Annotated in this window: 58 protein-coding genes, 1 pseudogene and 1 riboswitch (2 of these 60 cut by a window edge); of the genes and pseudogenes, 41 read left to right on the forward strand and 18 right to left on the reverse strand. The window is 72.2% G+C overall.

The genetic code is table 11. The features are described from left to right. Positions 1–23: the final stretch of a class I SAM-dependent methyltransferase gene (locus tag ACZ68P_RS02595; RefSeq protein WP_471001439.1), read on the forward strand. It extends 610 nt beyond the left edge of the window; the window shows 23 of its 633 coding nt (coding positions 611–633); the start codon falls outside the window, past its left edge; the stop codon is at positions 21–23. Positions 24–95: 72 nt separating this feature from the next. On the opposite strand, the gene ACZ68P_RS02600 is transcribed toward ACZ68P_RS02595, so the two are convergent. Beyond that, the gene (locus ACZ68P_RS02600; protein ID WP_471001442.1) at positions 96–1,643 is read right to left on the reverse strand and encodes a hypothetical protein; all 1,548 of its coding nucleotides are present in this window, start codon (positions 1,641–1,643) and stop codon (positions 96–98) included. A 653-nt stretch (positions 1,644–2,296) separates the two neighbouring features. On the opposite strand from ACZ68P_RS02600, the gene ACZ68P_RS02605 reads away from it, so the two are divergent. From ACZ68P_RS02605 to ACZ68P_RS02620, 4 genes are all read left to right on the forward strand, one after another. After that, positions 2,297–3,163, forward strand: a complete 867-nt coding sequence (locus ACZ68P_RS02605; RefSeq protein ID WP_471001445.1) for an N-acetylmuramoyl-L-alanine amidase — start codon at positions 2,297–2,299, stop codon at positions 3,161–3,163. A 90-nt stretch (positions 3,164–3,253) separates the two neighbouring features. Continuing rightward, positions 3,254–4,141: a DUF5336 domain-containing protein gene (locus ACZ68P_RS02610; protein WP_471001448.1), complete on the forward strand. Its 888-nt coding sequence runs from the start codon at positions 3,254–3,256 to the stop codon at positions 4,139–4,141. 127 nt (positions 4,142–4,268) lie between these two features. Further along, positions 4,269–5,279, forward strand: coding sequence for an LLM class F420-dependent oxidoreductase (locus tag ACZ68P_RS02615; protein WP_471001451.1), 1,011 nt, complete (start codon positions 4,269–4,271; stop codon positions 5,277–5,279). 101 nt (positions 5,280–5,380) lie between these two features. Then, on the forward strand, positions 5,381–7,477 hold the full coding sequence (locus tag ACZ68P_RS02620) for a pectinesterase family protein (protein WP_471002412.1): 2,097 nt from the start codon (positions 5,381–5,383) through the stop codon (positions 7,475–7,477). Positions 7,478–7,568: 91 nt separating this feature from the next. On the opposite strand, the gene ACZ68P_RS02625 is transcribed toward ACZ68P_RS02620, so the two are convergent. Next, complete coding sequence (locus tag ACZ68P_RS02625) at positions 7,569–8,126, reverse strand: hypothetical protein (protein ID WP_471001453.1); 558 nt, start codon at positions 8,124–8,126, stop codon at positions 7,569–7,571. Between the two features lie 123 nt (positions 8,127–8,249). Here ACZ68P_RS02625 and ACZ68P_RS02630 point away from each other — a divergent pair, with 123 nt between their 5' ends. Beyond that, positions 8,250–8,543 (forward strand): hypothetical protein, encoded by a 294-nt coding sequence (locus tag ACZ68P_RS02630; protein ID WP_471001456.1) that lies wholly within the window; start codon positions 8,250–8,252, stop codon positions 8,541–8,543. A gap of 155 nt (positions 8,544–8,698) precedes the next feature. Here ACZ68P_RS02630 and ACZ68P_RS02635 read toward each other — a convergent pair whose 3' ends face one another. From ACZ68P_RS02635 to ACZ68P_RS02645, 3 genes are all read right to left on the reverse strand, one after another. Beyond that, a complete protein-coding gene (locus ACZ68P_RS02635; protein WP_471001459.1) occupies positions 8,699–9,775 on the reverse strand; it encodes a prenyltransferase/squalene oxidase repeat-containing protein in 1,077 nt (358 codons plus the stop codon). Next, the gene (locus ACZ68P_RS02640) at positions 9,772–10,527 is read right to left on the reverse strand and encodes a class I SAM-dependent methyltransferase (RefSeq protein WP_471001462.1); all 756 of its coding nucleotides are present in this window, start codon (positions 10,525–10,527) and stop codon (positions 9,772–9,774) included. Before ACZ68P_RS02640 ends, ACZ68P_RS02635 begins: the two co-directional genes overlap by 4 nt. A gap of 184 nt (positions 10,528–10,711) precedes the next feature. Further along, entirely contained in the window at positions 10,712–12,040 is a 1,329-nt protein-coding gene (locus ACZ68P_RS02645) for a glycosyltransferase family 4 protein (RefSeq protein WP_471001465.1), read from the reverse strand. 206 nt (positions 12,041–12,246) lie between these two features. Here ACZ68P_RS02645 and ACZ68P_RS02650 point away from each other — a divergent pair, with 206 nt between their 5' ends. Further along, a complete protein-coding gene (locus tag ACZ68P_RS02650; RefSeq protein ID WP_471001468.1) occupies positions 12,247–12,921 on the forward strand; it encodes a TetR family transcriptional regulator in 675 nt (224 codons plus the stop codon). Between the two features lie 46 nt (positions 12,922–12,967). Here the strand turns inward: ACZ68P_RS02650 and ACZ68P_RS02655 are convergent, their stop codons facing one another. Both ACZ68P_RS02655 and ACZ68P_RS02660 read right to left on the reverse strand, forming a co-directional pair. After that, entirely contained in the window at positions 12,968–13,201 is a 234-nt protein-coding gene (locus tag ACZ68P_RS02655; protein ID WP_471001471.1) for a ferredoxin, read from the reverse strand. After that, positions 13,201–14,670 carry an aldehyde dehydrogenase gene (locus tag ACZ68P_RS02660; protein WP_471001474.1) on the reverse strand — a complete coding sequence of 490 codons (1,470 nt, stop codon included), beginning with the start codon at positions 14,668–14,670 and terminating at the stop codon, positions 13,201–13,203. Before ACZ68P_RS02660 ends, ACZ68P_RS02655 begins: the two co-directional genes overlap by 1 nt. Positions 14,671–14,790: 120 nt before the next feature. Between ACZ68P_RS02660 and ACZ68P_RS02665 the strand changes: the two genes are divergently transcribed. From ACZ68P_RS02665 to ACZ68P_RS02695, 7 genes are all read left to right on the forward strand, one after another. Continuing rightward, on the forward strand, positions 14,791–15,828 hold the full coding sequence (locus ACZ68P_RS02665) for an MBL fold metallo-hydrolase (protein ID WP_471001477.1): 1,038 nt from the start codon (positions 14,791–14,793) through the stop codon (positions 15,826–15,828). Positions 15,829–16,142: 314 nt separating this feature from the next. Beyond that, positions 16,143–16,267, forward strand: a riboswitch (cobalamin riboswitch). A gap of 41 nt (positions 16,268–16,308) precedes the next feature. Continuing rightward, entirely contained in the window at positions 16,309–17,577 is a 1,269-nt protein-coding gene (locus ACZ68P_RS02670) for a prenyltransferase/squalene oxidase repeat-containing protein (protein ID WP_471001480.1), read from the forward strand. Beyond that, positions 17,574–18,278, forward strand: coding sequence for an SCO2322 family protein (locus tag ACZ68P_RS02675; protein WP_471001483.1), 705 nt, complete (start codon positions 17,574–17,576; stop codon positions 18,276–18,278). The genes ACZ68P_RS02670 and ACZ68P_RS02675 overlap by 4 nt, the downstream gene beginning before the upstream one ends. Next, positions 18,275–19,453 (forward strand): energy-coupling factor transporter transmembrane component T, encoded by a 1,179-nt coding sequence (locus ACZ68P_RS02680; protein WP_471001486.1) that lies wholly within the window; start codon positions 18,275–18,277, stop codon positions 19,451–19,453. Before ACZ68P_RS02675 ends, ACZ68P_RS02680 begins: the two co-directional genes overlap by 4 nt. Further along, positions 19,450–21,495, forward strand: coding sequence for an ABC transporter ATP-binding protein (locus ACZ68P_RS02685; RefSeq protein ID WP_471001490.1), 2,046 nt, complete (start codon positions 19,450–19,452; stop codon positions 21,493–21,495). Before ACZ68P_RS02680 ends, ACZ68P_RS02685 begins: the two co-directional genes overlap by 4 nt. Then, on the forward strand, positions 21,492–22,370 hold the full coding sequence (locus tag ACZ68P_RS02690; RefSeq protein WP_471001493.1) for an ECF transporter S component: 879 nt from the start codon (positions 21,492–21,494) through the stop codon (positions 22,368–22,370). The genes ACZ68P_RS02685 and ACZ68P_RS02690 overlap by 4 nt, the downstream gene beginning before the upstream one ends. Positions 22,371–22,658: 288 nt before the next feature. Beyond that, the gene (locus ACZ68P_RS02695) at positions 22,659–23,060 is read left to right on the forward strand and encodes an aggregation-promoting factor C-terminal-like domain-containing protein (RefSeq protein WP_471001496.1); all 402 of its coding nucleotides are present in this window, start codon (positions 22,659–22,661) and stop codon (positions 23,058–23,060) included. Between the two features lie 84 nt (positions 23,061–23,144). On the opposite strand, the gene ACZ68P_RS02700 is transcribed toward ACZ68P_RS02695, so the two are convergent. Further along, complete coding sequence (locus tag ACZ68P_RS02700) at positions 23,145–24,314, reverse strand: steroid 3-ketoacyl-CoA thiolase (RefSeq protein ID WP_471001499.1); 1,170 nt, start codon at positions 24,312–24,314, stop codon at positions 23,145–23,147. A gap of 253 nt (positions 24,315–24,567) precedes the next feature. Between ACZ68P_RS02700 and ACZ68P_RS02705 the strand changes: the two genes are divergently transcribed. From ACZ68P_RS02705 to ACZ68P_RS02715, 3 genes are all read left to right on the forward strand, one after another. Next, positions 24,568–25,815: a cytochrome P450 gene (locus ACZ68P_RS02705; RefSeq protein WP_471001502.1), complete on the forward strand. Its 1,248-nt coding sequence runs from the start codon at positions 24,568–24,570 to the stop codon at positions 25,813–25,815. 189 nt (positions 25,816–26,004) lie between these two features. Continuing rightward, a complete protein-coding gene (locus tag ACZ68P_RS02710; RefSeq protein ID WP_471001505.1) occupies positions 26,005–27,063 on the forward strand; it encodes a DUF2330 domain-containing protein in 1,059 nt (352 codons plus the stop codon). Then, on the forward strand, positions 27,060–27,728 hold the full coding sequence (locus tag ACZ68P_RS02715; protein WP_471001508.1) for an O-methyltransferase: 669 nt from the start codon (positions 27,060–27,062) through the stop codon (positions 27,726–27,728). Before ACZ68P_RS02710 ends, ACZ68P_RS02715 begins: the two co-directional genes overlap by 4 nt. 98 nt (positions 27,729–27,826) lie before the next feature. Here the strand turns inward: ACZ68P_RS02715 and ACZ68P_RS02720 are convergent, their stop codons facing one another. Beyond that, positions 27,827–29,002 (reverse strand): serpin family protein, encoded by a 1,176-nt coding sequence (locus tag ACZ68P_RS02720; RefSeq protein ID WP_471001510.1) that lies wholly within the window; start codon positions 29,000–29,002, stop codon positions 27,827–27,829. A gap of 571 nt (positions 29,003–29,573) precedes the next feature. On the opposite strand from ACZ68P_RS02720, the gene ACZ68P_RS02725 reads away from it, so the two are divergent. The 3 genes from ACZ68P_RS02725 to ACZ68P_RS02735 all read left to right on the forward strand — a co-directional run bounded on the left by ACZ68P_RS02725 (position 29,574) and on the right by ACZ68P_RS02735 (position 30,927). Continuing rightward, positions 29,574–29,786: a hypothetical protein gene (locus ACZ68P_RS02725; protein ID WP_384140251.1), complete on the forward strand. Its 213-nt coding sequence runs from the start codon at positions 29,574–29,576 to the stop codon at positions 29,784–29,786. Between the two features lie 186 nt (positions 29,787–29,972). Then, complete coding sequence (locus ACZ68P_RS02730; RefSeq protein WP_471001513.1) at positions 29,973–30,305, forward strand: antibiotic biosynthesis monooxygenase family protein; 333 nt, start codon at positions 29,973–29,975, stop codon at positions 30,303–30,305. Positions 30,306–30,429: 124 nt separating this feature from the next. Beyond that, complete coding sequence (locus ACZ68P_RS02735) at positions 30,430–30,927, forward strand: GNAT family N-acetyltransferase (RefSeq protein ID WP_471001516.1); 498 nt, start codon at positions 30,430–30,432, stop codon at positions 30,925–30,927. Between the two features lie 117 nt (positions 30,928–31,044). Here the strand turns inward: ACZ68P_RS02735 and ACZ68P_RS02740 are convergent, their stop codons facing one another. After that, positions 31,045–33,099, reverse strand: coding sequence for an MDR family MFS transporter (locus ACZ68P_RS02740; RefSeq protein WP_471001519.1), 2,055 nt, complete (start codon positions 33,097–33,099; stop codon positions 31,045–31,047). A gap of 547 nt (positions 33,100–33,646) precedes the next feature. Here ACZ68P_RS02740 and ACZ68P_RS02745 point away from each other — a divergent pair. Both ACZ68P_RS02745 and ACZ68P_RS02750 read left to right on the forward strand, forming a co-directional pair. Beyond that, the gene (locus tag ACZ68P_RS02745; RefSeq protein WP_471001522.1) at positions 33,647–34,420 is read left to right on the forward strand and encodes a peptidoglycan-binding domain-containing protein; all 774 of its coding nucleotides are present in this window, start codon (positions 33,647–33,649) and stop codon (positions 34,418–34,420) included. 135 nt (positions 34,421–34,555) lie between these two features. Further along, complete coding sequence (locus tag ACZ68P_RS02750) at positions 34,556–35,224, forward strand: HAD-IA family hydrolase (RefSeq protein WP_471001525.1); 669 nt, start codon at positions 34,556–34,558, stop codon at positions 35,222–35,224. Positions 35,225–35,432: 208 nt separating this feature from the next. Here ACZ68P_RS02750 and ACZ68P_RS02755 read toward each other — a convergent pair whose 3' ends face one another. After that, the gene (locus ACZ68P_RS02755) at positions 35,433–36,179 is read right to left on the reverse strand and encodes an ABC transporter permease (RefSeq protein ID WP_471001528.1); all 747 of its coding nucleotides are present in this window, start codon (positions 36,177–36,179) and stop codon (positions 35,433–35,435) included. Positions 36,180–36,375: 196 nt separating this feature from the next. Between ACZ68P_RS02755 and ACZ68P_RS02760 the strand changes: the two genes are divergently transcribed. From ACZ68P_RS02760 to ACZ68P_RS02775, 4 genes are all read left to right on the forward strand, one after another. Further along, entirely contained in the window at positions 36,376–37,038 is a 663-nt protein-coding gene (locus ACZ68P_RS02760) for an HNH endonuclease family protein (protein ID WP_471001531.1), read from the forward strand. A 94-nt stretch (positions 37,039–37,132) separates the two neighbouring features. Beyond that, the gene (locus tag ACZ68P_RS02765; protein ID WP_471001535.1) at positions 37,133–38,998 is read left to right on the forward strand and encodes an alkaline phosphatase D family protein; all 1,866 of its coding nucleotides are present in this window, start codon (positions 37,133–37,135) and stop codon (positions 38,996–38,998) included. 102 nt (positions 38,999–39,100) lie between these two features. Next, entirely contained in the window at positions 39,101–39,559 is a 459-nt protein-coding gene (locus ACZ68P_RS02770; RefSeq protein WP_471001538.1) for a DoxX family protein, read from the forward strand. Positions 39,560–39,719: 160 nt separating this feature from the next. Further along, positions 39,720–40,337 carry a DedA family protein gene (locus ACZ68P_RS02775; protein WP_471002415.1) on the forward strand — a complete coding sequence of 206 codons (618 nt, stop codon included), beginning with the start codon at positions 39,720–39,722 and terminating at the stop codon, positions 40,335–40,337. A 187-nt stretch (positions 40,338–40,524) separates the two neighbouring features. Here the strand turns inward: ACZ68P_RS02775 and ACZ68P_RS02780 are convergent. Continuing rightward, positions 40,525–40,740 (reverse strand): annotated as a pseudogene (locus tag ACZ68P_RS02780) (DUF2277 domain-containing protein); the annotation flags it as partial. Positions 40,741–40,859: 119 nt separating this feature from the next. Further along, positions 40,860–41,090 (reverse strand): hypothetical protein, encoded by a 231-nt coding sequence (locus ACZ68P_RS02785; protein WP_365717308.1) that lies wholly within the window; start codon positions 41,088–41,090, stop codon positions 40,860–40,862. A 202-nt stretch (positions 41,091–41,292) separates the two neighbouring features. On the opposite strand from ACZ68P_RS02785, the gene ACZ68P_RS02790 reads away from it, so the two are divergent. Next, positions 41,293–42,051, forward strand: a complete 759-nt coding sequence (locus tag ACZ68P_RS02790) for a GntR family transcriptional regulator (RefSeq protein WP_471001541.1) — start codon at positions 41,293–41,295, stop codon at positions 42,049–42,051. Here ACZ68P_RS02790 and ACZ68P_RS02795 read toward each other — a convergent pair. Beyond that, complete coding sequence (locus ACZ68P_RS02795; protein ID WP_471001544.1) at positions 41,993–42,799, reverse strand: MBL fold metallo-hydrolase; 807 nt, start codon at positions 42,797–42,799, stop codon at positions 41,993–41,995. The two genes, ACZ68P_RS02790 and ACZ68P_RS02795, sit on opposite strands and share 59 nt — an antisense overlap. A 146-nt stretch (positions 42,800–42,945) precedes the next feature. Here ACZ68P_RS02795 and ACZ68P_RS02800 point away from each other — a divergent pair, with 146 nt between their 5' ends. Further along, on the forward strand, positions 42,946–44,052 hold the full coding sequence (locus tag ACZ68P_RS02800; RefSeq protein WP_471001547.1) for a hypothetical protein: 1,107 nt from the start codon (positions 42,946–42,948) through the stop codon (positions 44,050–44,052). 48 nt (positions 44,053–44,100) lie between these two features. Here the strand turns inward: ACZ68P_RS02800 and ACZ68P_RS02805 are convergent, their stop codons facing one another. After that, entirely contained in the window at positions 44,101–44,646 is a 546-nt protein-coding gene (locus ACZ68P_RS02805) for a flavoprotein (RefSeq protein ID WP_471001551.1), read from the reverse strand. Between the two features lie 194 nt (positions 44,647–44,840). Here ACZ68P_RS02805 and ACZ68P_RS02810 point away from each other — a divergent pair, with 194 nt between their 5' ends. The 4 genes from ACZ68P_RS02810 to ACZ68P_RS02825 all read left to right on the forward strand — a co-directional run bounded on the left by ACZ68P_RS02810 (position 44,841) and on the right by ACZ68P_RS02825 (position 48,017). Then, positions 44,841–45,194 (forward strand): hypothetical protein, encoded by a 354-nt coding sequence (locus ACZ68P_RS02810; RefSeq protein ID WP_471001554.1) that lies wholly within the window; start codon positions 44,841–44,843, stop codon positions 45,192–45,194. Between the two features lie 180 nt (positions 45,195–45,374). Beyond that, the gene (locus tag ACZ68P_RS02815; protein ID WP_471001557.1) at positions 45,375–45,659 is read left to right on the forward strand and encodes a hypothetical protein; all 285 of its coding nucleotides are present in this window, start codon (positions 45,375–45,377) and stop codon (positions 45,657–45,659) included. Positions 45,660–45,804: 145 nt separating this feature from the next. After that, on the forward strand, positions 45,805–46,098 hold the full coding sequence (locus ACZ68P_RS02820) for a hypothetical protein (RefSeq protein WP_471001560.1): 294 nt from the start codon (positions 45,805–45,807) through the stop codon (positions 46,096–46,098). A gap of 983 nt (positions 46,099–47,081) precedes the next feature. Further along, a complete protein-coding gene (locus ACZ68P_RS02825) occupies positions 47,082–48,017 on the forward strand; it encodes a hypothetical protein (protein WP_471001563.1) in 936 nt (311 codons plus the stop codon). A 213-nt stretch (positions 48,018–48,230) separates the two neighbouring features. On the opposite strand, the gene ACZ68P_RS02830 is transcribed toward ACZ68P_RS02825, so the two are convergent. From ACZ68P_RS02830 to ACZ68P_RS02840, 3 genes are all read right to left on the reverse strand, one after another. Continuing rightward, on the reverse strand, positions 48,231–48,791 hold the full coding sequence (locus ACZ68P_RS02830) for a hypothetical protein (protein WP_471001566.1): 561 nt from the start codon (positions 48,789–48,791) through the stop codon (positions 48,231–48,233). Positions 48,792–49,352: 561 nt separating this feature from the next. Then, complete coding sequence (locus ACZ68P_RS02835) at positions 49,353–49,559, reverse strand: e9imm peptide (protein ID WP_471001569.1); 207 nt, start codon at positions 49,557–49,559, stop codon at positions 49,353–49,355. 20 nt (positions 49,560–49,579) lie between these two features. Next, complete coding sequence (locus tag ACZ68P_RS02840) at positions 49,580–50,047, reverse strand: NUDIX hydrolase (RefSeq protein ID WP_471001572.1); 468 nt, start codon at positions 50,045–50,047, stop codon at positions 49,580–49,582. A gap of 18 nt (positions 50,048–50,065) precedes the next feature. On the opposite strand from ACZ68P_RS02840, the gene ACZ68P_RS02845 reads away from it, so the two are divergent. The 9 genes from ACZ68P_RS02845 to ACZ68P_RS02885 all read left to right on the forward strand — a co-directional run. Continuing rightward, positions 50,066–50,845, forward strand: a complete 780-nt coding sequence (locus tag ACZ68P_RS02845) for a GntR family transcriptional regulator (protein ID WP_471001575.1) — start codon at positions 50,066–50,068, stop codon at positions 50,843–50,845. Positions 50,846–50,984: 139 nt separating this feature from the next. Then, a complete protein-coding gene (locus ACZ68P_RS02850) occupies positions 50,985–51,329 on the forward strand; it encodes an SCO3933 family regulatory protein (RefSeq protein ID WP_471001578.1) in 345 nt (114 codons plus the stop codon). A 2-nt stretch (positions 51,330–51,331) separates the two neighbouring features. Then, on the forward strand, positions 51,332–52,687 hold the full coding sequence (locus tag ACZ68P_RS02855; protein ID WP_471001581.1) for an FtsK/SpoIIIE domain-containing protein: 1,356 nt from the start codon (positions 51,332–51,334) through the stop codon (positions 52,685–52,687). Positions 52,688–52,770: 83 nt separating this feature from the next. Continuing rightward, positions 52,771–52,947 (forward strand): hypothetical protein, encoded by a 177-nt coding sequence (locus ACZ68P_RS02860; protein ID WP_466921567.1) that lies wholly within the window; start codon positions 52,771–52,773, stop codon positions 52,945–52,947. A gap of 29 nt (positions 52,948–52,976) precedes the next feature. Next, the gene (locus tag ACZ68P_RS02865) at positions 52,977–53,696 is read left to right on the forward strand and encodes a DUF2637 domain-containing protein (RefSeq protein WP_471001584.1); all 720 of its coding nucleotides are present in this window, start codon (positions 52,977–52,979) and stop codon (positions 53,694–53,696) included. Between the two features lie 12 nt (positions 53,697–53,708). Next, a complete protein-coding gene (locus ACZ68P_RS02870; RefSeq protein WP_121828191.1) occupies positions 53,709–53,900 on the forward strand; it encodes a mobile element transfer protein in 192 nt (63 codons plus the stop codon). Positions 53,901–53,919: 19 nt separating this feature from the next. Beyond that, positions 53,920–54,078: a hypothetical protein gene (locus ACZ68P_RS02875; RefSeq protein ID WP_471001588.1), complete on the forward strand. Its 159-nt coding sequence runs from the start codon at positions 53,920–53,922 to the stop codon at positions 54,076–54,078. An 11-nt stretch (positions 54,079–54,089) separates the two neighbouring features. Continuing rightward, complete coding sequence (locus ACZ68P_RS02880; RefSeq protein ID WP_471001591.1) at positions 54,090–54,437, forward strand: SpdD-like protein; 348 nt, start codon at positions 54,090–54,092, stop codon at positions 54,435–54,437. A 91-nt stretch (positions 54,438–54,528) separates the two neighbouring features. Then, positions 54,529–54,590, forward strand: the 5' portion of a protein-coding gene (locus ACZ68P_RS02885) for a hypothetical protein (RefSeq protein WP_471001594.1). It continues 130 nt past the right edge of the window; the window shows 62 of its 192 coding nt (coding positions 1–62); its start codon is at positions 54,529–54,531; the stop codon falls past the right edge of the window.

A 54,590-nucleotide genomic window follows, 5' to 3' on the forward strand; every position in this document is an offset into this window, starting at 1 on the left:
TGCGGGTCCTGCGGCGCCGCTAGCGCGCGTCCGGCCGCCCCCGCCCGGGCCGCGGATGCGGGCCCGCGGCGCGGCTGGCGGGACGTCGAAACGCCCTAGAGGCCGAAGCCCGAAGTGACGTAGAGGCAGTTCGTGTAGCTGTAGCCGGGTTCGATCTTCGCCGTGCTCGACTTGTTCACGGCGGAGGAGGAGCCCGTCCCGTCCCGCTTGTGCAGGAAGTGGTAGTTGCCGGCGGGGAGCGTGATCGTCGTCTTGGGGTACTTCGACGACGGTCCGGAGCACGCCTTGATCTTCGGCGCGTTGCGGGCGAGGCTGCCCGGGTAGGCCTTGCACGTGCCGCACGCCTTGATCGTGACGCGTCCGGTCACCGGCCCTGTGTAGAGGAGTTCGACCTCTCCCGGGCCGTCGTTCGAGACCACCATCACCATGCGCGAGCCGCCCGGCGCCGTGGCCGGGGGAAGTCGCTTCCCCGCCGCCGGCTCCTCCTCGGCGATCTCGGCGGCGATCGCTATGGACCGCGCGTGGGCCAGCTGCGGGCTGTTCGGGTACTGCGTGGCGTACTCCGTCATCGTCCGGATGGCGTCGGTGTACTCCTTGTCCTCGAAGTGCCTGACACCGCAGGCGAAGTCGCCCTTGCGCACCGCGTCGCCGTTCGCCCGCGAGAGGGCGGCGAAGGCGGGCTTGGGCAGCAGGTCGACGGTGGTGCCGACGCGGCGCAGCTCGGTCACCTTGCCGCACGGGTCGGCTCCGGCGCCGGTCAGCGCGGCCTCGCGGCCGCGGATGGTCTCCTCGACCGCGGCCTCGATCTTCTGGGCGTGCGGCGACTGGGGGAACGTCGACAGCAGGGCGTTGAGGTGCTCCCCCGCGGTCGCCTCGGCGCCGGCGACACCGATACGGCTCGTGCCGCACTCGTACCAGGAGTGGGCCAGCGGCTCGTCGGCCTTGCCGGCCAGGTCGCCGAGGAGCGAGCGGTCCACGGTCCCCGGCAGACCGCGCAGATGCTGGAGGCGGGGAACGGCTTCGCAGTAGTTCTTGGCGTCGTAGGGCGCGGAGACGGCCGCGTAGTAGGCGCCGAGGCGGTCGGGGACGAGGCGCCCGGCCCGGGAGCCGGCCCGGCGGGAACCGAGGTCCTGGTAGGTGAGGAGCGCCTCGCGGTAGTCGGCCTCGGCGCTGCTGAAGCTCTGCCCCTCGGCCGACTTCACCAAGGCGTCGGCGGCGGCGAGGCGGTCGAGGAGCGACTGCTCCACGGCCTCGTCGCGGGCCGAGCCGTAGGCGAGCGTGCCGCCCACGGGCACGACCAGCAAGGCCAGGGCGAGTGCCACGGGGAGCGCCGCCGGGAGCGCGAGGGCGCGCCGGGGGGCACGCCATCCGCGCCGGGCACCGTCCGCGGCGGCGGCCAGCAGGAACACGCCGTAGCCGACGAGGAAGCCGGTGGGTACGCCGTCGACGTCGGCCGGGAGGGCGACGAAGAGCAGGGCGGCCGTGGCGCCCCAGCAGACGGCGGCCAGGGCCCACTGCCTGAGCAGGACGTACCCGAGGCCCAGGCAGGAGAGGTTCAGCAGTCCGACCAGCGCGGCCTGCGCCGGGTGTGCCCCGGCGGGCGGCGGGGGAACCTGCGGCGGCCCCACGGGCGGCGGCGGCACCGGCCCCCCGCCCCACGCGCCGTACGCCGGGGTGGGGGCGCTGTACGGCGCCTCGGGGGCGCCGTGCGACGGGGCCGGGCCGGCCGCCGGGCCGAAGGCACCGTCCGCACCGGAGTTCGCGGAAGCACCGGACGCCGCGGAAGCAGCCGGTCCGCCGGAAGCCCCGGGGCCCTCGGGGAACCCACCGGCCTCGGAAGCACCAGGGCCCGCGGAAGCAGGTCCTCCGGCGGCACCCGGCCCCCCGGAACCAGGTCCTCCCGGCGCAGCCGAACCCCCCGGCGGCTTCCCCGGCCCGCCGTACGCCCAGGGCGTCTCGGACACCCGGGGGTCCGCGGGCGGGCCGAAGCCCGGGGGTGATCCGGCGCCCCGGCCCGCCGCCTCCGCGCCCGGACGGCCGTCCGGTCCCGCTGCCCGCGCCCCGCCCCGGGGGTCCGCGTGCGCAGCTCTGTCCCCCGGGTCCTGGGGATCGTCGTGCCCCGCCCGGTCCGACGCGTCGTTCGGTTCCTGCCCCGCCACAGTGCCCCCCCGTGGTCCATGCGCGGTGTCTGGTCACCGACGCACTCTCTCCCTACCCGCCACACTCCCCACACAGACTCCTCGCGTCAACGGACTATTCGACCTGAGTCCGCCCCGCCTCGCACTAGAGTCGCGACGTGCCGTACGACCACCGCAAGATCCTCGCCCCCGCCCTCGCCCTGCTCGGATGCGTCACGCTCGCGGGGTGCGGCGCCACCGCCGGGAGCGCGACGCCGCCGACGCGGCACGGGCAGGCCGCCCCGCCCGGATCGGCGCGGCCGGGCGACGGGGCCGGCGCCACCCCCACCCCGTCGGCCGGCGGCGGGACGCTGCCCCTCTCCGGACGGACCGTGGTCATCGACCCCGGGCACAACCCGGGCAACTTCCGTCACACCCGGGAGATCAACCAGAAGGTCGACATCGGGACGAACCGCAAGGAATGCGACACCACCGGGACGTCCACGGACGCCGGATACACCGAGGCCGCGTTCACCCTCGATGTTTCACACCGTCTCCGCGATCTCCTCGCGGCCCAGGGGGCCCGCGTCGTCCTCACCCACGACGCCGACCGCCCCTTCGGCCCCTGCATCGACGAGCGCGCGAGGACCGGCAACGCCGCCCGCGCAGACGCCGTCGTCTCCGTGCACGCCGACGGCTCTGCGACCGGCAACCGCGGGTTCCACGTGATCCTGCCCGCCCGGGTGAGCTCCGGCGGAGCCGACACCACGAAGATCGTCGGGCCCTCCCGTACCCTCGGCGAGGGCATCGCCCGGCACTTCGCCCGCTCGACCGGGACCGCGCCCGCCAACTACCTCGGCGCGGGCACGGGGTTGGACGTCCGCGACGATCTCGGCGGACTCAATCTCTCAACCGTCCCCAAGGTCTTCGTCGAATGCGGCAATATGCGTGACCCGAAGGACGCCGCACTGCTCACCGATGCGGCATGGCGACAGAAAGCGGCGCGCGGAATCGCGGACGGCATCAGGACCTACCTCAAGGGGTAGAACCCGCGGGCGATAGATTCGCTCCGTACGATGGGGCCGCCCCCGTGCTTCGCGCCACCCCTACGAGACGACCCGACGAAGGACTCTTACGTGAATATCCGCTCCCTCACTCGAGGCGATGGCGTGGTGATCGGTGCAGCGGTGGTGCTGTTCATCGCCTCGTTCCTCGGCATCGCCGGCTGTGAAGGCGACTTCTGCGACAACATCGAATCCACGAACTCGTGGGAGCTCTCGCCCCTGGGCTGGGGCGCGTTCCTCCTCGGCATCGCGGGTGGCGCCCTGGTCGTCCTCTCCCACCTGCTTCCGCAGCCGCGGAAGGTCGCCGGCCTCGAGCTGGGGCAGGTCGGCGCCGCGTTCGCCATCGCCTCCGCCTGGAACCTGCTGATGTGGATGTTCGAGTCCAACAACGCCGGTGCGGGCCTCATCCTCGGCCTGATCGCCGCGCTGGTCCTGGCCGGTGCCGCCGTCGCCGCTCCGCTGGTGCCGGCGCTCAAGGCCCCGCTGCTCAGCGCGCCGAAGCCGCAGACCGCGCAGCCGTACGGCATGCAGCCCGGCCAGCACGGCCAGCCGGGCGTCCCCGGTGGCTACGGCTACCCGGGCGCCCAGCAGGGATACGGCGCGCAGCCCCACCAGCCGTTCGGCGGACAGCAGCAGCCCGACCCCCAGGCCGCCGGGCACGCCCCGCAGCCCGGGCCGGCGCAGGGCCAGGCCCAGGCGCAGGCCCCGGCACAGGGCCAGGCTCCCGCCCAGGGGCAGGCCCAGGGCCAGCAGCCCGCGTCCGACTTCGCGCCGTTCTGGTTCGCGGTCCCGGTCGCCCGCCCCCTGTACGCCGAGGACGGCTCCCCGACGCCGATCGCCGAACTGGCTCCCGGCACCTGGTACCTGGCGGTCGAGCAGCGGGGCCCCGGCCTCGTCGCCCAGACGCAGGACGGCCGTCGCGGCGTCCTCCAGGACACGACCGGCATCCAGCGCGGCTGACCGCTCGGCCGGCACACCGGCACCGTTCCAGCGGCCCCTCCCCCGGGATCCCTTCCGGGCGAGGGGCCGTCGGCGTACAGTCCCCCCATCCGTAACTGACGTATCGTCAGAAAGGTTGGTGGGGGCCATGCGCCTCGGACTCGCCCTCGGCTACTGGGGGCGCGGCCCCTCACCCGCCCATCTCGACCTCGCCCGGGAGGCCGAGCGGCTCGGCTACGACTCCGTGTGGACCGCCGAGGCGTGGGGCTCCGACGCGTTCACGGCGCTGACCTGGATCGCCGCGCACACCACCCGGATCAGGCTGGGCACCGCCGTCGCGCAGATGGCCGCGCGGACCCCGACCGCCACCGCCATGCACGCGCTCACGCTCGACCACCTCTCCGGCGGCCGGATGATGCTCGGCCTCGGTCTCTCCGGGCCGCAGGTCGTGGAGGGCTGGTACGGCCGCCCCTTCCCGCGCAGCCCGCTGACCGCGACCCGCGAGTACGTGGACGTGATCCGTCAGGTGCTGCGCCGTGAGGGGCCCGTCGCGCTCGACGGGCGGTTCCACTCCCATCCGTACGCGGGGGCCGACGGCACCGGACTCGGGAAGGCCCTCAAGCCGATCACCCACCCCCTGCGCCCCGACCTGCCGGTGCTCCTCGGCGCCGAGGGGCCCAAGAACATCGCCCAGACGCTGCGGATCGCCGACGGCTGGCTGCCCCTCTACTGGTCGCCGACGCGCCACGCCGAGGTGTACGCGCTGCCGGAGCGGCTCCCCGGGGACTTCCTCGTCGCCCCGATGGTGCACGCCCGGCTCTGCGACGATCCCGCCGAGGGGCTGCTGCCCGTCAAGGCGATGCTCGGCTTCTACATCGGCGGCATGGGGCACGCGGCCCGCAACTTCCACGCCGACCTCATGGGGCGCATGGGGTACGCGGACGAGGCCCGGCACATCCAGGAGCTGTTCGCGGCCGGCCGCCGGCAGGAGGCCGTGCTCGCCGTGCCGGACTCCTTCGCGGACGACATCTCGCTGATCGGGCCGAAGGCGCGGATCGCCGAACGGCTGGAGCTGTGGCACGCAGGTCCGGTCACCGACCTCCTGGTCACGGCGCCGGACCCGGCCACCCTGCGCGTCCTCGCGGAGCTCGTCACCTGAGGGACCCAGGGGGCGCCTCGGGCGCGACGGCAACCTTTCCCCGCTCGGCGGCGACCGGGGTGCGTAAGCACCCCCCCACACGAACGGATGCGCCCATGAGCATGAACCGCAGCCGCAGCACGGCACGGCACCGCAGGCGGAGGACGGCGTGGGCCGTCGGGGTCCCGCTGGCCCTGACCGCCGCGGGAGTCATGGCGTACGGCACCGCCTTCGGCCTGCTGGGCGAGACCGCTCGCCCCCAGGCGTCCGCCGCCGGCGCCCCCGCGCCCGCCCCCGCGCCGGCCTGGGCCACCACCGTCGCCGACGGCTTCGCGTCCGTCGACGCCCTGGGCCAGAACGGCACCTACGGCGGCCGGGACGGCCGGACCGTCACCGTGCGGACCCTCGCCGACCTGGAGAAGTACGCCACCGCCCCGGAGCCGTACGTCATCGTGGTCGCCGGAACCATCGCCGTGAACCCCGTCGGCAGGGAGATCAAGGTCGCCTCGGACAAGACGATCATCGGCTCGGGGACCGCCGGACACATCGTCGGGGGCGGCTTCTTCCTCGGCCAGGGCGTCCACAACGTGATCATTCGGAACCTGACCATCCGTGACACGTACCAAGGCGTCTGGAACGACAAGGAACACGACTTCGACGCCGTGCAGATGGACGGCGCCCACCACGTGTGGATCGACCACAACGATCTGCGCCACATGGCCGACGGGCTCATCGACGTCCGCAAGGACAGCACCTACGTGACGGTGTCCTGGAACCGGCTGAGCAACGGCAACAAGGCGTTCGGCATCGGCTGGACCCCCCAGGTCGTCACCGACATCACGATCCACCACAACTGGATACGCGAGACCGAGCAGCGCAACCCGTCCACCGACAACGCGGCGCGCGCGCACCTCTACAACAACTACCTCCAGGACGACCCGGGGACCGCCGTCACGTCCGCGTACGGCAACTACTCCCGGGGCGCGACGAGGATGCTCCTGGAGAACAGCTACTTCCAGGGCGTGAACAACCCCGTCGTCAAGGACGCCACCGCGTCCCTCGTCCAGCGCGGCAACGTCTTCTCCGGCACCCGCGGCCGCAACGAGAGCGGCGGCACGGCCTTCGACCCCCGCTCGTCCTACCCGTACACCCCCGACAGGGCCGCCGACGTCCCCGCGCTGCTCAGGTCGGGCGCGGGGCCGCGGGCTTCGCTCGGCACGACGGCGACGGCGACGGCGCCGCGGACCGGGGCGGGGGCGGCGCCGACGACCCTGACGGTGGCCAAGGACGGCTCCGGCGCGTACCGCACCGTCCAGGCGGCCGTGGACGCCGTCCCGGCGGACAACCCCGCCCGGGTCGTCATCTCCGTACGGCCCGGCACGTACCGCGAGACGGTCGTCATCCCGGCGAACAAGCCGCACGTCACGCTCCAGGGCGCGGGCGCGAGCCGCAAGGACACGGTCATCGTGTACGGCAACGCGGCAGGGATGACCAAACCCGACGGCTCGGGCCCCTACGGCACCCCGGGCAGCGCCACCCTCTCCGTCCGGTCCGACGACTCGCAGGTCCGCAACCTCACCGTCACCAACGACTTCGACGAGGCGCGCCACCAGGACATCGCCCAGCAGGCGGTGGCCCTGCTGACCACGGCCGACCGGATCGTCCTGGACGGAGTGATCGTCAACGGCGACCAGGACACCCTGGAGCTGGAGACCGCCGCCAAGGACAGGCCCGGCCGCGTCTACGTCACGAACGCGTACGTCACGGGGAACGTCGACTTCGTCTTCGGCCGGGCGACGGTCGTCATCGACAGGTCGGTCATCACGGTCAAGAAGCGCTGGAACGGCACCTCCGCCGGCTACGTCACGGCGCCGAGCACCCCCGCCGGCCGCAAGGGCATCCTGATCCACCGCTCGGCCGTCACCGGTGACGTGGCGGCGGGCAGCTTCTTCCTCGGCCGGAACTGGCACCCCGGAGGCGACCCGGCCGTCGACCCGCAGACCACGGTCCGCGACACCAGCCTGAGCGCCGCGGTCAGGAGCACGCCCTGGACCGACATGGGCGGCTTCTCCTGGAAGGACGACCGGTTCGCCGAGTACCGGAACACCGGCCCCGGCGCGGGCGGCGCGAGCGGCGACCGCCCGCACCTGACGGACGCGCAGGCGGCGGACCAGGAGGTGCGGGACTGGCTCGGCGACTGGGTGCCCGCCCTCTCCTGACGAGGGGAGGCCGGGCGCCGTCCGTGGATACGGAGCCCGGGCCCGTCGCGCGGTCCGGAGCCCGGGCGCCGTCGCGCGGTGCCGGGCCGGCTCAGCCGCCGAGCTGGGAGGTGCTCGGCACCTGGTCGGTCACCTCGGCGCCCGCGCTCCGGCCCGCGTCCTTCACGCTGGTGATGACGTTCTCGAAGGTGCCGACGTCGGCCTCGCTCGCTTCGCCCTTCCGCAGCTTCGTGCCGAGTTCCCTCAGCGATTCGATCCCGGCCGTCAGCGGGGCCACCGCCTTCGAGAGCAGCGGGTCGCCCTTGGCGTTGTTCACCGCCGCCTTGAGCCTGTTGTACGCGAACGTGCCCGCGAGGCCCGCCTTCACCAGGGCGAAGGTCCGCCCGTCCGTGCCCTTCGTGAACTTGCCCTCGCGGTACGGCTTGACGATCCACTGGTACGTGGCACCGGCCGCGAGGCCCGCGTTGGCGACGAACCGGGTCTTGGCGAGCCGCTGTTGTTCGAAGGTGCCGCTGCTCGTCGGGCTCGCGCTGCCGCTCGCGCCCGGGGTGTCGTCACCGCCGCAGGCGGCCGTGGTCGCCAGGAGCGCGCAGGACAGGAGCAGGGCCACGACGGCGCGGCGCAGGCGCACCGGAGCGGATGGGGACACGGCCGGACCTCCCTGGGGACTCGGGCGAGCCCTCGGGCGCCAGCCTCGCCCCCGGTCCGACGCCCCGCCAGCCGACCGACTCCGAACGGGTTTCGAACGGCCACGCGCGGTAACGCGGACCCTATGACTTCCGGACGGAGTAACACCACGCAGGCGGCGAGGGTGATCAGCGTCGTCGCCGATGTCATGGCCGCGATCATCGGCCTCTGGATCCTGATGTACCTGCTCGGCGCCAACCGGGGCAACGGCCTGGTGGAGTTCGTCCAGGACGCTGCCCGCTGGCTGGCGGGCTGGTCGCACGACCTGTTCACCTTCGACGAGGCATGGGCCCGGGTAGTGGCCGGTTACGGTCTCGCCGCCGTGGTCTATCTCGTCGTCGGGCACACGGTGGCGGGGCGGCTGCTGCGCCGCCACTGACGTCGTGCGGGCGCGGCCGGTCCCCTCCCCTGTCGTGCGGGCGCGGCGGGTCCGTTCTCCTGTCGTTCAGGCGCGGCGGGTCCGTTCTCCTGTCGTGCGGGCGCGGCGGGTCCGTTCTCCTGTCGTTCAGGCGCGGCGGACCCGCTCCCTCCTCGTCAGGCGCAGCAGTCGGGCTCCAGGCCCCGGGGCAGCCGCTCGCCGCCGAAGACCGCCACGGTCGCCTCGTCGCCGCCCAGGGCCGCGACGGCGAGCAGCAGCGAGCCGGCCGTCCAGGAGGTGAGCTCCTCCGGCCATACGGCCCGGTCGCCCTCGAAGACGTACCCCGTCCAGTACATGCCGTCCTCGGCGCGCAGGTGCTGGATGGACTGGAGGATCTCCAGGGCGCGGTCCGACTCGCCGATCGCCCAGAGCGCGAGGGCGAGTTCGCAGCTCTCGCCGCCGGTCACCCACGGGTTGGGCAGCACGCAGCGCACGCCGAGGCCGGGCACGACGAAGTCGTCCCAGCGCGCCTGGATCCGGGTCCTGGCGGCTTCACCCGTCACGGCGCCGCCGAGGACGGGGTAGTACCAGTCCATGGAGTAGCGCGACTTGTCGAGGAAGCGCTCGGGGTGGCTGCGGATGGCGTGGCCGAGCGCGCCGGCCGCCAGCTCCCAGTCGGGCTGCGGCTCCTCGCGCACCTCGGCGATGGCGAGCGCGCAGCGCAGCGCCTGGTGGATGGAGGAGCTGCCGGTGAGCAGCGCGTCCTCGACGGCGGTGCCGTCGGGCTCGCGCTTCCAGCCGATCTGCCCACCCGGTTGCTGGAGGGCGAGGACGAACTCGACGGCGGCGAAGACGACGGGCCACATCCGGTCGAGGAAGGCGTCGTCGCCGGTCGAGAGGTAATGGTGCCAGACCCCGACGGCGATGTACGCGACGAAGTTGGACTCCCGGCCGCGGTCGGTGACGTCCTGCGGGTCGCCGTCGCGGTAGGCGGCGTACCAGGAGCCGTCGCCGCTCTGGTGGCGGGCCAGCCACTCGTAGGCGCGGGCCGCGGCGGCGTGTTCGCCGGCCGTGTCGAGGGCCATGGCGGCCTCGGTGTGGTCCCACGGGTCGAGGTGGTGGCCGCGGAACCAGGGGATCGCCCCGTCCTCGCGCTGGACGGCGAGAATTCCGGCGACGGTCCGGGCGGCCTGTTCCGCGGTGAGGACACCGGGCAGCAGGAGGTGCTCGGCGATGCTCTCGGGAGAGGTCACTTGGCGACGTCCGCGGAGGTCTCGGCGTCGGCCTTGGGCAGATGGGGCTTGGTCGAGTACACGACGAAGCTCTTGCCGACGACCGGGTTGAGGAGCTGCTCGGCGACCCGGGTGAGCGCGGGCTTCTTCATGATGTCCCAGACCAGGAGCTTGTGGTAGGCGCGGACCGGCAGCGCCTTGTCGTTGTCCACGCCGAAGGCGCACTTCAGCCACCAGTACGGGGAGTGCAGGGCGTGCGCGTGGTGGGTGCCGTACGGCTTGAGGCCGGCCTGCCGGATCTTGCCGAGCAGCTCGTCGGCCTTGTAGATGCGGATGTGGCCGCCCTCGACCTCGTGGTAGGCGTCGGACAGGGTCCAGCACACCTTCTCGGGGCCGTAGCGCGGGACGGTGATCGCGATGCGGCCGCCGGGCTTGAGGACGCGCACCATCTCGGCGAGCACGCCCTTGTCGTCAGGGATGTGCTCCATGACCTCGGAGATGATGACGACGTCGAAGGACTCGTCGGGGAAGGGCAGGTTGAGCGCGTCGCCCTCCATCGCGGTGGCGGTCGCGCCGGCGGGGGCCTCGCCGGCCTCCTTCATCGCGGCGAACCAGGTGGCGACCTCGCGGATCTCCTCGCCGTTCTGGTCGAGGGCCACGACCTGGGCGCCGCGCCGGTAGCACTCGAAGGCGTGCCGGCCCGCACCGCAGCCCAGGTCGAGCACGCGGTCGCCGGGGGCGAGCGGGAAGCGGGTGAAGTCGACGGTCAGCACGAGTGCCTGCCTTCGCGGTCGGGGTGGTCCACGGATGGGGCCGCTGGGCGGCCGTGAGTCGTGCCCGCGCGGCGGGCACGGGGGTGTGCCGCACGGCGGGCGGGGGGCTGCGCCGCACGGCGGGCGGGGGGCTGCGCCGCTCCTCGGGCGCGCGGGTGCGCCCGGGGGCGGCGCGGGAGTCCGGTCACCTGCGGGCCGTCCGGCCCTGCCGGGCGATCGCCTCGCGGTACAGCTCCGCGGTGCCCTGGGCGGCCCGCGCCCAGGTGAAGTTCTCCAGGACGCGACGGCGTCCGGCGGCCCCCAGGCGGGCCCTCAGCTCCGCGTCACCGAGCACCCGGCGCAGGGCCTCGGCCAGCGCGTCCGGGTCGGCCGGGGGCACGGCGAGACAGGTTTCGCCGTCGCGGCCGGCGACCTCGGGGATCGCCCCGCCGGTGGTGGCGACGAGCGGGGTCCCGGTGGCCATCGCCTCGGCGGCCGGCAGCGAGAACCCCTCGTACAGCGACGGCACGCAGGAGACCTGGGCGGAGCGGACCAGGTCGACGAGTTCGGCGTCGGTGATGCCCTTGACGAACTCGACGGCGTCCTGGAGCCCGTGCCGCTCGATGGCCTGGGCGACCGGCCCGTCCTCGGCGCGCTTGCCGACGACGACGAGGTGCGCGGCGGGGTTGTCGGTGCGGAGCTTGGCGAGCGCCTCGACGAGGTGGACGAGGCCCTTGAGCGGCACGTCCGCGCTGGAGGTGGTGACGATCCGGCCGGGAACCTCGGCGACGGACGGGTCCGGGGACCACAGGGCGGTGTCGGCGCCGATGTGGACGACCCGGATGCGGTCGTCGCGTACGCCGAGGTGCTCGACGATCTCCCGGCGGGAGGTGCCGGAGACGGTCAGCACGGACGGCAGGCGGCGGGCGACCCGCTTCTGCATGCGCGTGAAGCCGTACCAGCGGCGTACGGAGGCGCGCCGTTTCCAGTCGTCGGCGGCGTCGAGGTCGAGCTGCCGGTCGACGGTGATGGGGTGGTGGATCGTGGTGACGAGCGGGGCGCCGATCGCGTCGGGGCCGCCGAGGAGTCCGTATCCGAGGGTCTGGTTGTCGTGGACGACGTCGAAGTCGCCGCGGCGGGCGGCGAGCGTGCGCCGGGCCCGGAGCGAGAACGTGAGGGGCTCGGGGAAGCCGCCGGTCCACATGGTGGCGACCTCGAGGGCGTCGATCCAGTCCCGGTACTCGTCGCGCCGGGGCGTGCGGAAGGGGTCCGGCGACCGGTACAGGTCCAGGCTCGCCAGCTCGGTGAGGGTGAGCCCGGGCAGCCCCTCGTCGAGGACCGGGTACGGCTGGGAGCCGATGACCTCCACGGTGTGCCCGAGCCGGGCGAGTTCGCGGGAGAGATGCCGGACGTAGACGCCCTGGCCCCCGCAGAACGGGTTGCCCTTGTACGTGAGGAGAGCGATCCGCAACGGACGGTCACCGTCGCCGGTGAGGCCCTGGCGGGGGCCTGACTCTATGGCCTCAGCGGTCACTCGCTGCCCCCTTCGAGCGTGCGTTTCGCGGGAGCGTAACCGCTCGCGCTAATCTAGAACAAGTTACAGACTTGATCGCTCTTGATCGTTCAAGGTGCACTGAATCTACCGGCAGGTAGCCCCGCTGTAAGAACCGGATCAGGTGATTCGCGCCACGGCGGAGGCCCCGCCATACTGTCGCTCCCCACCGCACGGAACGGGACTCCATGACCGCGGAAGACAGACCCGACTCGCCGCCCCTGACGGAACGCCAGGAGGCGCGCCGCCGGCGCATCCTGCACGCCAGCGCGCAGCTGGCCGGGCGGGGCGGTTTCGACGCCGTACAGATGCGTGAGGTCGCCGAGGCCGCCGGGGTGGCCCTGGGCACGCTGTACCGCTATTTCCCCTCCAAGATCCATCTGCTGGTCGCGACGATGCAGGACCAGCTCCAGCACATGCACACGACCCTGCGGAAGCGGCCGCCGGCCGGGGACAGCTCCGCGGAGCGGGTCGCGGAGACGCTGATGCGCGCCTTCCGGGCGCTTCAGCGGGAACCACAGCTCGCGGACGCGATGGTACGGGCCCTGACGTTCGCGGACCGGAGCGTGAGCCCCGAGGTGGACACGGTGTCGCGGCTGACGACGGCGATCATCCTGGACGCGATGGAGCTGGAGCACCCGACGCCCGAGCAGCTCTCGGCGGTCCGGGTGATCGAGCACACCTGGCACTCGGCGCTGATCACGTGGCTGTCGGGGCGCGCCTCGATCGCGCAGGTGAAGATCGACATCGAGACGGTCTGCCGGCTGATCGACCTGACCGTGCCGAGCGGCGCCGCCCCGGCGGGCGGTCCGGCCGCGCCCGTGGCCACGAAGGCGCGCGGGCGGGCCGGGACGGCGCGCTGAGGGCTCTCCCCCGACGGCACGCCGCAGGGCTGTCACGGAGGGGCGCCTACTCCTCCGGAGGGAAGACCGGCTCTCCGCCGTCGAGCAGGGTGATCAGGATCGCCTCCACGGGGCAGCCCTCGGCCGCCGCGAGCACGCTCTCGTTCGCGTCCGCCTCCGGTCGCGTGGGATGCGACTGGCGGGCCGAGTCGAGCCGGAAGCCGTCCGGGGAGTGGTTCACGCACATGGCCGAGCCGATGCACACCCCCCGGTCGACCTCGACGTGCCAGCGGTCGCCCATCAGGCCCCACCCGGCCCCTCGTACCCGGCCGGCAGATGGATCATCTTGTGCTCCAGGTACTCGCCGAAGCCCTCGGGGCCGAACTCCCGCCCCAGGCCGGAGTTCTTGTAGCCGCCGAACGGGCCGAGCATGTCCAGGCTGAAGGTGTTCACGTTGAAGGTGCCGGTGCGCACCCGCCGGGCGAAGTCGATGCCGTGCTCGACGTCCCCGGTCCAGACGCTACCGCTGAGCCCGTAGTCGGAGTCGTCGGCGATCCGGAGCGCCTCGCTCTCGTCCCCGTACGGGAGGAGACAGATGACGGGCCCGAAGATCTCCTCGCGCGCGATCCGCATGGAGTTGTCGACGTCGCCGAAGAGCGTCGGCTCGACGTACCAGCCGCGCTCCCGGCCCGCGGGACGGCCGCCGCCCGCGAGGACCTTGGCCCCTTCCTCCTGGCCGATGCCGATGTAGTCGAGGGAGCGATGCTGCTGACGGCGGGCGACGAGCGGGCCGACCTGGGTCGCCGGGTCCAGCGGGTCGCCGACGACCAGGGCGCCGGCGGCCGCGGCGAGCGCCTGGGCGATCTCGTCGTATCGGCTGCGCGGGGCGAGGATGCGGGTCTGGGCGACGCACGCCTGTCCGTTGTTCATCCAGGCGGCCGGGACGATCCCGGCGACGGCGGTCGCCACGTCCGCGTCGGGCAGGACGACGGCCGCGGACTTGCCGCCGAGTTCGAGGGTGACGCGGGTGAGGTTGCGGGAGGCGACCTCCATCACGCGCTTCCCGGCCGCGACCGACCCCGTGAAGGAGACCTTGTCGACGCCCGGGTGCCCGACCAGGTACTCGCTGACCTCCCGGTCGGCCGGCAGGATGCTCAGGACCCCCTCGGGCAGCCCGGCCTCCGCCGCGATCTCGCCCAGGATGTAGGAGTCGAGCGGGGACTCCGGCGACGGCTTCAGCACCACCGTGCAGCCGGCCAGCAGCGCCGGGCCCAGCTTCGCCGCCGCCGTGAACTGCGGGACGTTCCACGGCACGACGGCCGCGACCACCCCCACCGGTTCGCGCCGCACCATGATCGGCCCGAGGACTCCGTCGCGCCGGGACTCGTACGTGAAGTCGCGGGCGACGGTGATCGCGGCGTCCCAGACCATCATCGCGCCGAGCGCCTGGGCCAGCACGCTCCAGGAATACGGGGAGCCGTTCTGCGCGCTGATCGAACGGGCGATCTCCTCGTGCCGGACGGCGATGGCGTCCTTGATCCGGGTGACGACCCCGATCCGCTCCTCGAGCGTCGCCCGGGGCCAGGGACCGTGGTCGAAGGCCTCGCGGGCGGCGGCGACGGCCCGGTCGACATCGGCCCGGGAGGCGTGCGGCACGCGGCCGACGACCTCCTCGGTGTGGGGCGAGATCACCTCGATGACCTCGACTCCGAGGGGATCGGTCAACTGGCCGCCGATGTACAGCTTTCCGTGCTCCACAAGCTCGGTCATGACCGACTGCCTCCCGGAACCCGCGACGTTACCTGACTGTGTTTCAGAACTGATACCAGTTCTACTTATCATGGGCAATGCTCGAACGGATGCCGTGCCGTCGCGGAGAGACGAGGACCCATGACCCAGGTGACCGAGCACGGCGGAGGCGTCTGGTCCCTCCGCGTCCCCATCCCGGACAACCCGCTCGGCCACACCCTGGTCCATGTCGTCGACACGGACCGCGGCCCCGTCCTGATCGACACCGGCTGGGACGACCCGGCCTCCTGGGACGAACTCACCGACGGGCTCACCGCGCTCGGCACGTCCGTCCGCGACGTCCACGGCGTCGTCATCACCCACCACCACCCCGACCACCACGGCCTGTCGGGCCGGGTCCGCGAGGCCTCCGGCGCGTGGATCGCGATGCACGCCGCCGACACCGCCGTCGTCCGCCGCACCCGCGAGTCCGAGCCCGAGGTGTGGCTCGACTACCTCGCCCGCAAACTCGCCGCCGTCGGCGCCCCCGAGGGGCACACCGCCCCGCTCCTCGCCGCCCGGGGAAACGGCCGGATGCGGACCCTGCCCGGGCTGCGCTCGGCCCTGCCCGACCGCGAGATCGTCCCCGGGGAGCTCCTGGACCTCGCGGGGCGGCGCCTGCGCGCCGTCTGGACCCCGGGTCACACCCCCGGCCACGTCTGCCTACATCTGGAGGAGGCCCACCCGGCCGGGCTGCCGGGGCACGGCCGGCTGTTCTCCGGTGACCACCTGCTGCCCGGGATCTCACCGCACATCGGTCTCTACGAGGACCCGGACGACGACACCGTCACCGACCCGCTGGGCGACTACCTGGACTCGCTGGAGCGGATCGGCCGCCTCGGCGTCGCGGAGGTGCTCCCCGCCCACCAGTACGCCTTCGCCGACGCGGCCGGGCGGGTCCGCGAGCTCCTCGACCACCACGAGGAGCGGCTGACGGGCCTCCTCGCCCTGCTGGCCACCCCCCTGACCCCGTGGCAGCTCGCCGAACGGATGGAGTGGAACCGCCCCTGGGAGCAGATCCCGTACGGCTCCCGGACCATCGCGGTCAGCGAGGCCGAGGCGCATCTGCGGCGACTGGTGAAACTGGGCCGCGCGGAACCGGCGGCCGGCACGGACCCGGTGGCGTACGTGGCGGTCTGACCGGGGAGCCTGGTGTGTCGGTCCGACCCGGCGGCCCGGTGTGGCGGTCCGCGGGTTCTACGGCACCCCTGGCGCCGGCGGCGGTCCGGCCGGGGTCCCGGGAGGCGGTCGCCCGTGGGGCCCGATCGGGCACGCCGTCACCAGGCGCTTGCGCCGTCGGCCGCGCCCGGGGGCCGGCTGCGGGCACGCCGGCGCCTCGTCGTTCCGCCGTCGGCCGCGCCCCGGGGGCCGCCGGGTGTGAGGCACCTCGCACTCCCCGGCCGCCCGGGCTACGGGCCGGTAGAGTGTGCCCGTCGTCATCATGCCCGTACGGGGGGAAGCCGGTGGAAATCCGGCACTGACCCGCAACCGTGAGCCACCCCGTGTGGTGAGTCGGAATGCCCCGTCCGGGACGTGAACGCCGGCACCGTCGAGGAATACGGAGCCGAGCCTGGTGCCCTTGTGCGTGCCGGTGCCCGGCCGCAGGAGAGGCCAGCACGCATGACCACCGTCCGCCGCGGCGCCGCCGCGTTCGCAGCCGCCGCGCTGCTCTGCACCGGAACGGCTTCCGTCGCGGCCGCCGCGCCCTCCCCGTCCCCCACCCCCGCGCCGGTGATCCCCTCCGGTCTCTACGGCACCAAGGACCCGACGTACGACGGCGTCTGGCGCCAGTCGCTCGCCTTCATCGCGCAGCGCACGAACGGCATCCAGCCCGCCGAGCAGGCCGTCACCTGGCTCCAGCGGCAGCAGTGCGACAGCGGCGCCTTCTCCTCGTACCGCCCGGACCCCGCCAAGCCGTGCGCCCCGGCCACCATGCTGGACACCAACGCCACCGCCGTCGCCGTCCAGGCCCTCTCCGGCGTCAAGCGCGACAGCGCCGACCCCGAGGCGCTCGCCAAGGCCGCCAAGGCGGGCGCCGCCTGGCTGAAGGGCGTCCAGAACAAGGACGGCGGCTGGGGCTACAACCCCGGCAGCCCCAGCGACGCCAACTCCACCTCGATCGTGATCGGCGCCCTCGCCGCGCTCGGCGAGAAGCCGGGCGAGGTGACGTCCGCCGACGGCAAGACCCCGTACGACGCGCTGCTCGGCTTCGCCGTCCCCTGCGCCACCAAGGACGGGGCGGGCGCGTTCGCCTACCAGCCGGACAAGACCGGCAAGCTCCTCGCGAACGCCGACGCCACCGCGGCCGCCACGCTCGCCGGGCTCGGCAAGGGCATCACCGCGCGCGGCGTGAAGCCCGCGCAGACGCCCACCTGCACCGACCTGCCCAAGCGGACGGTCGAGCGGGCCGCCCTCAACGGCGCCTCCTACCTGGCGGGCGCGCTGGCGAAGACCGGCCACCTGAACACGCCGCCGATGCCCGGCGCCGCCGAGTCGGCCCCGCTGCCGGACTACGGCAACACCGCCGACGCCGTCGTCGCCCTCGCGGCGACCGGCGCCACCAAGGAAGCGGCCGGGGCGCTGACCTGGCTGGAGAAGAACTCCGCCGCCTGGGCGCGGGAGAACGGCCCGGCCGCCTACGCCCAGCTGGTCTTCGCCGCCAACGCCATGGGTGTCGACCCGACCGCCTTCGGCTCCGCCGACCTCCTCGGCCGGCTCGCCGCCACCGGCCCGGCGCCGCAGTCCTCGCCGTCCGCCACGGCCTCGGCGAGCGACGAGAAGGCCGAGGACGGCGACGACTCCGGCTCGTTCGGCATCTGGTGGATCATCGGCATCGGCACGGTCGTCGGCGTCGGCATCGGCATCCTGCTGAGCGGTCGCAAGAAGTGAGGTCCGGGCGCCTCTCCGCGGCCGCGGCGGCCACCGCCGCGGTGGCCGCCGTCCTGACCGCGGCCGCCGCCGGCCCCGCCCAGGCCGCGGGATACCGGTACTGGTCCTTCTGGGAGAGCGACGGCGCGGACCGGTGGACGTACGCGAGCCTCGGTCCGGCGACCGCCAGGCCCGGCGACGGGGAGGCGATCGGCTTCCGCTTCGCGGTCAGCCAGGACTCGAAGGACGCCACACGGCCCTCCGCGGCCCCCGACTTCGCGGCGGTCTGCTCCGGTACGCCGGAGAAGACGGGCACCAAGCGGGTCGCGGTCGTCGTCGACTTCGGCGGCCCGGCGGACGCCCCGCGCGGCGAGACGCCCCCGGAACCGGCCCTCACGGTCGGCTGCGCGCAGGTGCGCGAGGACGCGACGGGCGCGGAGGCGCTGGCGGCGGTGGCGAAGCCGCTGCGGTACGACAGCGCGGCGATGCTCTGCGGCATCGCGGGCTACCCGGCGAAGGGCTGCGGCGAGCAGGTGGCGGAGACCGAGCCGTCCGGGACCGCCGGGACCGCGAAGCCGGACGGGCCCGGCCCGACGGCCCCCGCCGCCGGTGACGGTGGGGAGAGCGGCGACGGCGGTCCCGCCCTCGGGATCGCCGCGGGCGGGGCGGCCGTCCTCGTCCTCGGCGGCGCGGCGGTCTGGAAGGCTCGCCGCCGCGCATGATCCGTGCCCCCGAGGCGAACCGTTCCAACGCCCTGCACGCGGGCGCCTGGTGGCTCTGGGCGCTCGGCCTCGCCGTGGCCGCCTCCCGCACCACCAACCCCCTGCTCCTCGGGCTGATCGTCGCCGTCGCGGGCTATGTCGTCGCGGCGCGCCGCACCGACGCGCCCTGGGCCCGCTCGTACGGCGCGTTCGTGAAACTCGGCCTGTTCGTGGTGTTCGTCCGGGTGGTGTTCTCGGTCGTCCTCGGCTCGCCGATCCCCGGCACCCACGAGCTGTTCACCCTGCCCGAACTGCCCCTGCCGCAATGGGCTCAGGGCGTACGGATCGGCGGGCGGGTCACCGCCGAACAGCTGGTCTTCGCGGTGTACGACGGGGCGAAGCTGGCGGCCCTGCTCATCTGCGTCGGCGCCGCGAACGCCCTCGCCAACCCGGCCCGGCTCCTCAAGTCGCTGCCCGGCGCGCTGTACGAGGCCGGGGTCGCCGTCGTCGTGGCGATGACGTTCGCGCCGAACTTGGTCGCCGACGTGGTCCGGCTGCGGACCGCCCGACGGCTGCGCGGCCGCCCGACGGGCGGCGTGCGGGCGGTGCTCCAGATCGGGCTGCCCGTCCTCGAAGGGGCGCTGGAGCGGTCGGTCGCCGTGGCGGCGTCGATGGACGCGCGTGGGTACGGGCGTACGGCGCGGGTCCCGGCGGCGGTGCGGCGGACGACGAACGTGCTGACGCTGGGCGGCCTGCTCGGGGTGTGCGCCGGTTCGTACGGCCTGCTGGCGGCGGGGGGCGCGGGGTACGGGCTGCCGCTGGTCGGCGTCGGTCTCGCCGCGGCCGTGGCAGGTCTGTGGCTGGGCGGACAACGGACCGTACGGACCCGCTACCGGCCCGACCGCTGGGGGGTGCGGGCCTGGCTGGTCGCCGGTTCGGGAGCGGCGGTGGCGGCGCTGATGATCGCCGCCGACACCTACGCGCCCGAGGCGCTGCGCCCCGGGGTCGTCCCGCTGGTGGCGCCGTACCTGCCGGTGTGGCCGGCGCTGGCGGTGCTGGTGGGCCTGGTTCCGGCGTTCGTCGCCCCGGTGCCCGCCTCCGCGTCCGCACTATCCGCCTCCACGTCCGCACCCGCTTCCGCGTCCCTCCCTGTCCCTGTGTCCGTTTCCGTGTCCGAGGAGTCCCGAGTCCCGTGATCCGCTTCGAGAACGTCTCGGTGACGTACGGGGACGCCGACGCGCCCACCCTCCGGAACCTGGACGTGACGATCCCCGAAGGCGAGCTGGTGCTGCTCGTCGGCCCGTCCGGGGTCGGCAAGTCGACGCTGCTCGGCGCGGTGTCGGGCCTCGTCCCGCACTTCACGGGCGGGACGCTCGGCGGCCGGGTCACGGTCGCGGGCCGCGACACCCGCACGCACAAGCCGCGTGAGCTGGCCGACGTGGTGGGCACGGTGGGCCAGGACCCGCTCGCGCACTTCGTCACGGACACGGTCGAGGACGAGCTGGCGTACGGGATGGAGTCCCTGGGCCTGGCTCCGGCGGTGATGCGGCGCCGGGTGGAGGAGACGCTGGACCTGCTGGGGCTCGCGGAGCTGCGCGACCGCCCGATCGCCACGCTCTCGGGCGGGCAGCGCCAGCGGGTGGCGATCGGCTCGGTGCTCACCCCGCATCCGAAGGTGCTGGTCCTGGACGAGCCGACCTCGGCACTGGACCCGGCGGCCGCCGAGGACGTTCTGGCGGTGCTCCAGCGTCTGGTCCACGACCTGGGGACGACGGTCCTCATGGCCGAGCACCGCCTGGAGCGGGTGGTGCAGTACGCGGACCGGGTCCTGCTGCTGCCGGAAGGAATCATGGGCCCGCCCGCCGAGATCATGGCCGTCTCCCCGGTCCACCCGCCGGTGGTGGCCCTGGGCCGCCTGGCGGGGTGGTCCCCCCTGCCGCTGACGGTCCGCGACGCGCGCCGCCGCGCGGCCGACCTGCGCACCCGTCTGGAGGGCCGCGCCCCGGAGACGCCCCGCACACCGGCTGCCGCGCTCGCCCCGGCGGGACCGGCGGTGGACGGGGCTCCCGCGCGCGAGACCGGGCAGGCGCCGGGTGGGCCGGCGGCCGGGGAGGCGACTGGTGAGCCGGCGACCGGGGAGGCGACTGCGGCGCGCGCGGCAGACGGGGCGGCTGATGCGCGGGAACCCGGGCAGGCGACTGGTGAGCCCGCGACCGGCGGGGCGGCCGGTGCGCGGGAACCCGGCGGGGCGGCTGGTGCGCGAGCGACCGGCGAGACAGCCGTCGCGCCGGCGGCCGGGGAGGCGGCCGGTGCGCGAACGACCCGCGAGATCCCGCCCCCGCGAGCAGCCGGCACGGCCGCCGCTCCCGACCCGTCCCCCGCCGCGCGCGGGTGGTGGGCTGGGCGGCTCTCCCTCTCCCGGCGGCGCCGCCCGCGCACGGCCCGCCCGGTAGACCCTCACGGCAAGCGCCCCGGGGAGCTTCTCGTCGAGGCCGACGGGCTCGGCGTCCGCCGTGGCCGGGTCGAGGCCCTGCGCCGCGTCGACCTCCGCGTCACCGCAGGGGAGACCGTCGCGCTCATGGGACGTAACGGCGCCGGCAAGTCCACCCTCCTCGGGAGCCTCGTCGGGATGGTCCCGCCGACGTCCGGGAGCGTGCGCGTCGGCGGTCTGGTCCCGCACAGGACGGAGCCCGGCGAGCTGATCCGCCGGGTCGGACTCGTTCCGCAGGAACCGCGTGACCTGCTGTACGCCGACACAGTCGCCGCCGAGTGCGCCGCCGCCGACGCGGACGCGGGCGCCCGGCCGGGGGCCTGCCGCGAGCTGGTCTCCCAGCTGCTGCCGGGCGTGGCGGACGACACGCATCCCCGCGACCTGTCCGAGGGGCAGCGCCTGGCACTCGCCCTGGCCGTGGTCCTCACCGGACGCCCCCCGCTCCTCCTGCTCGACGAGCCGACCCGCGGTCTCGACTACGCGGCCAAGGCCCGCCTGGTCGCCCACCTGCGGATGCTGGCCGCCGAGGGGCACGCCCTCGTCCTCGCCACGCACGACGTGGAGCTCGCCGCCGAGCTGGCGCACCGAGTGGTGATCCTCGCGGGCGGTGAGGTCGTCGCCGACGGCCCGACGGCCGAGGTCGTGGTCTCGTCCCCCGCCTTCTCCCCGCAGGTCGCGAAGATCCTCGCCCCCCAGCCGTGGCTCACGGTCGAGCAGGTCGCCCCGCACCTGAGGGAGGCCCGGTGAGCGCCCGGAGGGCGGCCCCCGCCCGACCCCTGCGTCTCGGACCGCGCGCGATCGCCGCGCTCGTCCTGATCTCCGTCGTGGGCGTGCTGGCGTTCGGCTGGCCGCTGCTCGCCGACTCCTCGGCGGCCGTGACCTCTCACTCCGCCGACGCCCCCTGGCTCTTCGCCGCCCTGCTGCCGCTCCTCGTCGCGGTCGTCGTCGCGACCATCGCCGACAACGGGATGGACGCGAAGGCGGTCGCGATGCTGGGCGTCCTGGCCGCGGTCGGGGCGGCCCTGCGGCCGCTGGGCGCCGGTACGGCCGGTCTCGAGCCGATGTTCTTCCTGATGGTGCTGAGCGGGCGGGTCCTCGGGCCCGGCTTCGGCTTCGTCCTCGGCTCGGTGACGATGTTCGCGTCCGCCCTGCTCACGGGCGGGGTCGGCCCCTGGATGCCGTTCCAGATGCTGTCGATGGGCTGGTTCGCGATGGGCGCGGGCCTGCTGCCGGGCCCGGACCGCCTCCGGGGGCGCGGCGAGCTGCTGATGCTCTGCGCGTACGGGTTCGTGGCGGCGTTCGCGTACGGCACCGTCATGAACCTGTACGGCTGGCCGATCGTGGCGGGACCCTCGGGAGCCTCCTTCGTCGCCGGGGCTCCGGTGCACGAGAACCTGGCGAGGTTCGTCGTCTACGTCCTGGCCACCTCGCTCGGCTGGGACCTCGGCCGCGCCGCGCTGACCGTGGTCCTCACCCTCACGGTCGGCGGGACCCTCCTCAAGGCGCTCCGGCGGGCGACGAGGCGGGCGAACTTCGAGGCCCAGGTCACCTTCGAGCCCCCTTCGGGGTCCCGCGAGGGTGAGGCGCCCCACAGGACCCAGGTCACGTACGGCCCGGAATAGGAGACGGGCACGATCGCCCACCTCACCCCATACGCCCCTTTCGACCTGCGAAAACGTGCGGGCCGGTCGGCCCGGGACGTTCGCCCGGAGTGCGATCGGGGGTAGTACAGGGGGTCGTTGCCAGGCCGCGCCGGCCCTGCTTGTCTGGTGGACGTCGCCAGGCAGCCGGCGCTCAGCGCAGCTCCTCGGACGAGCCGATTCCCCCCGGTTCCCGGTTTCCCGGGCTCTGGTTCCGGCTTGCCTGAAACGCCCGGCGCGGACCCAGTCCCCGACGTGAGGTGTCTTCCGTTGTTCCGCTCCCTCTCCACTCGTGTCTCCGCCCGTAACAAGACCGTCGCCGTCTCCGCAGCCGTGCTGCTGAGCGCCTCGGGAGCGGTGCTGGGCACGACGGCCACGGCCTCGGCCGCGTCTCCGCAGGAGATCGCCAAGAAGATCGTCCCCGCCTCGCAGTACCAGGCGTTCAGCAAGATCGTGTCGCACGAGTCCGGCTGGAACTACACCGCGACGAACTCCTCCAGCGGCGCCTACGGCCTGGTCCAGGCTCTGCCCGCCTCCAAGATGTCGTCCGCCGGCTCCGACTGGAAGACGAACCCGGCCACCCAGATCAAGTGGGGCCTCGACTACATGAACGACCGCTACGGCAGCCCGAACGCCGCCTGGGCGTTCTGGCAGGCCAACGGCTGGTACTGAGCCACCGCCGCCGCCACGACGGCTTCCCGCACGGCCCCGCCCTCCACGAAGGAGGGCGGGGCCTGCCGCGTTTCCCCGTCTCCGCTACAACCGCTGGATGATGGTGCCGGTCGCCAAGGCTCCGCCCGCACACATCGTGACCAGCGCGAACTCCCTGTCCGTCCGCTCCAGCTCGTGCAGGGCGGTCGTGATGAGCCGCGCGCCGGTGGCTCCGACGGGGTGACCGAGCGCGATCGCTCCCCCGTTCACGTTCACCTTCTCCAGGTCCTGGTCGAACACCTGCGCCCAGCTCAGCACCACCGAGGCGAAGGCCTCGTTGATCTCGACCAGGTCGATGTCCCTGAGCGACATCCCCGCCTTGCCCAGCACCGCGCGGGTGGCGTCGATCGGCCCGTCGAGGTGGAAGTGCGGATCGGAGCCGACGAGGGCCTGGGCGACGATCCTGGCCCGGGGCCGGAGCTTGAGGGCGCGGGCCATCCGCTTGGAGGCCCACATCAGCGCGCAGGCGCCGTCGGAGATCTGGGAGGAGTTCCCCGCGGTGTGGACGGCGGTCGGCATGACCGGCTTGAGCCGGGCGAGGGCCTCCGTGCTGGTGTCGCGCAGCCCCTCGTCACGGTCGACGAGCCGCCACATGCCCTGCCCGGCGGCCTGCTCCTCCTCCGTGGTGGGGACCTGGACGGCGAAGGTCTCCCGCTTGAAGCGCTCCTCGGACCAGGCGATCGCCGCCCGCTCCTGGGACAGCAGGCCGAGCGCGTCGACCCGTTCACGGGTGAGTCCGCGCCTGCGGGCGATACGCTCGGCGGCCTCGAACTGGTTGGGCAGGTCGACGTGCCACTCGTCGGGCCAGGGCTTTCCCGGCCCGTGCTTGGATCCGGAGCCGAGGGGGACGCGGGACATGGCCTCCACGCCGCAGCTGATGCCGATGTCGACGACCCCGGAGGAGATCATGTTGGCGACCATGTGGCTCGCCTGCTGCGAGGAGCCGCACTGACAGTCGACGGTGGTGGCGGCGGTCTCGTAGGGCAGGCCCATGGCGAGCCAGGCGTTGCGCGCCGGGTTCATGGACTGCTCGCCGGCGTGGGTGACCGTACCGCCGACGATCTGCTCGACGCAGTCGGCGTGGATGCCGGTACGGCCGAGGAGTTCGCGGTAGGTCTCACCGAGGAGATAGGCGGGGTGCAGATTGGCGAGCGCGCCTCCGCGCTTGCCGATGGGGGTGCGTACGGCTTCGACGATGACGGGTTCCGCGGCCATGAGCTCGTCCTCTCCTCGCCCCGGCGGGGTGTCCCGGCACTCCGCCCCAGGGAACTAGTACGCGTTCTAGTTCTGAGTGCAGTCTTATGACTGCTACCGCCGGTACGCAAGGGCCGTGCACGTACCGGCTGCACCCTTTCTCCGCAACACTTGCCGCCGCGGCCCTTGCCACTTGTAGAACTCGTTACTACCTTTCCGACAACTTCTGATGGACCGTCAGACGAACGCGTCTCAGACATGGAGTGTGTTGCCGATGCCCTGCCCTCATCTCCCCGAAGGGTTCGACGCCACCGATCCCGACCTGCTCCAGGCCCGCATCCCCTTCCCGGAGTTCGCCCGGCTGCGGCAGACCGCTCCGGTGTGGTGGTGCCCTCAGCCGCGGGGCGTCACGGGTTTCGACGACGAGGGCTACTGGGCCGTCACCCGCCACGCCGACGTCAAGTACGTCTCCACCCGGCCCGAGCTGTTCTCCTCCACCGAGAACACGGCCGTCATCCGCTTCAACGAGCACATCACCCGGGACCAGATCGAGGTCCAGAAACTGATCATGCTCAACATGGACCCGCCGGAGCACACCCGGGTCCGCCAGATCGTCCAGCGCGGCTTCACCCCGCGCGCGATCCGGACGCTGGAGGTGGCGCTGCGTACCCGCGCGCGGACGATCGTCGAGGAGGCGAAGCGCGACGCCGGCGCGGACGGCACCTTCGACTTCGTCACCCGGGTCGCCGTCGAGCTGCCGCTCCAGGCGATCGCCGAACTCATCGGCGTCCCCCAGGAGGACCGCTCCCGGATCTTCGACTGGTCGAACAAGATGGTCGCCTACGACGACCCCGAGTACGCCATCACCGAGGAGATCGGCGCCGAGGCCGCAATGGAGCTCATCGGGTACGCGATGAACCTCGCCGCGGCCCGGAAGGAGTGCCCGGCCAAGGACATCGTGACGCAGCTCGTCGCCGCCGAGGGCCAGGGCAACCTCTCCTCGGACGAGTTCGGCTTCTTCGTCCTGCTGCTGGCCGTGGCCGGCAACGAGACCACCCGGAACGCCATCAGCCACGGCATGCACGCCTTCCTCACCCACCCCGACCAGTGGGAACTCTTCCGGCGCGAACGGCCGGCGACCGCCGCCGAGGAGATCGTGCGCTGGGCGACGCCGGTGGTCTCCTTCCAGCGGACGGCGACGCAGGACACCGAGCTGGGCGGGCAGAAGATCCGCAAGGGCGACCGGCTGGGGCTCTTCTACTCCTCCGCCAACAACGACCCGGACGTCTTCGACGACCCCGAGACCTTCGACATCACCCGCGACCCCAACCCCCACCTCGGCTTCGGCGGCGGGGGCCCGCACTTCTGCCTCGGCAAGTCCCTCGCCATCAAGGAGATCGAGCTGATCTTCAACGCCCTCGCGGACGAGCTGCCCGACCTGACCCTGGCGGGCGAGCCGCGCCGGCTGCGGGCGGCCTGGCTGAACGGCATCAAGGAGCTGCGCGTCCGCGTGGCCGGCTGAGCCACGAAGCCGCAGGCTCGCGCGGCCGGCTGACGTGAGAGGCGGGGGTCCATCCCCCTACGCCCGGCCCCCGCCTCTCTCGACCCGGAGTCCGACCGGTCGCCGTCGCCCCCCCCGCCCCGGCGTCGGAACCGCGGGGACCGGCCGCGCGTCTGACCCCGCATGCGGGGGAGACACAGGATTCTGGCCATGATCGTCGCGCTGCTCGCGCTCCAGCTCGGTTCGCTGGTCGCTCCGGCGTACGCGTGCGGCTGCGGAGCCATGTTGGCCGATCGGGACCGACGGATCGGCGTGGACCAGGAGACCTCGGCCGTGCGCTGGGACGGCCGTACGGAAGAGATCGTCATGCGCTTCACCGTGCGCGGGAACGCCGAGCGCGCCGCCTGGATCATGCCCGTACCGAGCCGGGCCGACGTCGAACTCGGCGACGGGGGGCTCTTCGGCGAACTCGACCGGCTCACCCGCCCCGCCCACGTCGACCGGCACTACTTCTGGCCACGCGGGGACGACTGGCCCTTCGCCGACAGCGACACCGACGGAGCGGGCGCCGCCCCGCCCGGCCGCGACGGAACGGAGGTGGGCGTCGTCGGGCGCGAGCGGCTCGGCCCCTTCGACGTCGCACGGCTGACCGCGAGCGACCCCGAGGCGCTGAGCGGCTGGCTGGAGGAGAACGGCTTCGAGCTGTCCGACCGGCTGACCGCCGAACTGGGGCCGTACGTCCGGCAGAAGTGGGAGTACGTCGCCGTGCGCCTCGCGCCCGACGACGAGGGTGCGGTGCTGCGCGGCGATCTCGACCCGCTGAGGATCCGCTTCACCAGCGACCGGCTCGTCTACCCCATGCGCCTGTCGCGGCTGGCGAAGACCCCCCAGTCCCTGCGCCTGTTCGTCCTCGCCGACCATCGCATGGAGCCGCGCGGCGCCATCGGAGGGGCGCGGCCCGAGGTGCGGTTCGCGGGCCCGATCCGGCCGGAGGGCGCGGTCGCCGGGCTCGCCGGCGCGCGGGAGGTCTATCTCACCGCGCTGGAACAGGAGTTCCCCGAGCCCTCGCGCATCGACGCGGACCACGAGCTCAGGGCGGTCGCCGACACCCCCTACCGGCAGATCGTCCACACCGACCGGCTGCTCACCGTCGGCGGCGGCATCCCGGTGTGGCTCCTGACGGTCTCCGGCGTCCTGGCGGCGGGCGTCGCGACGGCCGTGGCGGTACGCGTACGGCGCCGGGGCACCGGGGTACGTTCGACCGTATGACCCATGATCAATGGACCGCTGTCGACCACTACGTCACCGACCTGCTCGTCCCGGCCGACGAGGCGCTCGACGCCGCGCTCGCCGCCTCCACGGCCGCAGGACTGCCCGAGATCGCCGTCGCCCCCAACCAGGGCAAGCTGCTCAACCTGCTCGCCACGGCGACGGGCGCGCGGTCGGTCCTGGAGATCGGCACGCTCGGCGGCTACAGCACGATCTGGCTGGCCCGCGCCCTGCCCGCCGACGGCCGGCTGATCACCCTGGAGTACGACCCCGCCCACGCCGAGGTGGCCCGCGCCAACGTCGCCCGCGCCGGACTCGACAAGATCGTCGAGGTCCGCACCGGCGCGGCCCTGGACACCCTCCCCCGCCTGGAGGCGGAGGGCGCCGGCCCGTTCGACCTTGTCTTCGTCGACGCCGACAAGGTGAACAACCCGCATTACGTCTCCTGGGCGCTGAAGCTCTCCCGCCCCGGCACGCTGATCATCGTCGACAACGTGGTGCGGGGCGGCAAGGTGGCGCACGAGCACCCGGACGACCCGGCGGTCACCGGCACCCGCGCGATGTTCGACCTGGTCGCGCGCGAGCCCCGCCTGGACGCCACGGCGCTCCAGACCGTGGGAACGAAGGGGTACGACGGCCTGCTGGTGGCACGGGTGGTGAGCTGACACTCCGGGGAAGTGCCGGGCGCTTCCATCCGCGCGCCGGAAACCGGGTCGCTGGAAGAGCCGGACACTCCGGCCCGCGCGGACCGGGGGCCTGAACGCTAGGCGCTCCCCCCGGCACGGGCCGGGGACCGGGGCGCGCTCGACTGCCGGCCGACGAAGAGCGGCACCTCTCCCGAGGCGTCGAGGACGACCACGCCGAAGGGCCGGTCGAAGGCGATCTCCTCGATCACCTTCGGCCGGGGCGGGGCGCCGCTGCGGGTCATCGCGACGGCGGTGACGGCGGCGGCCTCCACGCCCTGTTCGGCGACCTCCACGAGCGCTTCCTGGACGACCTTGGAGATGTAGAGCTCCTCGGGCGAGAGGCCGGAGAAATCCGCGCCGGGCCGGACGGCCTGGGAGACGCCGAGGGCGGGCAGCTGCCCGTACACATCGGTCCTCGTACGCAACGAGAAGCGGGGCAGGGCCAGTTCGACACCGTCGGCCCGCAGCACCTCGCACCGCCCGGCCTCGGCCCAGGCGGCGGCCGGCGTCTTTGCGGGGTCCTCCCCCTCCGCCCCGAGGACGAACCGCACCCGCACGGCACTCCCCTCGGCCCCCGCCCCTCCCTCGCCTTCCCCGCCCGATCCGACCGATCCGGCCGACCCGGCTCCCTGGCAGGGCAGTTCGACGACGGTCGCCCCTCCCACCCGCCACGCCCAGGCGGCGGGAATCCGCCGGTGCATGGTCGGTACGAGGACGGTGTCGCCGCTCCCGTCCGTGAACGGCTTGTCCCGCGTCCCCGCGGCGGGGAAGGCGCTGACCCAGGAGGCTTTCAACGCCAGGGCGTTGACCAGCACCAGGTCCTCGGAGCCGTCGAGGGCGAGCGGCAGCCGGTCGATCCGTCCGCCCGTCGACTCCGCCACCCAGGAGTCGATCTCCCGCTGCGCGCCGCCGGCACCGGCCAGCGGCCCGAACCCCACATCGGGCAGCCCCCGCCGGAAGCCGTCGAGCACCGGCACGCCGCTCCACACCCCGGTCGCGACGGCCACCCCCTCGGTCCGCCGCAGCCCCCGCCCGCCGGCCGTCACGGCGCCGGCCGCCGCCTCCCCGCCGACCCCGAGCACGTTCCGCAGCTCCTCGGCGGTCCCGCCACGCGCCCCGGAGGCCACCGCCCCGAGGGCCAGCCACAACCCGGCGGGGGAACAGACGAAGTCCCCGTCGCCGAAACAGGGCAGCCAGCGCGCGGCGAGCGCCCGCACGGCTCCCGTGTGCGCCGCCAGTTCCGTACCGGTCATACCCTGCCCTTCATGAGCACCGTGAAGATCAAATGAGTCTGTCAACCTACGCACGTAGGAGCTCGCGTCGCACGACGAAACCCCGGCCACCCTCCGGGGGGAGAAGAGCAACCGGGGCAGTCTGTCGGCTATCAGCCGGTAGTAGGAAGGGGCCGATCCGGGGTGTCCAGCCAGACCCACTCGCGGGTACCCGGGGCCGTGGTCACTCCGAACCGCTCGGGTCCGGGTCGGCCGGCGTGCGTCCACCAGGCGTGCGCGGCCTCCACCTCGTTCCAGAGCCGTCGGGTCCGTGGTGCCACACCGTGAACCGATCATCCGACTTCACCTCCGAACGAGAAGTGCTTGCCGGGTAGTTGACGATGCTGTAGATTTACGGACGCGTGTATTGGCTGGAAATCTGCGCACGCGTCTGCCCCTTCCCGAATCCGAAAAGGACGAACTGAGCGTATTCGGCCTCGCCGTGACGGCGTGAGCCCAGGAGCTGCCTTGTCGGCTCCTAGCTGGAGAGCGCACCGACAGGTGAGGTGTGTCTTCATGCGATACGCGTCAGTGACACTCGGGAGGAAACAGCGTGACGTCCAGCGGCACCACCACTATCTGCGCGCACCCGGTTCGCGACATCATCATCGTGATGCTCGTCGGTGTGGTGGCGGGCCTTCTGTCTTTTATCGTCGTCACCGAGCTTGGTGGCACTGCTCTTGATGGCCTCACCAAGGCCGGAACCGCGTGCCTCGCTGTTACTGGTGCGGGTCTCATCGTGCTCCAGTACCTCAAGCGCAACTAACGTCTTGGCGAGGGGCGACCCGGTCGCGTTGCCCCTCCGTCAACCTACTCACCGCTCCATTGTGTAGCCGTTCTCGACGAACAGGTTGCGGTTCCTTGTCGGTACAGGTTTCCGTTCCTGGGAGACTGCTCGCACATGGTCCAGGTCAGGGACCCGGCCGGGACCCCGTTTGGTGAGAGGTGTCATGTGCCCAGTGTCGTAAAAATCAACGTCCTGACCGTGCCGGCCGAGCAGCGCGAGGTGCTGGAGCAGCGCTTCGCCGCGCGGGCCGGCGCCGTGGAGGGGTCGGACGGATTCGAGTGGTTCGAGCTGCTGCGCCCCCTGGAGGGTACGGACCAGTACCTCGTCTACACCCGTTGGCGCAGTGAGGAGGACTTCCAGAACTGGATGAACGGTTCCATGAAGGCCGCCCACCAGGGCACCTCGGGGGGCGAGGGCGGCGCGGAGCGGCCGAAGCCGGCGGCGACCGGGTCCACCCTGTGGTCGTTCGAGGTCGTCCAGCAGGCCTCCCCCAAGTAGCCCCGGGAACGGCCCGGCGGGCCGCGAACGGTCAGGCGGGTGCCACGGGGTGCTCCCCCGAGTGGTCGTCGCGCCCGGCGGCGAGCCGATATGGAGAGGCGCCCGTGGCCGTGCGCGCCCCACAATGACGCGCATGACCTGGAGCTTCTCCCCCGAGCGCGTCGACACCCCGACCGCCACCGCCCTGCGCCGCGACTACTACGCCGAGGTCGCGAGCCGCTACTGGAAGCGGCCCGCGACCGAGGCGGAGATCGACGAGGGCCTCACCGGCGACGGCGTGGAGTCGCTGACCCCGCCGACCGGCCGGTTCCTCGTCGGCGCGTTCCGCGGCGAGCCGGCGGCCTGCGGCGGCGTCCTGATGCTCGACGACGAGCGGGCCGAGCTGACCCGCGTGTACATCCGGCCCGCCTTCCGGGGCAACGGCGGCGCGGGCCTCCTCATCGACGGCCTCGAGGACGCCGCTCGCGCGCTCGGCGCCCGCCGGATGGTCCTCAACACCCGCCTCGACCTGATCGAGGCCCGTTCCCTCTACGTCCGCCACGGGTACGCGGAGATACCGGCGTACTGCGAGGGCCCGTACATGGACATCTGGTACGGCAAGGCCCTGGCGCCCACGGCGTGACGGCGGCGACAGGCCCGGAGCCGTGACCGCAGGCGTACGGCGACATCGAGCACACGGCGGCGACGTCAGGCCGCGGCACCGAGCGCGCCTCGCTTCACGCACCCCGTGACGGCGACGTCAGGCGTGGTGGTCGCGAGGCGGCTCCGGCGCCCGCGGACGTTCCGCGTCCGAGCCGCTCAGCTCGGCCGTCAGCTCCTCCACCAGTTTCACCAGATCCGTGGGCCGCTCCGGCCCCCACCAGTCCCCGAGCAGCTCCGCCAGCGACTCCTCGCGCGCCGCGGCCAGCCTGGCGGTGGTCGCGACCCCCTCGTCGGTGAGGATCAGCTGCACCCCCTCCCGGCGGGCGAGCCGCCGCTCCTCGACCTGCCGGGCCGCCTCGGTGATGGCCCGCAGCGGTACGGGCGTGGTCTCGGCGAGCCGCGCCGGTTCGACGGTGCCGTGACGGCGGATGCGCAGCAGCAGCCAGCTCGCGGCGGGCAGCAGATCGAGCCCGGCCTTCGCGGTGATCTTCACGTAGATCGCCTTGCGCCCCTCCCGGGAGCCGAGCACCGACAGGGCGCGGGCGCACTCGTCGTACGAGGAGCGCTGCACCGGGTTGGAGGCGAGCGTCTGGCTGGTGTCGGGGGCGGTGACCGAGCCGCGCAGCTTGTCCTCCTTGAGGAACCAGGCGACCACGAAGGCGATCAGGACGACGGGGGCGGCGTAGACGAACACGTCGGTGATGGAGGTGGCGTACGCGTGCAGGACCTCCGGGCGCAGCCCGGGCGGGAGGGCGGCGATGGTGCGCGGGTCGGCGGCCAGCTGCCCGGGGTCGACGCCGGGCGGCACGTCCTGGCCGGCGAGGGCGTCCCCGAGCTTGTGGGTGAGCCGGTTGGTGAAGAGGGTGCCGAAGATGGCGACGCCGAAGGAGGCGCCGATGGAGCGGAAGAAGGTGGCGCCGGAGGTGGCGACGCCCAGGTCCTCGTAGGAGACGGCGTTCTGCACGACGAGGACCAGGACCTGCATGACCAGGCCGAGTCCGGCGCCGAAGACGAAGAAGGTGAGGCTCATCTCCCAGGTGGAGCTGGTCTCGGTCAGCCGGTGCAGGAGGAGCAGCCCGACGGCGGTGACGGCGGTGCCGGCGAGGGGGAAGACCTTCCAGCGGCCGGTGCGGGAGACGATCTGGCCGGACGCGGTCGACGTCAGGAGCATGCCGAGGACCATCGGCAGCATGTGGACCCCGGACATCGTCGGGGTGACGCCCTGGACGACCTGGAGGAAAGTCGGCAGATAGGTCATCGCGCCGAACATCGCGAAGCCGATGATGAAGCTGATCACCGAGACGAGGGTGAAGGTCCTGATCCGGAACAGCTTCAGGGGCAGGACGGGCTCGACGGCACGCTTCTCGACCCGCACGAAGCAGACGAGGAGTACGGCTCCGAGGACCGCGAGGCCGATGATCTGCGGGGATCCCCATCCCCAGGTGGTGCCGCCGAGGGAGGCGACCAGGACCAGGCAGGTGGCCACGGAGGCGATGAGGAAGGTGCCGAGGTAGTCGATGGTGTGCCGGGTGCCCCGGGCCGGGATGTGCAGCACGGCGGCGATCACGAAGAGGGCGACGATGCCGATCGGCACGTTGATGTAGAAGACCCAGCGCCAGGAGAGGTGCTCGGTGAACAGCCCGCCGAGCAGCGGGCCGAGGACGCTCGTGGCGCCGAACACGGCACCGAACAGGCCCTGGTACTTCCCGCGTTCCCGTGGTGAGACGAGGTCGCCGACGATGGCCATGGACAGGACCATGAGACCGCCGCCGCCGAGCCCCTGGACGGCGCGGAAGGCGATGAGCTGCGGCATGTTCTGGGCGATGCCGCAGAGGACGGAGCCCAGCAGGAAGATGACGATCGCGGCCTGGAAGAGTTTCTTGCGGCCGTACTGGTCGCCGAGCTTGCCCCACAGGGGGGTGGCCGCCGTCGACGCCAGCATGTAGGCGGTGACGACCCACGACAGGTGCTCCATGCCGCCGAGTTCGCTGACGATCGTCGGCAGGGCGGTGGAGACGATGGTCTGGTCGAGCGCGGCGAGCAGCATGCCGAGCAGCAGCGCGCCGATCGCGACGATGACGGTCCGGTGGCTCTGCCCCTCCCCCGGCTCGGGGCCCCCGCCGACGTCCGGCGTGCGTACTTCCTGGGCCATGGGCACTCTCCTCGGGTCTCCTCCGCGGATTGCGTACCCCCCATCCTGATCGTTATGTCCCGTTATGGCCCGCCGAAGGGAACGGCTGTTCCTGTACCGCGAGGGGTGGCCTGCATAATCGCTCGCATCGGAATCGGGGAGGGGACCCACTGTGAGCGGACACGTCTGTCCAGACTGCGGCGTACAGAGACCGGGCTGCGCCTGCGTCCGGGCGGAGATGGCGGCGGCGGAGGACTTCGACCCGCTGCGGATTCGGCCGTACGTGACGCTGGAACCGCCGACGGAGGTGTACGGAGGGGCTCCCGTACCGCCACTGGAGGTACGGGGGCCGGAGGGACCGGGCGGCGCGGGACCGGGTGCGCCGGGGGGAGACGAGCGACCGGGGCCGAGGCCGCCGCAGGCGCAGGTGCAGCCGGAATCACCGTCACCGGCGCCGCACCCGCCGGAGCCCCCCGCGTCGGCGCCCTCACCGTCCGAGTCGTCGGCGTCGTCGTCGGCGCCCGAGCCGTCGGCGCCGTCACCGGTGGAGGAGACGGCGCCTCTGCCCGTGACGGGTCCGGCGCCCGCTCCTGCGCCCTTCGCGCCCGCGCCCTTCGCGACCGGGGCGCCTCGGGCCGGCGACCCCTCCGAGACGATGCCGCTGCTCCTGCGCGGAGTGGTCGGCGACCCGGACTTCACCGGGACCCGCTTCCACGGGGCCCGGCAGGAGCGGCCCGCCACCCGCCGACGCGGCGCGCTCGTGGCGCTGGCGGCGGCCGTCGCCGTGGCCGTGATCGGCACGGCGGCCCTCGCGGCGGGGCTGCTCGACGGCGGGCAGGAGACCGACGACCGGGCCGCGGTGCCCACGGTCACCACGAGCCCGTCCGAGAACGTCGCCGTCTCGGAGTCCCCGACCCCGTCGCCCTCGACGTCGACCTCCGCCACCCCCTCCCTCACGGCCACCCCCTCCGCCTCCGCCTCGCCGTCCACCCGTACGGCGAGCCCCTCCGCCTCGCCCTCGGGCGGCCCGGCGGCCTCCTCCCCGCCGGCCGGCCCGCCGTCGCCGTCCATGAGCCGGAGCCCGTCCGCCCCGGCCGTGGCCCCGACGCAGACCACCGACGAACCGACCCTGCGCCCCGGGGACTACGGCGCCGAGGTCAAGGAGCTGCAGCGACGGCTGCGCCAGGTGTGGGCGTACGACGGCCGGGCGGACGGCAGGTACGACGACGACGTCGAGGAGGCGGTCGCGCGCTACCAGTCGTACAAGTACATCCGCGAGGATCCGCCGGGCGTCTACGGTCCGCACACGCGCCGCGCGCTGGAGGCGGAGACCGACGGGTGAGGTCCGCCATCCGGGACGGGCTGGCGTGACGGCCCCCCGTTTTGTATCGTGGAGGAACAAAGTGGCCCCGCTCGCACTCCCTGACCGGTGAGCGGGTCCACTTCGTTCTCCTCCCACCCCTTTTGGAGACCGTTCATGGCCGCCGTCACCCCGGCAACGCTCACCGCCCGCGCCCTCCTCCTCGACATGGACGGCACGCTCGTCAACTCCGACGCCGTCGTGGAGCGCTGCTGGCGCCGCTGGGCCGTGCGCCACGGACTCGACCCCGAGCAGGCGCTCAAGGTCGTCCACGGCCGCCAGGGGTACGCGACCATGGCCGTCCTCCTTCCCGACCGGCCCATGGAGGAGAACCACGCGGACAACCGGGTGATGCTGGCCGAGGAGACCGCCGACCTGGACGGTGTCGTGCCGGTCCCGGGCGCCCCCGCCTTCATGGACGCGATCGCCACGCTGCCGCACGCCCTGGTGACCTCGGCCGACGCGGCCCTCGCCCGGGCACGGATGGGCGCGGCGGCGCTGCGGATGCCCGACGTCCGCGTCACCGCGGAGTGCGTCGGCGCCAGCAAGCCGGACCCGGAGGGCTTCCTCAAGGGCGCGGCCGAGCTGGGCTTCGACCCGGCGGACTGCGTCGTCCTCGAGGACTCCGAGGCCGGCATCCAGGCGGGCCGCGCGGCGGGCATGCGGGTCGTGGGCGTGGGATCGCGCGCGGCGGCCTTCGCCCCGGACGTGCACGTCGAGGACCTGACGTCCCTGCGGGTCACTCCGGCGGCGGACGGCACGATCGAGCTGACGGTCCTGGCGTAGCACCCGGCCGCGGCCGGGGTCCGGACGTCCGGCCCGCCGCGGCCGGGGTCCGGACGCCCGACCCGGCCCGCGCGGGCCTCACCGCACCCCCACCTCACGGCAACCCCGCGCCACCGTGCCATCGCGGCGCCCGCACCGCCGCGCCATCACGCGCCCGCGCCGGCCTCCCCGGCACCGCCACGCGCCTCGGGCCCCCCTTACCTCCCTGTCATCGCGGCTCCCGCGCCAGCCTCCCCCGCGCCACGAGCTCCAGCACCACCGCGACCGCCACCGCCTGGACCACCATCAGGGCGACCAGGACGAACAGCTGCACCGCTCCCGCCTCCCACGGTGACGCGCCGCCGAGGAGCATGCCGACGAACGCTCCCGGCAGCGTCACCAGGCCCACGGTCCGGGTCTGGTCGAGCCCCGGCAGCAGCGCGTCCGAGGCCGCCTTCCTCGCCACCTCCAGGCGGGCCTCGCGCAGGAGGAGGCCCAGAGCGAGGCCGGCCTCCACCTCACCCCGCCGCGTCTCCAGTTCGTCCAGCGCGCGTCGCCCTCCGAGCACCGTGGCCGTCAGCGCCCCGCCGATGAGGATCCCGGTCACCGGGATGAGCGCGATGCCCCGCACCGGCACGAGTCCGGTCACCACCAGCGCGCCCACGACGGGCACGACACCCGCCGCGATCGGAGCGCCGGTCCACCACCAGCCGCGCCCCGGCGCGGGAACGATCCGCCGGCCGGACGTCCACACCGCGACCGCGAACATCAGCAGCAGGAAACCCAGCAGCAGCGGCAGATGGCGCATCACCCAGCCGATCACCAGCGACACGGCCACCAGCTGGACGGCCGCCCGCGTTCCCGCGATCAGGCTGTCGCGCGCCCGCCCCAGCCGCGCCACGGCGACCACCCCCGCGGCCACGGCGAGCAGAAGGGCGAGAACCACCCCGAAGGTGACATTGACGTCCAGAAGCACGCGGCAACCCTAGGCGGAGAAAAGGAATCTGTCGCTCCGTCACACCCTTCACACCCCTTGATGTGACGTGCTCATGTCGTCACCCTGTTACCTGGCGCACCCCCTACCGAAACCTGGCGCCCCCACGATGACCGGGCCGCCCGGCACCCGCCGGATGGACGGCACGGCCAAGGCCCCCCACCTCAAGGGAGTTCACATGCTCGCCGCCTCTGTCTACGCGCGTCGAACAGTCCGTCGCGCGGGCGTCCTCACCGCCACCGCCGCCCTCACCGCCACCGGCCTCCTCGCGGCCGCCCCCGCCGCCCAGGCCGCGCCGCCCACCCCGGTCAGCGCCGCCACCGCCCGTACGTACCTCGCCTCGCTCACCGTGAAGGCGGAAGGTTCCTCCACCGGCTACAGCAGGGATCTCTTCCCCCACTGGAGCACCCAGTCGGGCGCCTGCAACACCCGCGAGGTCGTCCTCAAGCGCGACGGCGTCAACGTCGTCCAGGACTCGAGCTGCGCCGCCGTCAGCGGCACCTGGTACTCCGAGTACGACGGCGCCACCTGGACCGCCGCGTCCGACCTCGACATCGACCACGTCGTGGCCCTCTCCGAGGCCTGGCGCTCGGGCGCCAACTCCTGGACCACCACCCAGCGCCAGGCGTTCGCCAACGACCTCACCCGTCCACAGCTCATCGCCGTCACGGACAACGTCAACCAGGCCAAGGGCGACCTCGACCCGGCGGAGTGGATGCCGTCGCGCACCGCGTACCGCTGTACGTACGCCCGCATGTGGGTCCACGTGAAGTACCACTGGAAGCTGAGCGTCGACTCCGCGGAGAAGAGCACCCTCCAGTCCGTCCTCAACGGCTGCTGACCACCCCCGGCGGCCGCTGACAACGCGCGGGGAAAGCTTCCTGCTCCCTCCGTCGTTCCGTACCGTACGGCGGAACGACGGAGGGGAATCAACGATGGACGTCGGACTCGGGCCCGGACTCGGACTCGGACTCGGACTCAACGAGGCAGCAGGCCCCGGCGCGGGGCTCAGGCTCGGACCCGTGCTGCGGTACGTCGACGGCGTGACGGGCGACAGCGCGACGGTGTGGGTCGAGGCGGACCGCCCCACCACGGCGGAGATCCGGTGCGCGGACGGGGCCGGCGGCCGGGCCCGTACGTTCCAGATCGCCGGTCATCACTACGCCCTGATACCGGTGACCGGCCTGACGCCGGGCAAGGCGACACCGTACGAGGTGCTGCTCGGCGACCGACGCGTCTGGCCGCTGCCCGACTCGCCCTTCCCTCGGAGCACCATCCGCACCCCCGCACCGGGCCGGGAGGAGGAGCTCCGGGTCGCGTTCGGCTCCTGCCGCTGGGCGGCGAAGCCCGCGAGCGGCCACGACCCCGTCGGTCCGGACGCCCTCGACACCCTGGCGACGGCCCTCGCCGCCGGCACGATGGATACGACCGGCACGACGGACACCGCCGGAGCGGCCGAGGGCTCCGGTGCGGCCGTCGAGCGCCCCGACGTGCTGGTGCTCCTGGGCGACCAGGTGTACGCCGACGAGACCTCCGACGCCACCCGCCGCCGCCTCGCCGCGCGCCGCGATCCGCGCGACGCGCCGGGCTCCGAGGCCGGGGACTACGAGGAGTACACCTGGCTCTACGACGAGTCGTGGCGCGAGCCCGAGGTCCGCTGGCTGCTCTCCACCGTGCCCAGCTGCATGATCTTCGACGATCACGACGTCATCGACGACTGGAACACCAGCGCGGCCTGGCTGGCGGGGATGCGGGCCACGCCCTGGTGGCGCGAGCGGATCCTGAGCGGGCTGATGTCGTACTGGGTGTACCAGCACCTCGGCAACCTCTCCCCCGCCGAGCTGGCGGCGGATCCGCTGTACGCCGAGGTGTGCGCCGCGCCCGACGGCACGGAGCGGCTACGGCGGTTCGCGGCCGAGGCGGACGCCGATCCGGCGTGCGTGCGCTGGAGCTACCGACGGGACTTCGGCCGGACCCGGCTGCTGATGGTCGACACCCGGGCCGCCCGCGTCCTGAAGGAGGACGCCCGGGCGATGCTCGACCCGGCCGAGGCGGGCTGGGTGCGCGAGCAGGCGCTCGCCGACCGGGGCTCGTACGACCACCTCCTCATCGGCACCTCCCTTCCATGGCTGCTGCCTCCGCTCGTCCACGACGCCGAGGCCTGGAACGCGGCGCTGTGCCGGGGCGAACGGGGCGGGCCCCGGGGCCGCTGGGCGCGGCTCGGGGAGCGGGTGCGGCGGGGAGCCGACCTGGAGCACTGGGCGGCGTTCCCCGCGTCCTTCGAGGCGCTGACGAGGCTGATCGCGGAGGCGGCCACCGGCCCCCGGGCCCCCGCGACCGTGTGCGTGCTGTCCGGGGACGTGCACCACGCGTACGTGGCCGAACCCGAGTGGGCGGACGGGAGACTCACGGGTGAGGCTCCGGTGGCGCACGTGGCGCAACTGACCTGCTCGCCGCTGCACAACGCGGTCCCCGCCTCCATCCGGGTCGGCTTCCGCTTCGGCTGGAGCCGGCTGGGCCGGGCCCTGGGGCGGGCGCTCGCCCGGCACGGCCGGGTGGGCCGGCCGGTGGTGTCCTGGCGCAGGACGGGGGGCCCGTGGTTCGGGAACCAGCTGATGACGCTGACGCTCCGCGGCCGCCGCGCGCACCTGAGCCTGCGTCAGGCGCATGAGGAGGAACGGCTGGTGACGGTCGACGAGCGGATCCTCCACGGGGGCGGCGGCGCGGACCGGCGGGACGGGGGCATCGGCGCGACGACGCCGGGTGAGGCTCGCCACAGATTCGGATCGGCCGAATGTTGAACTTGCAAGTACTACTGAGGGATGCCTAACCTGACGGCCTCATCGGTTCCGCCCCCACGTTCCGTTCCCCGCGAACGGACCAGACCGAAGGAGTCCGTCCCCATGCCCCGTCCCGTGAACCGCCTGCACCAGGCCCAGCCGTACGCGCTCGGACTGTTCCGCATCGTCGTCGGCCTGCTCTTCGCCAGCCACGGCGCCGCCTCGCTCTTCGGCGTCCTCGGCGGCGCGATGGGCGGCGGCACCGTCGCGGCCGGCGCCTGGCCGGGCTGGTACGCGGCCGCGATCCAGCTCGTCGCCGGCATCCTGGTCCTGGCCGGAGTGGGCACGCGCAGCGCCGCGTTCGTCGCCTCCGGCTCGATGGCGTACGCGTACTTCACGGTCCACCAGCCCGAGGCGCTCTTCCCGCTGCAGAACAGCGGCGAGGGCGCGGCGCTCTTCTGCTGGGCCTTCCTGCTGCTGGTCTTCACCGGCCCCGGCGCCCTGGCCCTCGACCGGCTGTTCGGCGCGCGCGGCGCCGAGCCGGCCCGCCCCGAGGAGAAGCGCGCACCGGCGGCGGCGTGATCCCGTCCGCTCGCCCACGGGGGCCGGAAGCCGCGACGGCGGTTTCCGGCCCTTGTGGCGTACGGAGGTCCGTCACCCCTCCTCCACCGCGCCCGCACCCCGTCCCCCACCGCTCCGGCGGCCCCGCGTACGCTCTGACCCTGTGAACGTGCTCGACAGCATGGGGTCACTGCGGTCGCTGACCGCGGGCCCGTGGATCTACGCGGCGGTGGTGACGTCGGTACTTCTCGACGTCTTCCTGCCCGTGCTGCCGAGCGGGATCCTGGTGATCACGGCCGCCACGGCGGCCGCGACGGCCACGGCCGCGTCCCCTGACGTCCCTTCCGTCCTGCCGCTGCTGCTCTGCGCGGCCACGGCCTCCGTCCTCGGCGACTTCGTGGCGTACCGCCTGGCCTGGCGGGGCGGGGCCCGGCTCGACCGGGCCATCGCCCGTTCGCGGCGGCTGACCGTGGCGCAGGAACGTCTCGGCGCGACGCTGGCGCGGGGCGGCGGGCTGCTCGTCGTGATCGCACGGTTCGCCCCGGCGGGCCGGTCGGTGGTCTCCCTCGGCGCGGGCGCGGCGAAGCGCCGGATCGAGGAGTTCCTGCCCTGGTCGGCGCTGGCGGGGGTGGCCTGGGCGGGCTACAGCGTGGGCCTGGGCTGGCTGGGCGGGCAGTGGCTGGGCGCGACCTGGTTCAGCGCGGGGGTCTCGGTCCTCGCGCTGTTCCTCGCGGGAACGCTGGCGGCCTACGTCATACGGCGTCCGGCTGCGGCTCCCGCTCCTGCTCCGGCTTCCTGACGCGGGCCTTCGCACCCTGGCTCCCGCGCTCACGCTGCCCGTCGCGCCGGGCGGACCGATGATGCCCGTCGTGCTCGGCGTGTCCGTCGTGCTCGGCGTGTCCGTGTCCGTCGTGCTGGGCGTGTCCGGCATGCGTCCGGTGCTGCTCGCCCTGCCCGTCGGTCCCGGCATGCGCCTCACGGGCCGGTCTGTGGCCGCCCCGGACCTCCAGGCCGTCGAGGAGTCGTGCGGTGGCGTGGGCGATCTCCTCCACGGCCCGGTCGAACACCTCCCGGTTGTGCGCGGCGGGCGCGCGGAAGCCCGAGACCTTGCGGACGTACTGCAAGGCGGCGGCGTGGATGTCGTCCTCGGTGGCCTCTTCGGGCAGGACGGGCGGGCGGAGGGTCTTGATGCTGCGGCACATGCCTCCAGTGTGACGCGCCCCACCGACATCGGTCGGCGACGGCCCGGACACCGCCCCGACGCGCTCGGCGACGACCGAAGGCCCGCTCGCCGGCCGCTCGGCCACCCTTCCGTGCGCGCTCAGCCTCCGAGGGCGCGCCTGCTCCTGGCGTTGATCTCCGCGGCCCGGGCCCGTAGCTCCCTCAGGGGTGTCGCGGGCTGCACGTCCGCGGGCTCCGCCTCCCAGGCGCGGCCGCCGTCGACGGGCCGGATCAGGCACCGCCCCGCGACGCTGTCCAGGTAGAACCCGACCCGCCCGGTGGCGGCGTCGCGTACGAGGTCACCGGCCTCGGGCAGTGGCAGTGGCTGCACGAATCGCCTCCGTCCCGGAATCCTGTCCGTCCCAGCTCTCTAGAGATACACCCCAGAGAAGCCGTGCGCCCCCTCCCTGTCAACGTATCTCTAGAGATGTCCCCCGATGGATGGATCGGCCGCTCACGTCGGCCCACAGGCGTGCACCACCGCTCGGAAGTGCGCCGTAGGGTGTCCCGCAGACGAAGGGAGAGGCCCACCCATGACTGACCGGAACAGCGGTCGTCGGCCCAAGTACCAACGGATCGCCGACGAGTTGAGGACCGCCATCCAGTCAGGCGCCTTCGCCCCCGGCGACCGGCTCCCCGGCGAGAACGACCTCATGACGACCTACGAGGTCGCCCGTATGACCGCCCGGCAGGCCCTCTCCGTCCTGCGCAACGAGGGACTCGCCGAAGCCCGCAAGGGCGCCGGCGTCTTCGTCCGGACCTTCCGCCCGCTGCGCCGCCGTGGCATCCCCCGGCTCGCACGCGAGCACTGGAGCACGGGCCGCTCGGTCTGGTCGGCGGACATCGAGGACCGGGCGCTGGAGGTGGACCAGATCGAGGTGGACGAGGCGACGGCGGGCCCCAGGGTGGCGGCGGCGCTGGAGCTCCCGCCGGACGCGCCCGTGTGCGTGCGCAGCCGCCGCTTCGTCCTGGACGACAAACCGGTGCTGCTCTCGGTGTCGTACCTCCCGGCCGCCCTCACGCAGGGGACCCCGATCACCACACCGGACACCGGCCCCGGCGGCACCTACGCCCGGCTCGCCGAGCTGGGCCACCAGCCGGTCCGCTTCCGCGAGGAGATCCGCTGCCGGATGCCGACGGCCGACGAGTCGGCACGGCTGGCACTCGGCTTCGGCACGCCGGTCATCCTCATCAGCCGTACGGCGTTCACGGACAAGGGTGTCGCGGTCGAACTCAACGAGATGACGCTGGACTCGGCGTCGTACGTCCTGGAGTACGACTTCGACGCGTGACGGCGAAGACGCTGCCGGGCGCGGCGTACTCCACGCCCCCGGAGAAGCGCTCGGCCGCCCACCGCACCGCCTGTTCCGGCGCCGTCCCCGGCCCCACGTGGGTCACCACCAGCCGTCCCGCCCCGGCCTCGGCCGCGGACCCGCCGGCCTGCGCGGCAGAGTGGTGACCGCTCCCCTCGCCGTCGGCCTCGCAGACGAACAGCCCGCAGTCACGGGCGAGGTCGGTGAGCGCGGGGCACGGCTCGCAGTCGCCGGAGTACGCGAGGCTCCGCCCCTCCCCGTCCTCGACGCGCAGCGCGAACGCGGGCATCCCGTGCTCGACGGCCCCGCTCCGCAGCACCAGACCGCCGACGCGCGCCTCGTGCCCGTCGTACAGCTCCTCCACCGCGAAGGCCGACTCGACAGGACTGCGCACCGCCCCGTTGGTGAGGAACCCGGCCAGCCGGTCGGCCGTCCCCGGCGGCCCGTAGAGGGGCAGGGGCGCCTCCCGCCGGATGTCGGCGTAGAGGAGCCCGTAGTACGCGGTGAGCAGGTCGGCGCAGTGGTCGGCGTGCAGATGCGAGATCCAGACGGCGTCGACCTCCCCGAGCCCGACGTACCGCTGCAGTTCCCCGAGCGCCCCGCTCCCGGCGTCCACCCACACCCGTACGCCGCCGCCTTCGACGAGGTAGCCGGAACAGGGGTTTCCGGCACGCGGGTACGGCGTGGCGGATCCGAGCACGGTGATCCGCAGGGTGTCGGTGGCCATCCGCCGAGTCTACGGCGGGGCTTGGGCGGGCACTCCGTCGCCGGCCGACGCCTCCCGCGCCGCGTGAGTGACCCCGTGCGCCGTCCCCCACGGGGCTGCGGCCCCCAAGCGGCGGGTAGATCCCGGCGAGGAGGAGGTGGGGGGACATGGTCACGGTTCGCCCTGAGGACTACGGCGCCGCCCCCGGCAAGGACGCCACGGACGCCTTCCGGAAGCTGTTCGCCGACGTCGACAAGCGGCTCGTCCGCGATGCCGGCGGCGGGGTGCCGGTCGCGACGACCGACATCCTCCTGGCGGGCGTGTACACGGTGTCGGGCAGCATCATGCGCCCCGTCGCGGGCCGCGCCCAGGGCCTGACGGTGCGGGGCATCGGCAAACGGGCGTCGGAGATCGTCATGACCGGGCCGGAGCCGCTGCTGGTCAACAAGGACCGGTGGATGGGCGTGCGCTGGTACGACGTCAGCTTCCGTTCGACGAACCCGAAGGCGTCGTACCTGTACTCGTCGTCGACGGGTGCCTGCCAGGACTGGGGATGGACGAACTGCGAGTGGCGCGGCACCTGGCAACGGGGCATAGGCCTGGACGGGCCCCAGGCCAGCAACACGAACTCCGAGATGTTCTGGACGAACTGCCACGTCAACGGCGCGTACGCCGACGCCTTCCTCCGCATAGGCATGACCCCGAGCCGGCCGCAGCAGGACCAGTTCCTCAACTACTGGTTCACCGGCTGCAAGATCGAGTACGACCACGGCGACTTCGTCCGCGCCGACAAGGGCGGTTTCATCAGCGTCGAGAGCGGTTCCTTCGTCATCAAGGGCCGGCGCCCCGACGGCGGCACCTCCCGCTTCTTCCACTTCCCGACCGCCGGCCACCACGACTCGGTGCAGCACCTCAACGTCCGCGCCGTCCGCTTCGAGCTGCGGCACGCGTCCTCCAAGGTCATCGAGTCGAGGTGGGCCGGCCAGACGGTCTTCGACGGCTGCTCCGACACGGCGCTGGGCTTCCAGCCGCACTCGTCCTCGCTCGTCGCCCACGAGTACACGAACCCGGGCGTCGTCACCTACCGGAACTGCGACCTGGTCGGGAAGCACGCCTACCACCTCACGGCCGCCAACCCCCGGCAGCGCGTCATCTACGAAGCGTGCACCCGCCGGAACAACCGCACCCGCGCCACCTTCCTCACCCTCGACGGCCCCCACGCCCCGAAGGCCCCGCCCGTCGTCCACGTCAACGACGCGGACGGCATAAGGTAGCCGGGGCGCGGGCGGCATCAGACAGCCGGGGCGCGGACGGCGGGCGGGTCAGACGCGGGACGGCAGATCGTGCACCGCGTCCAGCGCCACCCGCCACGGGTACGCCGCCGGGTCGCCCTGACCGGGGTGATGGGGCAGGAACCCGTCCTCCCCGTACAGCACCGTCACGCCGGCGCCGCGCAGCGTCGCCACCGACCGCTCGAACTGCGGATGCTGGACGTACGCCGCGTTGACGCACGGCATCGCCACCATGGGGATCCGCTTCCCGATTCCCTCCGCCATCACCCCCACGACGTACGTGTCGGTGATTCCCAGAGCCCACCGATTGAACGTGCCGAACGTCAGCGGCGCGGCCAGCACGGCATCCGGCTGCGGCCAGACCTCGGGCTCGCCGGGCAACCCGTAGTCCCAGCGCACCGGATGCCCGGTGAGCGCCGCGAGCCCGTCGAGGGACGGCCCGAGCCACCGGGCGGCGGTCGGTGTCAGCCCGAGACACACATCCCAGCCGTCGGCCTGTGCGTCCTCGACCACATGGGCGATGTCGAACACGGGTGGCGCGGCGCTGCTGAACAGGTACAGGGTCCGAGTGCTCATACGCCTATCCGATCACACTCCGCTCCGCCGACGCCGGACGATGTGCGGGCAGGCCCCGGAAGGCGCGGGCATCTCGGGATGGTCCTGACGAGTGAGGAGGAAAGCTTTCACCGGAGTCCCGTCGACTGCCCCCGCGAGAAGGGCGGTAAAGGTCGGGGAGACCTTTCCTCCCCGCCCCAGGAACGAGCCCCACCATGCCTCTTCGCCACACCCTCGCGTCCGCTTGCGGCGCCCTCGCCCTGACCGCCGCACTCGCCACGCCCGCCCACGCGACCACCGGCGACTTCGGCTACACGTACCTCGGCCTGAGCGGCGATGCCCAGACGATCACGCTCCACGACCCGCAGAGCGACGTCTGCATCACCCTCCCCGAGGCCGCGGACCACGACGCCTCCGCCCCCGCCTTCGCCCCGCACAACGACACCGACGCCTTCGCCCTGGTCTTCACCGAGCCCGACTGCACCGGCGACTCCTGGACCCTCCGCCCCCACGGCAACCCGGCCACAGACCGCCTGACGCTGCGCTCGGTCGTCTTCCTGGACAGCTGACCGCCCCTCGCCGCGTGCCCCTCGTACGGGCACCCGCGTCCGTCCCTCCAGGCGCCGTTCGGCTCACCCCGCGCGGCCCTTCAGGTGATTGTCGCGCGCCGCGTGAGCCGCACGGTCGACGCGGGAGGTACGAAGTCACGGCAGAACGAGGACCCTTCCCCCTGCACGAGGAGCTCGGTGATGTACGCAGCAGTCCGGCGGTACGAAGGGGTGACGGATCCGGCCGAGGCGGGACGCCGCGTGAACGAGGGGTTCGTGCCGCTCATGCGGCAGGTTCCCGGTTTCGTGGCGTACTACTGGATCGACGCCGGCGACGGAGTCATGGTCTCGACCAGCGTCTTCGAGGACCGGGCCGGCGCCGAGGAATCGATCGCGAGGGCGACGGACTTCGTACGGGACAACCTCGCGTCCCTGCTCCCCAACCCTCCCCAGGTCACGGCCGGGAAGGTCCTGGCCTCCTCGTGAACGGGAGCCGGCCTCGGTGACCGGCGCCCCGGTCGTGTCACCCGTCGAGGGATCTTCCGTCGCTCAGCGCATCCTCCCGGTCACGTAAAGCTAGGATCGCGGGCGCTGCCGCAGCCAGGCGGCGGACCGAGAGAGGGGCATCCACATGGCCATCATCGTCACCTTCGACTTCCCTGACGCCGGGCAGGAGCTCTACGACACCGTCATCGCACGCGTGACCGACGGGCAGGGCTTCACCCGGTTCGCCGACCTCCCGAACCCCGGCCTCATCTCCCACGCGGCGGGCCCGGTCGACGGAGGTTTCCGCGTCACCGAGGTCTGGGAAAGCGCGGAGGCCCTCGAAACCCACGCGAAGGCCTTCGGCCCGATCCTCGCGGACCTCGGCCACGCCGACGTCCAGCCGACGATCATCCCGGCGCACAACGTCGTCGTCCGGTAGGGCCTCACCTGCTCGACAAATGCGTCGCTTCCCAAGCAACCAGGGGGACGGGGCCCTGTATCGAGACTGTGCGAGAGCGCATCCAACGCGTAGTCAGAATGCAGCGAAACGGCGAAGGCCCAGGTTCCCGGTTCAGTACCGGTGACCTGGGCCTTTGTCTATCTATCTACTGGTGGGCGCGGACGGTTTCGAACCGCCGACATCTGCTTTGTAAGTTCGATCGGGCCGACCGTACGCAGCCGACGGCTGAGGGTTCCCCTGCCAGTGCCGATCGCCTGCGACCTCCCGCGTCTACCGCTGTTGATGTCAGCCGTTGATGTCAGCCATCGGTCACCACCAAGACCGCTTCTTCTTCCGAAGCTCCTGCTTCTTCGCTTCGGCTTCCTTCTTCTTCCGATCCGCCTGTGCGCGGGCTGTCCACGCTCCCTGATGCTGGTAGCACTGACCGCTGCCCACGACAGCCGGCCTCGTGCACCGGCCCCCGCCCTTCTTCGGAGCCCCACACTTCGGCTGGGTCACGTCCTCTCCCTCCCAAGAGTCCACACGGACACTGGCAGCGTCTCTCCAACCGCGAGGGCCGGGAAGGCGCACAGGGGGCACGGTGGGGCACATGGCCAAGGGCCCATCGATCGATAGTTGCGGACCGACAGGCCCCGACCAAACTGGGTGGGCTAACGACCTCTTTACAAGAGCGGGAAAGCGGGACCACGCCTGACCTGGGTGGTTCCTGACCTGGCTGAGCCGCCGCATGAGCGCTGCAGATGCCCCTCATTCCCCGTGAGTCCCTGCGCGATCTGGCACGGATGTGGCATGGGGGCCTCTCCGCCCCGAAGTCGCTTGCGTGCGCTCCCCGCCTTGCGATGTCGTGTCTCTCAACTGCACTCATGATCAGCAGTCGTTCACGCTCACCCATGGCTATGTGCCAGCGTTGGAACGCAGTTGAAACGCAGCCCCATGCCACCACACGTCAGTACCATGACTGAATGGTCATCTCCGCTTCGGCCTCACCTGAGGTTCTAGGTACACCTGTTGTCGTCCTAGCCCTCGCAGTCTCATTGCTTAGCCTTGCCGTAGCCCTGGGGGCTCTCGGCTGGCAGGTCACAAAGCACCAACTCGATGGAGGGCGACCCAAGGTATACCTGAACTCGACCATCTGGGAACCTGATTCGAAGATCATGGTCAACCGTACGGGAAGGTGGCAAATAGGCGCCAGTGATCTAGGTGAGCCAGGCAGCGAAAACCTAGAACTAGCCCAGCTCGTTGTAGAAAACCCCGGCAGGGCGGCGATCACTATCTACAATCCAGGACTAAAGGTTGATGGGACGGGAAAGAGGAACTACACGATCTCGCCCCGCTCATTTGAAGTGAGAGGATTCGGCGCAGACAGCTCCACCTCCGATACCTCAATTCGAATCGACCCGCACGATCGAGTCACCTTCCTGTTCGACTATTGGTCCGTCATCCCCATGCTGCTCGGAGAGGCAAATGGGAGATCTGTCCGAATTCGAGGATGCATATCCGTAGCCGGCAGGTCCAATCTCCGCCTATCCAGCAAGCGTCTCGCCTGGCGCGTCCCGCCTGGCGCATGGACAGCCCGTAAGGACGTCCAGCAAATTTCCCCGTACACAGTCATATGGCGCGAACTATTTAGGGCGAACACAAAGAAGCACTCGACCGAATCGGAATCGGACGGATTCCCAGATTACATACTGGGCGCAGTAATTCGCACCGCGATGCAAAAATTCAACGAGCGACCCACCAAAGAAGAATTCACTAAGGCCCTGGAGGAAGCAGGGAGATCTTATGGGCCGGAGCGCTACGTGTACAACCTCTTGCCCTACACGATGGACAGGTCTCTCGATCGCCACGAAGGCCACTTGTCTGCATGGTCATTCAATCCACAAGGCGGATCTTCTTAATTCCCCCGGCGGCGCACTGGGCTTCTACCGGCGGGCAGTCGAGGGTGCCTAGCCCTGGCTCTATGTTTTGCACGCCTCCGCATCCCACGACAGGGACGGGCCGTCATCTACGAAGCCTCCTCGGGGTTAACCCTCTCACCCATGCGTCGCCCGCTCGCGAGTAAACCCACGAGCACCCCGGTTCAAATTCGGATTTTACTACCCGCCAGAGACTTACCCTGTCAGAACCTGGCTAGCCATTTTGGTGAAATCGGTTCGCCCGATGAACACGTCATTCATCTTTTCTCCAGCCAAATCAATTTCCCGCTGGGATGGGTTTTCGCGCTTGAGCTTTCTTACTATTCTCTCGGTGTCGTCGACGTAACTCCAGAGCGCCCACCTCATCTTTTCTGCTTGCTCGGCGACATGGCGTGGACCGAGCATGATGATTCGGTTGAGTGGATACTGCACGGCGTCCGCTAGAGTGCGCGCCTCTTCGATCTCAATTCTCGCAGCCACCTCTGACCTGTCTCCACTGAATCCAGCCGAGGATACTAGACGTAGCGCTTCATCGAATTTCAGGGAGCATTTGTAAATTGCGTCATTCGCAACCTCACACGCGCTTAGATATTCGACGTAGGCCTGCTCTCTCTGCGTGCGAAGCCACTGAGAGTGCGCGATCTCACCCTGATCTCTTACTTGTCGGCGTCCCGCCCTGTATGCGATTACCGCGCCTGCAAGCGTGACGCTCGCGGCGATTCCGGCGGCAAGGATTGTGGCCCACTGTCCATCCATGGATGGATGCTCCCGCATCGGGCGACGTCGCGGCACCCCCATCTGGTCTGCCGTCGCCCCACGCACCATGGAGCTAGCGCCAGCTCTGGGGTCCAGACGACACGCTCATCAGCCGCGGCGATACCGGTACCGACGCGGAGCGACTACGCCGGCCTCCGCCACATCGCGGCAGCAGCTGCTCCCCGCCCGCCCATTCCTGATGGTGCGGTCGCCTCACGCTCCCGTCATCCGTGACGGCGGGGGTACGGCGCCCCGCCCTACTCAGACCTAGCAGTCGGCCGGCCATGCGCAAGAGGCCACCCCTCCCTCGCCGCTGGCCGTCTTTGGGTCGCCCGTCTTGGCCGCAGTCGGCAGCGCTCGTGGCTACGCGTGCCATGTGACGGTCGCCGTGCTTGAAGGCCTGCTTTGGCTGCCCATCAACCCAAGCTGTCAGGCGTGCGGACGGCGCCCGGGCTGGAGCGGGGCGGAGACAGGAGCGCAGGCCCGGGCGACGGGCCGCGCGCGCCGCGCCGTGCGCGGCGGGTGCCTTGATGAAGTAGAGAAACTTTCACCGCGCTGCCCTCAGAGAGCGACCGGCTTGTAAGCCATGGCTCTCTCGACGACCCTCTCGGGAGTCAGCTCGCGTTCGAGGCACCAGAAGACGTAGTCGCTGATGTGCGGGCATGCGAGGCCCCGTTCGAGGCTGGCCAGGATCTCGGAGAACTCCTCTTCGGGCGTCGCCGGGTCCATGAGGCGCTGGACGAGAGGTATCGCTTCTTCTCGGGACATCCGCCCTGACGGTTGCGGGGTCACGGCTGCGGCGCAAGTTGGCGGCCGTCGTGGCTCCGAACGTGAGGACCTGCCCCATCTAGGGCATCCAGCAACCGGATCGCGAAGACCTCGGCCATGCGCTCTTCGACCTCCGCCGGCGTGAGCCACTCGACCGCTGTCGACTCGTTCGACGTCCGCTCGGCACCGCCCGCGGGCTTACATCGGAAGACCAGAGCGACGATGCCCCTCGTCGTGTTCTTGTAGACCCCGGTCAGCTCGTCCACCTGGACCTGGATGCCGGTCTCTTCCCAGACCTCGCGAACGACACCCGCCTCCGGGGCTTCCGTAAGTTCGAGGACGCCGCCCGGAAGCTCCCACGTCCCGTTGTCGGCCCGTCGGATCGCGAGGAGGCGCCCGTCCTCTCGGACAACCGCTCCCGCCACAGACACGGAGTGCAGTGGCGTTGACTGGGCTTCCTGGACGCTGTTACTCATGTACAGGAGCATAGGAGAGTGAATAGGACAGTGGGAACTCCTGTAGGAGGTGGCCGGTCCGTACCTCGGTACGTCCAGATCGCCGATGAGATCGTTCAACAGATCCGCGCGGGCGTCCTCAAGCCCGGCGAGATGGTGCCGAGCGAGTCCGAGCTCGTTGACCGCTACGGCGTCGCGGGCGGGACCATCCGCAAGGCCATGGTGGAGGTCAGGGCAAGCGGCCTGGTCGAGACCCGGCACGGCAAGGGCTCGATCGTGAAGGACCGGCCGCCGGTACGGCTCCGCTCCTCGGACCGGTTCCGTGCCTCGCACCGCCGGGGCGGCAAGGCCGCGTACCTCGCCGAGTCCGAACAGTCCGGCGCCACCGCGAAGGTGAGCGTTCTGTACATCGGCCCCATGGAGGCGCCGGCCGAGATTGCCGAGCGCCTGGACCTCGAAGCCGGGACGAAAGTCCTCGCCCGCCGCCGCCTGTACTTCCGGAACGGCACCCCCGTCGAGACGGCATCGTCCTACCTCCCGTGGGACGTAGTGAAGGACATCCCCGAGCTGTTCGAGGAGAACCCGGGCCCTGGAGGCATCTACGCCCGGCTCGAAGGCCAGGGCCACGTCTTCGCCGAGTTCGTCGAGACGCTCCAGGCACGGCCGGCCACGAAGGCAGAGGCATCAGAACTCGCGCTGAGCCCTGGTGCCCCGGTGATCCACCTCCTTCGGAACGCGGTCACCGAGGAGGGACTCGTGGTCGAGGTCTGCGACACTCTCATGGCTGCTGACCAGTTCGTTTTCCAGTACCGCATCCCCGCCGCGGACTGACGCCAGCTCAACTCCACGCAACCCGCTGCGATTTCCTCTTCGCGGCGGGTTGACTCATGTACAGGAGTGCTGCACTCTTCTTCATGTCACTCCTATACAGGAGTGCACGAGCCAAGCCTCTATAGAGGAGTGATCCGCTGTGCGTCAGATCCCCGTCGACACCTCCACGGCCATGGTGATGGTGGCCCAGCCCCCGGCCCCGAAGATCGCTAACCGGCAGACCGGCGAGGTCGCCACCGACCGCGAGACCGGCGCCACGATGATGACGGTCGACGTCATGTTCGTCATGGACGGGAACGCCGAGATCCTGAGCCTGACCGTCCCCGAAACCGGCATCTCCGGCGAGCTGGCCATGGGCACCCCGGTTGCCCTGACCGGCGTCGTCGCCCGGCCGTGGGAGAACGAGTTCAACGGCCAGAAGCGCCACGGCATCAGCTTCCGCGCCGTCGCCGTCACCTCCCTCGCCGCCGCGAAGGCGGCCTGACCATGACCGCGTTAACGGTCGCCCTCGCCCTGGTCGCCACGGTCGCACTGGTGCTGAGGTGGAAGCGTCCGGCCTGGTACTGGATGAGCTTCGGTATCGGCCTCGCGATCGTGCGGGTTCTGGTCCGGTACTCGTCCGTGATGGACGCGTGTGGGCTGACCGTCCCGCCCTCGCGCTGGCGCCTCACCCTGGCCCGCCTGACCGGCCGGCCGATTCCGGAGTCTCGGTCCCCTCGGATTCTGCGGCTGCGGCCGACGCGGACGGGCCTGGTACTTCGGGTGAAACTCCGCCCCGGTCAGGACTCGTTCGACTTCTCCGCAGCCTCAGACCGGCTGCGACACTCGTTCGTCATGCGGAACATCACCACCCGAGAGGTCCGCTCGGGGGTGGTCGAACTGCGGATGACCGGCTACGACGTCCTCAAGCGCGTGCAAATGCCCGCCCTGCCTGGTGGCGGGGTGATGCGGGTGCCGGTCGCCATGCGGGAGGACGGAGAGGTCTACTACCGCGACTACCGCCAGATCCCACACGCGCTGAACGTCGGAGCCACGCAGTCGGGCAAGTCCGTGTATCAGCGCAACCTCGTCGCCTCCCTCGCCACGTTGGACGTTGCCCTCGTTGGGATCGACTGCAAGCAGGGTGTCGAACTCGCGCCGCTCGCACGCCGGTTCACGGCCCTGGCGGACAACCCCGACACCGCCGCCGACCTCCTCGACGCACTCGTCGGGCACATGGAGGACGTCTATCAGCTCATCCGGCACGAGCAGAGGCTGAGCGCGGACATCCCGGACGCGGAGATCACCGCCGACATCTGGGATCTCCCCACTCGCCTACGCCCGACTCCGGTCGTCCTGCTGGTCGATGAGGTCGCCGAACTCGCCCTCTTCGCCACGAAAGACGAGGAGAAGCGCCGGGACCGGATCGTGACCTGTCTCGTCCGGCTCTCCCAGCTCGGCCGCGCCGCCGGCATCTACCTGGAGATCTGCGGACAGCGCTTCGGCTCCGAACTCGGTAAGGGCATCACCATGCTCCGCGCCCAGCTCACCGGCCGCACCGCCCACCGCGTCAACGACGAAACGTCCGCCAACATGGCCTTCGGCGACATCTCCCCGGACGCCGTGCTCGCCACCATCCAGATCCCCACCGACCGGCCCGGTACCGCCGTCGTCGGCGACTCCTCCGGCGGTTGGGTCCGCATCCGCACTCCGCACCTCACCCTGCGGCGGGCCGTGAACCTCTGCAACACCCACGCCCACCGCACCCCGGAGATCCCCGCACTGGACGCCTTCCGGCCCGTCCTGCCGCCGCTGGCCAAGGCCCCGGCACCCGCCGCCGCCACGGCTCCCGCGATCGCCTGACCTACCCCGCCTCACGGCCGGTGTGACCCTCTCACGCCAGATCCCTACCCCCCCATGCCTGGAACCGGAAAGAAGGCGCCCCGATGGCCGCTCGCAAGACCACCGCCCGGAAGACCGCGCCGAAGAAGTGCCCTGACTGCACCGGCGCCGGTGAGACCGCCGAGACCGTCCGCGTCGGCTCCCGCAAGCTCCGCGACACCGACCACCAGCAGGCCGCCCTTTGCCTGACCTGCTTCGGCACTGGCGAAGCCACCACCTGACCCCGTCGATCAAGGAAGGAGGTACTGCGATGCGCCCTACCCTGCGGCCGGACGCCGTCCTCGTACAGGCTGTGATCGCCGGTGCCCTGTCCTTCGCCCACCTGCACGACCTGGCTGCGGCGGCTGGCCAGACCGGATGGAAGGCGTGGGCCTACCCCGTCTCCGTCGATCTCCTCCTCGTCGCCGCCTGGCACCGGCTCCGGGGCCTGAGGGCGGCCGGTGACTCGGCCCGCTCGGCATGGACCTGGTTCGTCGTGGCCCTGGCTGCGTCCCTCGGCGCGAACATCGCCACCGCCGGACTCCTCGACCTCACCGACGTACCGGACTGGCTCCGCATCCTCGTCGCCGGATGGCCCGCCCTCGCCTTTCTCGGCGGCACCCTCCTCGTCCACTCCCCCGGGCACCCGGAGGTCGCCAAACCGGCCGAACCCACCACGGCCACCGAGGAGCCCGCGGCTGTGGAAGCGGTCATCGAGCGGGACGACATGACCGAGTTGGGGCCGGAGATCGCCGCTGCACCGGCCCTGCCCTCCCCGGAACCGGAGCCGGAGCTAGACCCGGAAGCCGCACCGGCCTCGAAGCCCGAACCCGCTCCTGTGCCCGTACCGCCGGCGCTCGTCGCTCACGCCCGGAAGGTCGCCGACGAGCACCGCGCCCGCACCGGCTACCCGATTGACGCCGACACCCTGCGCGCCCGCCTCGGCGTCCCGTCCCTTATGGCCCACGCCATCGCCGCCCAACTCGCCTGAATGGAGACCGCGATGCCCGCCCGCGACCGCTTCCACTCCGTGATGCGCATCGGCCCCGTGCAGATCGGCACCCACCGCGACCGCAACGGCCGCACCAAGTACGCCGCCGTCTGCACCGCCGACCGCTGCGGCTGGTCCGCCGACTACTCCAGCTCCTCCGCCGCCCAGCTCGCCGCCCGCACCCACCGCTGCACCGCCCGCTGACCCGAAGGAGACCACCGTCATGGACGTCCCGCTCTGGCTCGCCCTGATCGTCGTCGGCGGCCTCGGCATCAAGCTCATTCGCCCGCCCTGGTGGCTCGTCGCCGTGATCCTCCTCGGCGGCTACCTCCTCGCGGACAGCATCCTCGCCCCGCTCATCGACAACACGATCACCAAGTAGGGAGACCCGCCATGTTCCGACCGCGCATCCCGATCAACCCGCTCCCGACCGGCCTCGTTACCCCGCTGATCCAGCCGACCACACCGACCGACATCGAACCCCACCACGGCCTTCAGCCGACGGCCTGCAACCACAACCACGCCCCGGTGCCCGTCCCGGCCGCGCCCCTCGTTCAGGTACCGGGCGTTCGCCTCACCCCGACTGGCCTCATCGCCGTCGTCGCGAGTGGCGCCGGAGTGGTTCTGATCGTCGGCACGGTCCTGGTCTCCATGCTCCTCGCCGTCGCCATCAGCGCCGCCTCGGTCGCCGTCTGCGCCGTCGTCCTGCGCTCGCTCCTCAACGGCCACCACAGGCACTGACCGGCCCCCGGGCGGCCTCAACCGCCAAGTCTCCGCCGCCCGGGAGCCGCGCCCCTTGCCAGTCCACAGAACCGGAAGGAACACGCACATCATGGCCCACCCCAACCACGCCCCGGCCCGGATCTGCTCGAACTGCGACGGACACGCCTCCGT

The sequence above is a fragment of the Streptomyces sp. NPDC036822 genome, assembly GCF_055609145.1.

What these genes read in the sequence shown, in the direction of transcription:
- ACZ68P_RS02760 (WP_471001531.1), top strand. Translation starts at nt 36,376, where the DNA reads ATGCTCGCCGCCTCTGTCTACGCGCGTCGAACAGTCCGTCGCGCGGGC.
- ACZ68P_RS02740 (WP_471001519.1), bottom strand. Translation starts at nt 33,099, where the DNA reads ATGGCCCAGGAAGTACGCACGCCGGACGTCGGCGGGGGCCCCGAGCCG.
- ACZ68P_RS02830 (WP_471001566.1), bottom strand. Translation starts at nt 48,791, where the DNA reads ATGGATGGACAGTGGGCCACAATCCTTGCCGCCGGAATCGCCGCGAGC.
- ACZ68P_RS02665 (WP_471001477.1), top strand. Translation starts at nt 14,791, where the DNA reads ATGACCCAGGTGACCGAGCACGGCGGAGGCGTCTGGTCCCTCCGCGTC.
- ACZ68P_RS02750 (WP_471001525.1), top strand. Translation starts at nt 34,556, where the DNA reads ATGGCCGCCGTCACCCCGGCAACGCTCACCGCCCGCGCCCTCCTCCTC.
- ACZ68P_RS02655 (WP_471001471.1), bottom strand. Translation starts at nt 13,201, where the DNA reads ATGGGCGACCGCTGGCACGTCGAGGTCGACCGGGGGGTGTGCATCGGC.
- ACZ68P_RS02680 (WP_471001486.1), top strand. Translation starts at nt 18,275, where the DNA reads ATGATCCGTGCCCCCGAGGCGAACCGTTCCAACGCCCTGCACGCGGGC.
- ACZ68P_RS02770 (WP_471001538.1), top strand. Translation starts at nt 39,101, where the DNA reads ATGCCCCGTCCCGTGAACCGCCTGCACCAGGCCCAGCCGTACGCGCTC.
- ACZ68P_RS02660 (WP_471001474.1), bottom strand. Translation starts at nt 14,670, where the DNA reads ATGACCGAGCTTGTGGAGCACGGAAAGCTGTACATCGGCGGCCAGTTG.
- ACZ68P_RS02800 (WP_471001547.1), top strand. Translation starts at nt 42,946, where the DNA reads ATGGTCACGGTTCGCCCTGAGGACTACGGCGCCGCCCCCGGCAAGGAC.
- ACZ68P_RS02615 (WP_471001451.1), top strand. Translation starts at nt 4,269, where the DNA reads ATGCGCCTCGGACTCGCCCTCGGCTACTGGGGGCGCGGCCCCTCACCC.
- ACZ68P_RS02715 (WP_471001508.1), top strand. Translation starts at nt 27,060, where the DNA reads ATGACCCATGATCAATGGACCGCTGTCGACCACTACGTCACCGACCTG.
- ACZ68P_RS02805 (WP_471001551.1), bottom strand. Translation starts at nt 44,646, where the DNA reads ATGAGCACTCGGACCCTGTACCTGTTCAGCAGCGCCGCGCCACCCGTG.
- ACZ68P_RS02855 (WP_471001581.1), top strand. Translation starts at nt 51,332, where the DNA reads ATGACCGCGTTAACGGTCGCCCTCGCCCTGGTCGCCACGGTCGCACTG.
- ACZ68P_RS02720 (WP_471001510.1), bottom strand. Translation starts at nt 29,002, where the DNA reads ATGACCGGTACGGAACTGGCGGCGCACACGGGAGCCGTGCGGGCGCTC.
- ACZ68P_RS02815 (WP_471001557.1), top strand. Translation starts at nt 45,375, where the DNA reads ATGTACGCAGCAGTCCGGCGGTACGAAGGGGTGACGGATCCGGCCGAG.
- ACZ68P_RS02710 (WP_471001505.1), top strand. Translation starts at nt 26,005, where the DNA reads ATGATCGTCGCGCTGCTCGCGCTCCAGCTCGGTTCGCTGGTCGCTCCG.
- ACZ68P_RS02870 (WP_121828191.1), top strand. Translation starts at nt 53,709, where the DNA reads ATGCCCGCCCGCGACCGCTTCCACTCCGTGATGCGCATCGGCCCCGTG.
- ACZ68P_RS02860 (WP_466921567.1), top strand. Translation starts at nt 52,771, where the DNA reads ATGGCCGCTCGCAAGACCACCGCCCGGAAGACCGCGCCGAAGAAGTGC.
- ACZ68P_RS02795 (WP_471001544.1), bottom strand. Translation starts at nt 42,799, where the DNA reads ATGGCCACCGACACCCTGCGGATCACCGTGCTCGGATCCGCCACGCCG.
- ACZ68P_RS02840 (WP_471001572.1), bottom strand. Translation starts at nt 50,047, where the DNA reads ATGCTCCTGTACATGAGTAACAGCGTCCAGGAAGCCCAGTCAACGCCA.
- ACZ68P_RS02670 (WP_471001480.1), top strand. Translation starts at nt 16,309, where the DNA reads ATGACCACCGTCCGCCGCGGCGCCGCCGCGTTCGCAGCCGCCGCGCTG.
- ACZ68P_RS02735 (WP_471001516.1), top strand. Translation starts at nt 30,430, where the DNA reads ATGACGCGCATGACCTGGAGCTTCTCCCCCGAGCGCGTCGACACCCCG.
- ACZ68P_RS02790 (WP_471001541.1), top strand. Translation starts at nt 41,293, where the DNA reads ATGACTGACCGGAACAGCGGTCGTCGGCCCAAGTACCAACGGATCGCC.
- ACZ68P_RS02880 (WP_471001591.1), top strand. Translation starts at nt 54,090, where the DNA reads ATGTTCCGACCGCGCATCCCGATCAACCCGCTCCCGACCGGCCTCGTT.
- ACZ68P_RS02630 (WP_471001456.1), top strand. Translation starts at nt 8,250, where the DNA reads ATGACTTCCGGACGGAGTAACACCACGCAGGCGGCGAGGGTGATCAGC.
- ACZ68P_RS02810 (WP_471001554.1), top strand. Translation starts at nt 44,841, where the DNA reads ATGCCTCTTCGCCACACCCTCGCGTCCGCTTGCGGCGCCCTCGCCCTG.
- ACZ68P_RS02705 (WP_471001502.1), top strand. Translation starts at nt 24,568, where the DNA reads ATGCCCTGCCCTCATCTCCCCGAAGGGTTCGACGCCACCGATCCCGAC.
- ACZ68P_RS02700 (WP_471001499.1), bottom strand. Translation starts at nt 24,314, where the DNA reads ATGGCCGCGGAACCCGTCATCGTCGAAGCCGTACGCACCCCCATCGGC.
- ACZ68P_RS02620 (WP_471002412.1), top strand. Translation starts at nt 5,381, where the DNA reads ATGAACCGCAGCCGCAGCACGGCACGGCACCGCAGGCGGAGGACGGCG.
- ACZ68P_RS02820 (WP_471001560.1), top strand. Translation starts at nt 45,805, where the DNA reads ATGGCCATCATCGTCACCTTCGACTTCCCTGACGCCGGGCAGGAGCTC.
- ACZ68P_RS02875 (WP_471001588.1), top strand. Translation starts at nt 53,920, where the DNA reads ATGGACGTCCCGCTCTGGCTCGCCCTGATCGTCGTCGGCGGCCTCGGC.
- ACZ68P_RS02825 (WP_471001563.1), top strand. Translation starts at nt 47,082, where the DNA reads ATGGTCATCTCCGCTTCGGCCTCACCTGAGGTTCTAGGTACACCTGTT.
- ACZ68P_RS02650 (WP_471001468.1), top strand. Translation starts at nt 12,247, where the DNA reads ATGACCGCGGAAGACAGACCCGACTCGCCGCCCCTGACGGAACGCCAG.
- ACZ68P_RS02835 (WP_471001569.1), bottom strand. Translation starts at nt 49,559, where the DNA reads ATGTCCCGAGAAGAAGCGATACCTCTCGTCCAGCGCCTCATGGACCCG.
- ACZ68P_RS02775 (WP_471002415.1), top strand. Translation starts at nt 39,720, where the DNA reads ATGGGGTCACTGCGGTCGCTGACCGCGGGCCCGTGGATCTACGCGGCG.
- ACZ68P_RS02865 (WP_471001584.1), top strand. Translation starts at nt 52,977, where the DNA reads ATGCGCCCTACCCTGCGGCCGGACGCCGTCCTCGTACAGGCTGTGATC.
- ACZ68P_RS02765 (WP_471001535.1), top strand. Translation starts at nt 37,133, where the DNA reads ATGGACGTCGGACTCGGGCCCGGACTCGGACTCGGACTCGGACTCAAC.